Origin of the sequence: Corynebacterium drakensteinense, from assembly GCF_041224285.1 — a bacterium.
GTDB lineage: Bacteria > Actinomycetota > Actinomycetes > Mycobacteriales > Mycobacteriaceae > Corynebacterium.
This window is the reverse complement of sequence record NZ_JAXOFP010000013.1, coordinates 1-57,671: the sequence shown is the minus strand read 5'-3', so window position 1 is coordinate 57,671 and position 57,671 is coordinate 1. Positions and strand designations below refer to the sequence as shown.

Sequence of the window (57,671 nt, the reverse complement as noted above, 5' to 3'; positions counted from 1 at the left end):
TCGGCTTCTCCGATATCGTGATGATGAAATACATCGCCTTCGGCATGATCTTCGCGCTCTTCCTCGATGCCACTATCGTGCGTATGTTCCTCGTACCAGCCGTGATGCACCTGCTGCGCGAAGACAACTGGTGGGCACCAGCCTTCGTGCACCGAATTTATGAGCGCATGGGGCACGGCGCATACGAAGAAACCGTGGTCCCGGCTGGGCGGATGGCGGATGCTTCCAGCCCGGACGATGATCTTGCCTCAGAAAACGACCTTACCTCGGAAAACAACTTTGCCCCGAACGATGACCATGAGCAATACGAGGAACAGTACGACCTAGACGAACCGCACGAGCTGCATGAATCCGAAGTCGTCGCCGACAACAAAGCCATTCGCAGCGGACGCACCACCGACCAAGACAGCGACCTGATTCCGTTCTCGGAGCTCATGAAGCGCCTAGAAAATGACAAGTAGGTAGTTGCCGCGATGAAGAGCACAGTAGGCAAATGGCTGCGGTGGATACTGCCTCTAGCAGTACTCGTCGTCATGGGTATTTTCTTCCGTGACGAGCTAGATTTCTTGAGCGATGGTTTCCGCACCCTTGGTCACGCGCAACCTTGGCCCATTGTCGTCGTGTTTATCACCTTTGCGCTTTCCCTATTGGCGATGGCCGAAGTGATGCGCAAATTGTTTGTCGCCGGTGGTGTGCCCGTCTCGTTTAAAGAGTGCAACAACATTGTCTTCGCCTCGAATGCCTGGTCGACGACACTTCCCGGCGGTCCTGCGTTTGCCGCGATCTTGACGTATAAAGTGCAGCGCGCTTGGGGCGCGTCCGTGGTACTGTGCGGCTGGTTTTTTGTGCTTTCTTCTGCGATTTCCACGCTGTGGGTCGTGTTGATCGGTTTTACCGGGGTCTTTTTCTGGGGCGCGGATGTGGCGTTGTGGTCATTAGTAGTATCCCTGGCGTTGATGTTGGGTCTGTGCGGCGGCCTGTACTGGGCTTCCTGCAATACCCGGACCGTGGAGCGCTGGATTAAAAACCTGCCATGGAAAAAGACCGACAAGCTCGTCAAACACGTCAACAAGCTCGACCAAGTGTCGTTGAACTTGGGGCAATTTTCCTGGGTGACGTTGATGGCGTTCTTCAACCGAGCCTTCGATGCCGTTGCTCTGTGGGCCTGTGCCTGGGCCGTGACCGGTAATATGCCGTCGTTCTGGCCTGCCGACGACCACACCACCATCATGGGCATTAGCGTCGCGTTCATTACCGCCAAGCTGGCGGGTTCCGCGCAGATCACCCCGGCGGGCGTCGGCACCGTGGAGATTGCGATTATCACTGCGCTAGTGGCCACCGGCATGACGGCCGTTGATGCCACTGGCACCGTGCTGGTCTACCGGCTGATCACCTTCGTTTTCTACAGCGCAATCGGCTGGGTCATCTACTTCGCCTACTACGCACGCAAGGGCATGTCCTACGCCGCGCTGCGCCAGACTGATTCGGAAGAAACCAGCGACGTAAAATAACTGGTATGCCGACGTCTACCCGCCACGCACCTGCCCGTCCGATCATCTTCGATGCCATCGCGCTGGCAGTTTTTGCCTTACTTGCACGTATTGCCCACCAGTCTGCAGACATGCCACTGTCTTTCGTCGGCTGGTTGTCCACACTGTGGCCATTCCTTATTGGGATGGGCCTCGGCTGGTTATTGCTTTCCCTCGCGACGGCGCCGACGATGGTTAGCGGTGCGCGCAACGGCCGCGGGGCGGCCATCGTGTGGTTGTGCACCGTCATCGTCGGGCTGGTCATCTGGGCGTTACGTAATGGGGCGGTGCCGCACTGGTCATTCGTGTTGGTCGCCAGTGCGACGTCCGCACTGTTCATGTTCGGTTGGCGCGCTGCCATCGCGCTGGCCGGTTCCCGCAAATGATACCGTTTGCCGGCGCTGCTCCCGCCTGCTGTGCCGACGCATCCGCACCAAGTCAGCGACATACACCGCCACCGCCACCCAAATGATGATGAAGCCGATCCAGCGCTGCTGCGACATCGGTTCTTGTGTAATAAACAGTGCCCACAACATCAGAATCGTCGGGGTGAGGTACTGCAACATGCCGATCGTCGACAGCGGCAGCATGTGTGCACCGCGGGCATAAAACAGCAGCGGGGTGGCGGTGACCAGACCACACGACATCATCAGCAAGGTGTGCCCCCAGCCTTCACTGGCGAAGGTGGATTGTTGCTCTGGGTTCACGCTGATATATGCCACATAGCCCAGCGCGAATGGCAGCATGAACATCGTTTCTGCCCCGACGGAGAAAAACGCGGACACGGCGACTTTCTTTTTCAGCAAGCCGTAGGTACCAAAGCTGAATGCCAACGCCAGCGCGATCACTGGTGGCTGGCCGCTCAGGAACGTCAGATACACCACGGCTACGGCCGCGATAGCCACGGCCACCATCTGCCAGCGGCGTAGGTGCTCGCGTAAAATCAATACGCCGAGCGCCACCGAAACCAACGGGTTCATGTAATAGCCCAGTGAGGCATCAGCGACGTGATCACTCATCACCGCCACAACGTAGGTACCCCAATTCACGGTGATCACCACACCAGCAGCAGCCAATCGCCACCAGGTAGCCGCGCGTACCTCATAGATCTCGCGCCACCGGCCGGTTAGCAGCAAAATTCCCACCATCAACACCGCAGTCCAGATAATGCGGTGCGCCAGAATCTCGAGCGGGCTGGCAGGATCCAACAGTGGGAAGAATGCGGGAAACACGCCCCACAGCACATAAGCGGCGACGATATATTGCATTCCACTACCGTAGCCGGGAATCAATCTGGCCGACGACTAGCTGAACGAAGACTGCCACAACAAATTGATTTAATCTTGACTGGTACCTAAGGTACCAAATGCACAGGGCTGCTAGATTAGACTTAGGTGACGACCATGAGTACTGATGTGGATAAGCAGAACAAAGTTCATGGTGCAACATGGGCAATGCTAGGCCTATGCTGCGTATCCTTTTTGATTGTCGTAGTTTCTATAGCAACCGGACACACCAAAGGATTCACCAGCGCACTAATTATGCTGGCAGGTTCTGTAGGAATATTATTATCTCGATTGATGAGCAAAGTTGCGGAAAAAAGGAATGGACACCCACTACCCCTACCCTTCTTAGCTATCAGTTCTGCACTAACATTCGCGTTAGTATATTTTTTAATCTCCATGTTCGCGTGATTAAAGCTTGACGTCGGTGCCTGAGGGCAGCAAAATTAGGAAAAGTTTTACTAAGTCAATCACCGGGATGTGTCACAAGTGAAATCTGCGCGTTTACTAGGCTGGAGTGCAACATTTGCTGCCTTTGCCGGTAGCTATTTGCTATGGACCATAGGTCAAAGCTGGTGGTGGCCCTCAGTGGCTATCACCGGTATAGCGATTGCCACAATTTGCGCGCTTAACTGCTATCTGGCACATAAAACGAAGAAATATGACTTGTATATCGCTGCATTGCTATCAGCACTATCACCAGTTCTTATCATTACTATCGCATTCGGCTTCTTTTTCTCCGGCCCACCTACATAGGCGCGATCGGGTGCTTTTTCGGCAAGTCTTCCACTTGCTTAGTCGCCAACTGGCGTAGCGCTTGCCGCAGTTTCAACCGGGTCTCCGAAGGCTGGATCATCGCATCAATATAGCCGCGCTCAGCAGCCACATACGGCGAGGTCATGTTCTCATCGTAAAAGTCCATGAAGAGCTTCTTCATATATCCACGCTGCTCTGGCGGGGTTTGCTCCAATTGCTTGCCCTGGATCATGACGACGGCTGCTGCTGCACCCATCACCGCGATCTGTGCAGTCGGCCACGCAAAGTTGATGTCGCCCGTGAGGTTCTTCGACCCCATCACTGCATACGCGCCACCGTAGGCTTTGCGCACCACCAGCGAAATCTTCGGCACCGTGGCCTCCACCAAGGCAAAGGCGAAACCAGCGCCGCGGTGAATCAAGCCGGCTTTTTCTTGCTCCACACCTGGCAAATAGCCCGGCGTATCGGCAACAAAAATCAGCGGAATATTGTAAGCATCGCAAATGCGGATAAACCGCGCGCCTTTGTCCGCGGCATCAGCATCGATACAACCGGCAAAATGCATCGGGTTATTCGCCACAAATCCCACCGCCTGACCATCAATACGGCCAAAGGCGGTGACCATATTCGGCGCAAAATTCGCCTGCAATTCAATCAGCTGATCGTCGTCGCCCAGCAACTTCAGCACCTCGATGATGTCATATCCGGCGTTAGTATCGTCCGGCATGAACTCGTCGAGTTCGGGGGTGTTAGCGACTTCCTCGTCAGTGGGAGCCAAAAACGACGGCGCGGGATCATGGCAGGTCAACGGCAGGTGATCCAAAAGATCTCGCACCAGCTCAAAGGCATCTTCTTCACTATCGACGACGGCCTGCACGTTGCCGTTGCGTTCCTGCTGGCGAGCACCACCGAGTTCTGCAGAGCTGACCTCCTCGCCGGTGACCTCTTTGATCACAGCTGGGCCGGTGACATACATTTCGGCTTCGCCATCCACAGCGATCACGAAATCCGTCGTCACCGGGGCATACACGGCACCACCAGCAGATTTCCCCATCATGATGGAAATTTGCGGCGCGTACCCAGACAATGGCATCTGCCGACGCGCAATCTCCGAATACATCGCCAGCGACGTCACCGCATCTTGAATGCGCGCTCCGCCAGAATCCTGAATACCAATCACCGGACAACCGATGCGCGCGGCCATATCCATCACCTGCGTGACTTTTTGGCCAAACGTCACCCCGACAGAACCGCCGTAGACCGTTTTATCGTGGGCGTAAATGCAGACTGGACGCCCACCGATACGGCCGTAACCAGTGACAACTCCATCCGAGTAGATCGCATCATCATCGCCCGGGGTCTTGCCCAACGCGCCGATTTCCATGAAGGAGCCGTCGTCAAGCAAAGCATTGATGCGTTGCCGGGGAGTGGTCCGCCCAGCCTCATCGCGCTTCGCTCGCGCCCGCTCCGAACCAGGATCCTGCGCCTTTTCTAAACGACGACGCAGGTCAGCGAGTTTCTCGGCGGTATTAGTCACCTAGTGCTCCTCCCGTGCAGCGGGGATCTTGCTCTTCATCCAACGGTCCATGTGCTCTGCGACGATGCCAATCGCTGGCTCATCCGGCACCGCCAGGTGATCACCCGGCAGCTGAATGATCTCTAACTCATCGACGATAGCACCCCAGCCGCCATCCGGATCAATATCGGCGTAGCGTGGCTCCAATTCAATTGCACCATCATGCATACGTTCCGCGCGGAACAACAGCACCGGCAGGTCCACATCCGCCCAGCGCGCAAAATCGAGCTTGCCCAGGATCATATTGTCCACGAAGCTGGCGCGCTGGTGTTCCAAAACCCCCGCGGATAGCCCATGCTCAGAAGCATCGGAGCTAGCCAGGAACTGCTCCAGCATCTGCATCAAGGCTTCCTCGCCTGCGGTTTCGAGCAACTCGTACGGTACCGGGAAATCCAGGCCGTAGGTGCGTTCCGCGAATGCGGCGTAGCGCTCCCAGCGGGCCTTAGTTTCTTCCAAAGTGTCCGGAATCGGCTCAGAGGGCTGGGTGGTATCCAGCAACGCAATATAGGCGAGGTTGACCGCCTGCGAATCTCCGTCATCGGCCGTGCTCTGAGCAGCACTGTTGTTGTCGGCAAGCAACTGCGACGCTGCCTCATAAGCCAACGCACCACCAAAGGACCAACCGCCCAAGATGACCGGGCGTCCCTTCGCATAGTTCCGGATATCGCCCAGGTAGTCCGCCACGCGCTCTTCCAAGCTGCCTTCGCGACGCTCCACACCATACACGGAAACATCGGCGGGCAGACGACGCGCCAGCGGCTGGTATACCACCGAGCTACCGCCCGCCGGGTGGAACATGAAGACCACCGGCGCTTCGGCACCACCCTCACGCAGCACGCGAATATTGCCTTCGACGTCGGTTTCCAGGCCCTCGCGCACCACGTTGGCAATTTCTTCCAGGTTTTCTGCCTTGCCGACGAGCTCGGCCCCGATGTTCATGCCACTGCGCTCACTCAGACGCTCGGCGATCTTACCAGCGACCTCGCCGCTAATTTCCGGCAACGTGCTCGTGACACCTGCGGCCGCGCGCCCGGTCAAGCTAGCCCAGGTGGCAAACACCAGGCGCTCAGCAGCATCGCGCGGGGCCACACCGACGCCTTCTGCCTGCGTGGCATAGGACTGTTCACGCTGATCGGACTGCTCTGGTTGCTCTGATTGATCGGGCTGGCCAGGCTGCTCGGACTGCTCGGTAGAGCTTTGCTCAGCGGAAGTGTGACCGGCCGAACCATGCTTCTCCGCAACGGCCTGGTTGACCATCGCCACAACATCCGCCACCGACGCATCACGCAAAGCCTGCACCTGCAGCGGTGGGATCTGGAAATCATTTTCCACGCGGTTTTTAATCCGCATACCCATCAGCGAATCCAGCCCCAGATCAATCAACGGCAACTCGCCAGGCAAATCTTCCGCATCGTAGCCCATGGACTCAGAAACGATAGCGCGCAGGCGCTCCTCGACGGTTTCGGTCTCCGGATCCCAACGCACCGCCGAATCCGCACCAGGCATGCCCAGGTTATTTCCGGCCGCCGTATCGTTAGTTTCAGCAGCCGCACCAGCAGCCAGCGGTGATTCTGGGATCGGCGCCACACCCAAATTCTGCGATTGCGCGTGTGCACCAACACCACCGTCGGCAAGCGCCAATGTGGTAGCAAAACCTTCCGCAACCACAACGCCCGCTGTCATATCGTGCACAGTCAAAGCCACGCCACCGACATTGCGCTGGGCAATCGTCGTCAACTCGCCCTGGGTCGGCAACGTGCGCGGTTCTTCCGCTGCTACCAGCTGCGCGCCCGGCTGCATCTCCTCGGCAGCTGCTTCCAGCAACGCCAGCGCTGAAGGCACCTGATCAGCATCCACAGAAAACGCGGTGCGCCCATCCGGTAAATTCACTCGCGTGCCCGGCAGCCCGGCAGCACCGGCACTCGGGCGGGCATTCGTCCAATATCGTTGCTTCTTAAATCGGGTGTTTGGCACCGCAGCATACTCACCGCTGCCATACAGCTGCGAGAAATCAATCGGTTGACCCAAAACATAAAGCTGCGCCAGCAGATCCACCAGGTTGTTTGCGGAATCTTCCTTGCGCTTCAGCGTCTTCAGCAGCTTCGCATTAGCCTTGTCGACGCTAAAGGCCGTGTTCATCATGCCCATCAGCGCAACCGGGTTCGGGCTGATTTCCACCATCGTGTTGTGGCCGTGGGCAAACGCGCTCGCGACCGCATCCTGGAAATACACTGGCTGGCGCGTCATGTGCAACCAATAATCCTCGTTATGCACCACCGCACCGCGTTGGTGGTGGATCTGATCCACCGAAGAGAACAGCGGGGTGTGTAACGGGGCAGGTTCGATGCCTGCGATGGCGCCTTCCAGCTCACCGAGCAGCGGCTCCACCATGGAGGTGTGGCCGGCACCTTTCACGTCCAGCGCGCGGGCAAATTTACCTTCGTCTTCGAGCTTTTCCACCAGGCGCAAAATCGCAGCCCGTGGGCCACCAACCGTCGTCATTCCCGGCCCTGCGTACACGGCGGGTTCCACACCAGCAAATTCTTCTTGCTCGGCGTACTCTGCGATCTGCTGCGCGGACAGTTCAACAACAGCCATGGCACCTTGGGCATCACCGGACAGTGCGTTTTCGCCTTCACCCATCAGCCGGGCACGGTGGCAGGCGATCAGCATGGCGTCCTCGGCCCGCAAACCACCGGCAGCATAGGCTGCGGCGATCTCCCCCATAGACATGCCGATTACAGCAGCCGGGCGCGCGCCGCATTCCGCCAGCAGATCTGTCAGCGCAATCTGAATGGCGGTAATCGCTACCTGCGCGGTTTCCGTGTTGTAGGTTTGCTCGTCGTCACGCACCAATTCCAGCACGGACCAGCCGCCCTCAAAATCGACGATCTCGTCGAGCTCCGCCATCCGTGCCGCAAATTGCGGTGACTGTTCCAGCAGGTCCTTCACCATTTTCCGGTGCTGGGAACCAAACCCCGAGTAGACAAAAACCGGGCCGGGGCTTTCTGGCGCATCCCCACTGACTGCAGCGGTTGCCACCTTCCCTTCGGCGAGTTTGCGCAGGCGCTTAATGGCCTCAGCGGCATCGGCAGCGACGACAGCTGCACGCGAACGACCATGATTACGCTTTGCCAAGGTGCGTGCAACCGCGGTGAGATCAAAATCCTTGTTTCCCTGGGCTTGTTCCAGGTAATCGGCTAAATCAGCAGCTGCTTGCCGACGCCGCGATGGCACCATGCCGGAAATCGGCAGCACCACGTTGTCGCTATTCAGGCGCGCCTGGGTTTCTGTAGCCACGCCCGCAGAGCCATCGTGCGCCAATGCGTCCTGCGCTGTAACGTTCTGCAACGCCGCCTTCTCCACCACGGCCTTCTGCGCTTTCGACCCCGCGTCGTATTTCTGCACCACGACGTGAGCGTTTGTACCGCCAAAACCAAAGCCAGAAATGCCGGCGATCTTGTTGTCCGAAGGCCATTCTCGTGGGTCTTCGACAACCTCCAGGCGTTCTTTCTCAAAGTCGATATAGCGGTTCGGCTCCGAGAAGTTCACCGACGGCGGTAGCGTGTCGTTCTGGATCGCCAGCACTACCTTGATCAGGCTGGCAATACCGGCAGCAGATTCCGAGTGGCCGATATTCGACTTCACCGAGCCAATCAAGGTGTCTGTGTCTCGGCGCGGGCCGAGCACCGCGCCCAATGCGCTAGCTTCAATCGGATCCCCGAGGATCGTGCCGGTGCCATGTGTTTCCACGTAATCGACGGTCGCGGGATCAATCCCGGCATCAGCATATGCACGGCGCAACACGTCGATCTGTGCCTCTGGGTTCGGCGCGGTCAAACCATTTGAGTGTCCGTCGGAGTTCGTCGCACTGCCCTTAATCACCGCCAAGATCTCATCACCAGCGGATTCGGCGTCGGCAAGCCGCTTCAGCACCACCACACCGGCGCCATCGGCACGCACGAAGCCGTCGGCATCATCGGAAAACGCGTGAATGGCGCCCGACGGGGAAATCACGCCGAGCTCGCCAAAGGCAGTGGAAACAAACGGCGAAGCCAGGATGTTCACGCCACCGGCGATAGCTACATCGCACGAGCCATAGCGCAGCTCACGCACCGCCTGGTGCACAGAAACTAACGACGAAGAACACGCAGTATCCACGTTCAACGACGGACCGCGGAAATCAAAGGCATAGCTAATGCGGTTCGGGATCACAGCCGAAGAAGTACCCGTCAGCGCATACGGGTGGGCTTCGGCTGGATCAGCAGTGATCAACATGCCGTAGTCATTATTCGAACTACCCATGAACACACCAACCGGCTTGCCCTTGAGCTCATTGGCCGGCAGGTGTGCATTTTCCAGCGCGTGCCAGGTCAACTCCAGCATGATGCGCTGCTGTGGGTCCATATTGGTGGCCTCAATGGGAGAAAGGCCAAAAAATTCCGGGTCAAAACTGGCGATATCGTCCAGGTAGCCACCGGAAAGATTGATCTTGCCCATCTTCTCCGACATCACCGGGTCAGACTGGTACTCACTCCAGCGCCCCAGCGGCAGCTCACCGGTGGCGGTACGGCCTTCTGCGAGCAGATTCCAGTATTCCTCCAGGCCATCAGCCTGCGGGAAGCGGGCAGACATGCCGACGATCGCGATATCACCGCCATAAGCGCCAACCCCACCATGCGCACCGTTTCCGGCACCAGCGACGTCGGCACGCTCAGAAGACTGCTGCGCAACCCCGGCCCGCGCACTACCTTCCGCCGGACCGTCGACCAGCCGTTGAGCCAGCGAGGCGATGGTGGGGTATTCGTAGGCGATAGTCGGATCCAGCCGAGTGTCCAGCAAGGTTTCCAATTCACCCGACAGGATCACCGCATCGCGTGAAGAAAGCCCCAACGCTTCCAGCGGCTTGTTTTCCGATACCTCTTCGACTGGAAGGTCAGTCACCTTCACTACCCACTCGGTCAGCCAGCTCTTCAGCTGCTCAACTGTCATTTAGGCTTCTCCCTCAGATCCCTCATACTTCTTCTTTGCTACCTGCCGCGCGATCTTGCCTGCCGACGAGCGGGAGAGCTCGCCAGGAGCCAGGAACTGAATATCATACGGACGCACACCATGGCGGGCGGTAACCTCAGCGCGGATGTCCTGGATTGCTTGTTGATCACCGGATTCTTCGGCGTTATCTGCGCGCTCGACCAACAGCACCAATTCTTCGGTGTTCTCTGCAGTGATCGCGAAGGCGGCGACGGAATCACTGCGCACGTGCTCGCTCGCCAGCATCACGGTGTGCTCAATATCCTGCGGATAGTGGTTGCGGCCAGCGATGATGATCATGTCCTTCAGACGGCCGGTGATGTAAAGCTCACCGTCGATAATCACGCCCAAATCGCCAGTGGCCATCCAGTTATCGGCGGGAGCATCCGCGGCACGGGAATCGTCCAGGCGCTCGCCGATGGTGTTGTGGAAGGTTGCAGTGGTCTCTTCAGGTCGGTTGAGGTAGCCCGCAGCCATGTTGTCACCGTGGCACCAGACCTCACCGACGGTCGAATCCGGCAATTCTGCCTTAGTTTCTGGATCGACGATGGTGAGAAATTGCGGGCGTACGACCTCGCCGTTAGAGATGAACGCGACGCCATCTTCGCTCCCGGTCTCCACGGCTTTGCCAGCAGAGATCTGGTCCCGATCAAAGTACTTCACCTTCGGGCGATCTTCCGTCTGTGGCGTGGTCACCATCAGCGAAGCCTCTGCCAGACCATACGACGGACGCAACATACGTCGGGTCAGCCCCTTCGGTTCGAATGCTTCCAGGAAGGAGTTCAAGGCTTTCACGGTCACCGGTTCGGAACCGATGATGATGCCGTTGATATTGGAGAAATCCAAATCATCGTTATTGCCGTAACGGACTGCAAGATCCAAGGCAAAGTTTGGGATGACGGAATACACGCCATTGTGGTCGTCGCCTTCGCGGGCCGACATCATCCGGGTCCAGCGCGATGGTTGCTGGATAAAGTCTTTCGGCGACATCAATTCGGTACGCAGCCCCATGATGGTGGCAAAAAGGTTCAGGATGATGCCCATGTCATGGTGCAGCGGCAGCCAGGAAACCAAACGCAGCGGCAAGCGCAGGCGTGCGGCTTCGAAAATCTGCAGCACATTCGTCAGAATCGAGCGGTTGGTCAGCTCCACACCGGCTGGGGTGCGCGTCGAACCGGAGGTGTACTGCAGGAACGCAGGCTCATCGATCGGCATCACGGTCGAGGAAGCCATGCGCTGTTGCCCCTCGATGGTTTGCTGCGGGTTCACATAGGAATCTGCCAGAGAATCCGGCAGCGAATCCACCGCCAAAATGCGTGGACGTTCGCGAGCTGGAAGCTTTTTGAAGTGGTCACGCACGGCAGCTGCCGACGGACGGTTCGTCAACACCAATTTCGGGCCGCAATCGGCAAACACCGCGGTCAGGTGGCCTTCGTGGCCGGGCTCGTTCGGGTCATAGAGTGGCACCGGAACCATACCGGCATACATTGCCCCCACGAAGCCGAAGATGTATTCCGGGGAGTTGCCCATCAAGATCGCTACCCGGTCGCCCATTTTCGCAACTTGTTGCAAACGTGCAGCCACGGTCTTAATCCGGATATTGATTTGCTGGCGGGTGAAATCGACTGCGGTGCCCTCACGCGACTGCGAAAAATCCCAGAATCGCAGGCAGTGGCGGTCGGCTCCGCCGGTGTGCAGATCACCCTGGTACAGCAGTTCAGCCAACCCTACCAAGGACAGTTGCGGGGCGAGTTTCAGGTTGCCCTGGCCGTCGTAAAACTGACTCATTGCTGCTTTAAGATCCATGGTGATTCCTTTGCTGAGCTAACACCGGTACTTCTAGTACCAGTACGAAATGTTTGTTTGTCTAAGATTCCAGCCTACGTTGGCGCAGAAGTCATGCAACTACCAGGTGCTATCGGAAACAAAATAAGAAACGTTAACGTCAACACCAAATCTTATGAGTTCTAATTCACAATCACGAATCGCCACGCCGAACAACCGCCACGCCGAAAGACTTTCAACGTGGCGGCGCTGGTGAGGTTCATATTCCGAACAAGCCTATCTGGCTAACCCTGCTCGATGGTCTCAATAGCCCAATTCTTTATCCACTCATCCGCCGTCGTACCCGGAATTACTTCCTCATTGGTGCCGTACTGGGCATGCGAATTATTCGCCAGCTCCAGAGCCCGGCCAAACGCATCCAACACGCTTTCCGGCGCGGCACAGATGGGATCACTCGGGGCGCAAATCTGGAAAGTGCGATCTTGCAACGCACCGAAACCATCGCGCGCACCACGCATCGACGCTCCCGGGGTCACGCTCTGCACCAAACCTTCGAGAGGCTTCAAAGCAACCTCGGCGCCTACCCCACCAACCGGGACTCCCGGGTTAATCCCCTGGTCCGCAGTACGGCGGCCGTCGGCAAGCAAGGCAATGCCACGTACACGCTCTGGCGGAATCGGGCCACGGTGGTTGCCGATCTCATTAGCGATATCACCCAGGATCACAGCGCCCTGGGAAAAGCCCGTCATCGCGAAATCCGTCAGCGGGCATTCCTCATGCGTGGCAACCAAGCGCTCACGAACCTTCTGCGTGCCTTCTTCACGGGATTCGTCGTAGCTCAACTGATCCTGGTTTTGCACATTGGCAAACTGGGCAGAATACGGCAGAGTCCACACCCGCACGTCGTCCGGAGCGTAGCGCTCCTGCACAGGCCGGGTGACATTGAGCAAAAAGGAATGTGGATTAGCCTGCGGATTGAACGGGTCATCATCCGCTGCAGATTCCCAGGTGCCCGGAGCAGAAATGAATTCCACCCGAGGACACCACTCCGGTTGCACAGGCTCTTCCGCTTCTTCGGCAGGGCCGGCTTGATCGTCGGGAGCCATCGGAGACTCACCGCTTAAATATTGCATCACCCCGGCACCGATTAACAGGACCAGGACGATCACGGCGATAACCGTGAACACTTTTCTCATAGCTTCACATTTCTTGCTCTAACAGGACAGCGGTCTGTGTCCGTGTGCACGTGAGCACAGCTCGTATGCACCAGCATGAGCACAAAAGCATTAGCAAAAGTACTTACGTGCGGACTCCGTCAAAGTATCAGCTAATTCTTCGAATTCTCTGTCAGTGCGGTCCTGCCCGATCAGTTGGCCTGTCACCGCATGCAAGATCGCAGTCTGGTCATTACACACCAAATGCCCAGCAGAAACGATCTGGCCTTCTACGCCGGCAACATCAACGCCGAGCTCGCGCACCTCATCCAAAAATGCTGCGTTCTCGCCTTCAAAGCCCTCGGCTTCTGGGATTTCAGCAATTTCCTGCGCGCCGCGATCTGCGGATCCCGTGCCACCAGCAGAGCCCGAACCTTGCGGTGCTGGCTCAGCATTGCTAGCTGACGGCGCAGTCGTGCTGCTTTTGGTGTCTTTAGCGTCTTTGCCGTCTTTGTCCTTACTTTCTTTTTCTTTCGACTTCGACGAGCTACTGGAGGCACTAGACGTGGTTTCAGACGAACTGTTGCTCAACGTTTCTGGAGCTTCATCTTCGACCGTTGCCGAACCACACGCTGCAAGCGTAAGCGAACCAGTCGCCAAAACCGCTGCTAGTTTTGCTTTACGACGAGGCTTGCGCGTGGTTGCTGCTTGCGCATTGCGATATATCCGCATTACTTCTCCCGTACGCCACCATTGATTTCTTGCAGAGTACCGTTCTGGAACTTCTGCTCGTTCACACCAGGTTTGCTCGTGAAATCTTCGGTTGGCCAACCGTATTTGCCCTGCTCGTAGCCGTGCTTACCCCATTCATCAAAGATCTTGCCGTACTTGATGACGTGGCCGCCGGATTCAGGTGAAAAGTAGATGCTGCCGTTTTCGAATTTCTGGAACCAGCCGCCATTGATCTTGATTTCATTGGAGGTTGGCAAGCCCAGATCAGCCTTGTCGACGGTGGCGTACTTCTTGCCGATTGCGCCGAAGACCAAGTGAGTCTTGCCCTCACGGTTACGGGTGAGGAAACCGTCCTGCATCGGCTGCACCTTGCCGCCGCCTACGTGTTCATCTTTACCAGTTGGGTATCCGCTCCGGCCCTGTTCGTAACCGTATTCTTTCCACCCTTCCAGCAGGTCGCCAGGCACTTCCCACGCACCAGTGTCTGGGTGCCAGTAGATGTTGCCGTGTTCGAATTGCACGAAACGCCCCTTGCCATCTGGGGTTCCCAGCTCGCCCGACTTCGGGAATCCCAACCAGGAAGTTGCGCCGCCTAGCTGCGCGTAGCGTGCGTTAATCGCACCGTACACACCGTGCGCGCCATTGGCTGGCGACCAATAAGCAGTACCTCCGGTGAAGTCCTGCGCCACACCATCAGTATCTCCGACCTGATATTCGTTCGTCAGGCATTCTTCGAAGTGCGCTTGACCAGCAACCTCGGCCTTGATTGCACCCTTGACGTCACATTGCGCTGCACGTCCTTCTTCTGGGATTTTCAGGGCATTCGCGATGTACGGCCACGCTTGCTTCAACTCAAATTCCCAGTATTCCCACGTATGAATACCGGTTGGGCGGAATTTCGCGACCACATCAACGTTGGCAGCTTTCGCACGATTCACGAAAGTTTCTGTGGACATGCGAGAAATTACCTCGAGACCAACGCCTGGCAAACTTGGATCGTACTTAGCGACGGAGTTTGGCGCCCCAAAGTCTGGCTGTCCGCTACCCGCAGAGACGTACACCGTCATATCGCGCAATGCTTCGACACCCAGCTTCGGATCGTGGTCAACCCAGCCCTGGCTGTACAACGGGCCCCACATCGCTTCAGCGTTGTATCCACCACCATCAGAGACCGCAAGTTGAATGGCTTCTGGCATACCGGGGCTAGTGGTATCGAGGTATCCGGAGAACGAGCCGGCGAAATTGAACAGGTGCGGGTTGCGTTCTGCCATGTTGATGGCCGAGGTAGCACCCATGGAAAGCCCGGCTACCGCACGTTGCTTGTTCGAGCGAAACTTGTTGTCCATGATTGGGATTACTTCCTTGGTCAGGAAGGTTTCCCACTTATAGTGCTTGCCGTTATCAGGTTGCTCCCAGTCAGAGTAGAACGAAGATTCGCCACCGATCGGTAGGACGACGTTGACGTTCTTGTCAGCAAAGTAGCGCTCTGCGTCGGTAGCAATGGTCCAACCGGACTCAGTCTCACGAGCGCGCAAGCCATCCATGAGCCAAAGTTCTGGGAATTTTTGATCTGGTTTCGCATAGTAATCGCGTGCCAGCAAGATCTGGAACTTCATTTCCTGATCAGGCATGGCGGCGGACTTTACGTAGACGAACGCGTGCCGCGGTGTTTTATACTCCACGCGGTCGATCTCCACGCCCTCTGGCAAACCATCTGAGCTTGGATATTCCGTCTCGACCGTACTGCGCTGTGGCGCCTCACCAGGAATAATCGAGTCCGTGATGCCATCGTTTTGCGGCAGCAAGTTCGAGCTTCCAGGCAACGAGCTTTGGGCATTGGCTAGCGGGGTGTGAACCGTGATGGGAACCATCGCGATGCCAGTTGCAACTGCAGTTGGCACTGCCAGTGCTTTCAACCAAGAACGCGTGCGACCCCGTGCGTTACCAGCAGCGTGGGTGTACGGGGAAAGAGACGAGTGTAGGCGCATAAGTATTCCTCGAGAGTGTGTACAGGGTAGGCAGAATTCAGGCCTGCCTGCACCCCGAAAGTTCCCCGCTTCCGGGATGTGACTGGCCGACTCCCATGGTTTTCAAGTCTAAAGTTTAGGTTTAACGATAAGGTTTTTGTGCAGACACTCCGAAAATTGGCAGAAAAAGGTATAAGAAAAACCAGGCCGGTCCTCGCGGTTAACTCACCGCGGGAATCGGCCTGGTCAGTAGGTAACCAGCCTTCTGGCTACCGATTGAATTTAGCGTGCACCCATCACGTCCAGGATGCGGTCACGTGTGCGCTCCAGCTGGTAGTTGAACTGGTACCAGTTGTGCAGACCTTGACCTGGGTAGTCCACGGTGATCGGGACCCCGTGTAGACGCGCGTTGCCCTCAAACAAACGTGTACCAATCTGTGACATAACTTCCAATGCGATGCCAGGGGCTTGGTGTTGCGGAGCTAAGTTGCGATCCGGTGGGCCAGGCACGCCGGAAGCTGCCGATACATAAACATCGGTGTTACGCAGGTTACCAACCAGGTAGAACGGGTCGTTCTGGAAACGCTGCGGATTAATGATGGTGCCGTACATCGCGTTGATGTTGTATCCACCAGCATCCAACAAGGCCACGCGCATCATGGTCTGCATGCCCGGAGCCGTGGTGAACAAATAACCAGAATAAGACAGAGCCTGACGGAACTGGTCAGGGTGCTTACCCGCCAGGTTCATCGCGGCGGTAGCGCCCATCGACAGACCCGCAACCGAGTTGTTGTTTGGCGCAACGCCAAAGTGCTGCTGCAAGTAGCCGGGAAGCTCTGCAGTCAGAAATGTCTCCCACTTGTAGCTACCGTCTTCTTCGCCAGGGAAGAATTTCGGGGTGCCCTGCCAGTCCGCATAGAAAGAAGCCTCGCCGCCGACTGGCATCACCAGCGTGATGTTGTCCTCGGCGAAAAGCTTGTGCGCAATACCTTCACGATTCCAACCGTTCTGGACGTTGTTCGCACGCAAACCATCCAGCAGGTACAAACCAGCGTTACCGCCGCGAGAAGCAGGTTGAATTTGCACTGGAATATTGCGGCCCATCGCAGGCGAATAAACATCACAGCGCTGAATCCAGTAAGCAACGTGCGGGTCCCACTCGCAAGTACCGGTGGCATCTGGGCGCAGCCAGCCACGGTTATCCTGTGCGCTCGCCACAGATGGGCTGGCCATCATTCCCAGCGCAACCGCGACGGTAGTCACCATGGTAACTACCGCGCGACGCATATTCACGATCGAAGTCATTGCTCCCCTTCATGGAAATATTTCATGTGCCGCCTCTCGTGCTCCACATCGTCCGACTGACCAGACGAAAATAATGATCAGACAAACGTATGAGAGGCGACAACGGATTCTGCTCATCGTATCGAAAATCGAGACAAGTTCGTTACACAGCTGCGAATCAGTTTAGGGGCAGCAAAAAATAATCGCTACTTGAAAATTACTGCCAACTGAAAAACCTAGATTGGCGGAGGCTAGACCGCTGGAACGATATAAACCGCGACCACGATGCACGCGATCCACAGCAGCGCCAGTACCTGCAACGCACGGTCTTCCAGCGCGATCTCGTCCGGCGCGCCGCCCTCACCGCGGTCAACGTTCGAGGCATAGCGCAAAATAGCGATAGTAAACGGCACCAGCGACACCTGGTACATGATCGAGGCCAAGCCTTCAGTCTGCTGCGAAAGCTCAAAGCCCCACAGAGCATAAGACATGACGACAGCGGTAGCCGCTAGCGTCCATACAAACCGCAGATAGGTCGGCGTATAACCCTCTAGTGCTTTGCGGATCTTCGCACCAGTGCGCTCCGACAACAGCAGCTCCGCGTAGCGCTTACCGGAAGCCATGAACAGCGAACCAAACGCCGCTACCAGCAAGAACCATTGCGAAAGCTCAATGCCGGCGGCAACACCACCGGCCATCGCGCGCAGCATGAACCCGGACGAAACCAACGCAATATCAATCACCGGCATGTGCTTCCAACCGAAGCAGTAGCCGAGCTGCAAGGCGATATAAACGGCGATTACCGCAGCCAGGCCAAGCCCGTCGGAGGCCAAGAACGACAGACCAATCGCGCCAACAATCAGCCCGACGGCCATCGCATAGGCCATCCCTACCGGCAGCACACCAGCAGCGATCGGCCGGAAACGCTTGGTTGGGTGCGCCCTATCCGAGGCCACATCGCGTGCGTCGTTGACGAGATAGATCGACGACGCACCCAGGCAAAACACGATGAATGCCAGAGCGACGTCGGCAAGCGTGCGCCCGTCCAGCAACACGCCGGCCCCGGCAGCAGCCGGCGCGGCGATAACCAGACTGTTTTTCACCCACTGCTTCGGACGCAGTGCCTTGATCATGCCATCCAGCAGATTCTTCGGCGGTTGCCGCTTCCGGCCAGTATCAACGCCGGAAGTGTGCGGTTCCGAGTGAAATACGCTTTGGTGACCGTCGTTTTCCATCTAGCTTTGCCCCATCATTCGTTTCGCAATCGCATAACCAATCATTGAACCCAGCAACGTATCGGTGGGGTAATGAACCCCCAACACCATACGCGATGCCATCATCACCGGGATACCCGCCAACGGCGCGCGCGAACCTGTCATCTCCGAAACCCCAGTACAAAAGGCTGCGGTTGAGGTCGAGTGTGACGATGGAAACGACAATTTCGACGGCGTAGACACACCAACGCGCACATATGGATAATCCGGGCGACGACGCCGAACGATGCGTTTGAGCACCACGGAGGCCGCATGCGCAGTCAGTGCTGAAGCGCCCACGCGCAGCCATTGGCCGCGGCGTTGCTTGTCGACGGCTGCTCCTAATCCAGCGCTCGCCATCCAGCCAGCAGCATGTTCACCGAAATGCGACAAACCCCGCGCTGCCGGCAACACGCCCGACGCGTCGAAAGCGACGGATTGAATTCGCTCCAGCACACGGGACTCCGCTCGGCTGAGCTTATTCGGCTGTTTCTCCCGCTTATCCTGCTTCTCCTGCTTGCGTTTATTGGGCATCGAAGACCTTCTTCCAGGAATCGCGTGCAGCGAGTTCGGAGCGTGCACTGCGGTAGGTCTGCTGCAGCTCGTCGAAACGGGCGTCAATGTCTTTCAGCAGCTGGCGGGTCTGCGAGAGCAGATCGCTGGTCAGCTGCTTATCGCGTTTACGGAACGCCACCCCGGTGCCACCGGCGGTGGTCACGGTTGCTGAATCCACGCGCGAAAGGTTGTACCAGCGTGCTTCATTCGGGTTCAGGTTGATTTGCGGTGCCTCGTAGTGCGCCGGATCAGCTGCCTGCGACATGTGGCGCAGGGTTTTCAGTAGCCACGGAATCTTTTTGATCTTGCCCAGTCGGCCACCGATGTTGTTCAGCGGAACATCGGCCCCCGTCGGTGCTGGCAGCTCTGCCGCAGATTCGTAGATGACGGCATCGTCGTAGTTTTTGCGGATCGACTGGATGCGCGGGAGGGAAGATTCGAGCACGTCGAAAAGCTGGTCTGGGCCGGCCAAGAAGTCGCGCATGGCCTCGATCTGGATGGCCATGGTGGAATATTCCATGCACATCGCGTGCTTGTAGCTGGATTTCAAGATCGAGCGCGCCACACCTTTGAAGTTGCCACGGTGGTACATCGCTGCGGTGATCAAACGGTTGCGCAGGTGAAAATACGCCTGCCAGTCAATCGCGTCGTCCTTATCGGCCCATGCCATGTGCCAGATCGCCGCGCCCGGCCAGGTGACCGTTGGGAAGCCGAATTCCGCAGCACGCAGCGAGTACTCCGTATCGTCCCATTTGATAAACAGCGGCAGCGGCTGGCCGACGGTTTCGGCAACCACGCGCGGGAACAGGCACATCCACCAGCCGTTGTAGTTCACATCGACACGACGGTGCAGGTCTGCGCTGCTTTTCGCGTGCGGGTTGCGCTTTTGCTCTTCGGTGAGAGTGTAGCTTAGCGGGTACTCGGAAAAGTCGTGGTCGTAGACGCCGTATTGCGCCGGACCCCACATGAAATCGTGGCCCTGGATGGTCTCACCGGTGGTGCGCAATTGCGCGCGCTGCTGCAAGTTCAGCATCTGACCACCGACCACGATCGGGCTGGCGGCGAAACGAGCCGCTTGCACCGCGCGCACAATGGAATCAGGTTCGATGGCGATGTCGTCGTCCATGAACAGCACGAAGGGTGCATCGGTGTTTTCCACGAATTCGTACATGATGCGCGAATAGCCACCAGAACCACCCAGGTTGCCCTGCCGGAATTCCCGGAAGCGCTCGCCGAATACGGCAACAGCCTCGTCATAGCCAGGCTCATCGGCTGGATGCTGGTTGCCTTGGTCCGGCATGAGCACGTGCGAAATTACCTGCTCAACGACGGGATCTTCCCCCAAAGCTTGCAACGCGGCGACGGCATCAGCTGGGCGGTTGAAGGTGGGGATACCGACAGCAACCTTCTTCTCCGACGGCTCGATGGTGCTGCCGTCGGGAAGTGTCTGCGGCTTCGGCGCGTGCGGGGCGCACCACGCGGCTTCACTTATCACAGTGTCGGTTTCCGCGGTGACATCGAACCAGTACCAGCCGCCGTCCTCAAAGTTCTTCAATGGCAATTCGATATCCAGCGTGTCGTTGGAAACCAGGTGGTTGCCAACGCCGACGCGGGTGCCATCGACCTTGGAACGATACAGCGCAATATTGGCTGTGCCTTCGACTTTCATGGTGAGCACCACGGAATCCAGCTGCGACCAGCGACGCCAGTACGATGCCGGGAAAGCATTGAAATAAGTTTCGAAGCTGGCTTCTGCACCAGCGGGCACGGTGACATCCGTGCGGGTATCCCAGTTCAGGCGCTGTTTATTCTGCTTCGATTCGATGAGGTAGAGCATGCACACATCGAAGGGTTCGCCGCGTTTCGGCAAAAGGATGCGTTGCAGGGCTTCGCGATGGTTCACGGTTCTCCAGTTCACACGGGTTGTTACGTCGTTACGGATTAGTTGTAGTTGTTTACTGTCGCGCTGGCAGCTGCGCCAGCACTACTTACTTGCGGCTTCTCCCTCGCCGCTTAGTGGCCGCGTTCTTGTTCCAGCGCTTTGCCGTCGCGGAAGAATGGCACCAGCTTATTATCGAACATTGACAGTGCAGCGCCGATAGCCATGTGCATGTCTAGGTACTGGTAGGTGCCCAACCGGCCACCGAACAGCACATTGTTTTCGGCGACTTCCTGGGCGGCGCGCTTGCGGTAAGCAGTCAGCTTATCGCGGTCTTCTGGGGTGTTGATGGGGTAATACGGCTCATCATCGTCACCGGCAAAACGGGAATATTCCTTAAAGATGACGGTCTTGTCGCGTTGGTAATTGCGTTCTGGGTGGAAGTGACGGAATTCCAAGATGCGAGTGTAATCGACGTCTTCGTCGTTGTAGTTCATCACCGCGGTGCCTTGGAAGTCTTCGACATCGTGGACTTCTTTTTCGAAATCGACGGTGCGCCACCCCAAACGGCCTTCACAATAATCAAAGTAGCGATCGAGCGGGCCGGTGTAGACCACGGGAGCATCTGGGGATTGCCCACGGATCTCGTCGCGGACAGCGAACCAGTCGGTTTCCAGTTGCACGTCGATATTGTCCGAGGCCGCCATGTTTTCCAGCCATGCGGTGTAACCGTTGACGGGAAGTCCCTCATAGGTGTCGTTGAAATAACGGTTGTTAAAGGTATAACGCACCGGAAGACGCGTGATATTGCCAGCTGGCAGGTTCTTCGGGTCCGTTTGCCATTGCTTGGCGGTATAGCCTTTCACGAAGGCTTCGTACAGCGGACGACCGATCAGTGAAATCGCCTTCTCTTCCAGGTTGGCTGCCTGGTCCGATTCGAATTCTGCAGCTTGCTCGGCGATGAGCTTTTTGGCTTCTTCCGGGCTGTAATAGCGGCCGAAGAACTGGTTGATCAACCCCAGCCCCATCGGGAACTGGTAAGCGGTGCCGTCGTGCATGGCGAAGACGCGGTGCTGGTAATCGGTGAAGTCGGTGAACTTATTGACGTAGTCCCACACACGCTTATTCGAGGTATGGAACAGGTGGGCGCCATATTTATGCACCTCAATGCCGGTTTCTTCGTCAGTTTCGGTGTAGCAGTTTCCGCCAAGGTGTGGGCGCTTTTCGACGATGAGCACTTTTTTGCCCAGCTCATTGGCTGCGCGTTCGGCGATGGTGAGGCCGAAAAATCCGGATCCGACAACGATGAGGTCATATGCAGTCATGCATTACAGACTAGTGGAGGCCCACCCTTACTAGTGGGAGCAACAGATGTGCCACGGGGCGCTACGAAAGATTCTTTGCGCTGCCAATTATTCCCACACAGCGCGTGTCGCAACATTTATCACACTGTTCGCATATGTAACTTTAAGAACGTATCTTCACCTCCAACACACGATTCACACGCGTGCACAATCGCACAGCTCGCGGGAATCGTGTGCATGACAGGTGTGTTGCTGATTGATTCGCGCAGCCGTCGTTGTCGGCGCGCAGAGTCATGCAAAGAAACAGGAGTATTCATGCACTTACGTCGCCGTATTAGCACCTCCGGGTCGCTGCGGAGCTGGGCCAACGCCAGCCCGGTCGTCGCTGTCACTGCGACGGCGGCCCTCGTGGTCACCGCAGCTTTCGGGGGCCACCAGGTGTTGCAAACCCAGAACGCCGGTTCCAACCCCGCTGAAGCCAGCATCAACACCGCCAGCTTCAGCAGCGGTACCGCCACCGTCGTGGATGATCCCGCCATTGCCACCCAGGGCGATGAGGATTCCCCGGAACGCGCGGTGCAGGAATTCACCCAGGACAACGAATTCGATTCCTTCGCTCTGACCTGGAGTGGTGAGCGTGATATCAATGCCCACTTCCGCTCCAAGCGCGCCGACGGCAGCTGGACCGAATGGTTTGAAGCCGATGCTCTGCCCAACCCTGCAGAAGCTACCCAGCAGGGAACCGAGTTGATCTACGTCGAACCCACCCACACGGTGCAGGTTTCGGTCGCTGGGCTCGATTTGTATACCGGAGCGCAGACCTCGCCAGATTCCCCAGCTAGCCTGCCAAAAACTGGGCTGGAGACCTCCGAAGGCTTTATCCAACCGGTAGCCGATGACATCGATCTGACGGACAGCACCGGCGAGGCCACTGGCGAGGCCGCCGGCACCGGCGCCAACGAGCAGGGTGCCGCCGCTGCAACCAGCACGGATGACCTCAATGCGGTTTTCGTCAACGGCAACGCGTCGGCAGGTGCTGCGCAAGCAGAAAACTCCATCGAGCAAACCGCAAACCTATCCGTCGGCATGCCGAGCATCGTCACCCGCCAAGGCTGGGGCGCGAACGAGTCTTACCGCGGCAACTGCGGTTCGACAGGCATGGACTACAACGCGTTAACCCTGCACCACACCGCCGGATCGAACAACTACGATGCCGCAAGTGCTGCGGCGCAGGTGCGCGGCGCTTATCAGTACCACACCCAGACTCTGGGCTGGTGCGATATTGGCTATCACGCACTCGTCGACAAGTTCGGCACCATCTACGAAGGCCGTCGCGGCGGCTTGAACGATGGCGTGATGGGTGCACACGCTGGCGGCTATAACCAGGGAACTTTCGGCATTTCCATGGTCGGTAACTACGAGATTGCTCCGATCAATGAGGCCATCATTCAGTCTGTCGGTCAGGTCGCCGGTTGGCGTGCTGCACAATCCGGTTTCGATCCATCGGGCACGATCCAGATGACTTCCGGTGGCAGCAGCTATGCGAAATACCCTGCTGGTGATACCCGTACCTTCCAACGCTTCCACGGACACCGTGACGTCGGAGCAACCACCTGCCCAGGCAAGCACGCTGTGGCGCGTTGGTCTGATATCCGCAATGCGACGAACAAGAAATATCAGCAAGTCGCAGGCATGATCGCCGGGAACTCGACCGGGCAGTCACAGCAATCGCAACAAACGCAATCGAATACCAACTCTGGCACAAACACCCAGGGCACCAACCCGGGCACGAACAACCAGAATTCCACGCAGGGCAACAACAACGCCAACAATTCCCAAGGCAACACGCAGAACTCACAGGCCAACTCCAATGCTCCGGGCCCATTGCAGACTGCCGTCAAAGCCATTGGAATCATCGCCCCATTGGTGATGGCGATTCTGCAGCAAGGCAACAGTGCCGCAGAAAAAGCACCAAACGAGTCTACAGAGCAAACCATTAAGCGCCTGGGCACCTCGTCTGGCATCGAGCTTGGCGACGTCCCAGCGATGATCACTCAGGTGGTGAAGCTGACCGGCAACAGCGAAATCGAGCAAAACTGGGCCCGAATCAACAAGCTCATCGGCCCGGTCCTCGGCTCGCCGGCCACCGGGATTGTGCAGGCCTCGGATGATGTGAAATTCGCGTTGTTCGACAACGGCGTGATCGTGGATTCGGAGGCTACCGGTGTGCAGGCTCTGTGGGGAGAGATCGCCAAAGCCTGGGCTGATGGCGGATACGAGCAGCTGGGACTACCAACCAGCGAGCAGTACCAACACGGCCAGAAGATTCGCGTGAACTTCCAAGGCGGCAACATCACCTTCGACCCATCTACCGGGACGGTTGAAGTTTACGCCGACTAATCCTCGGCGGAATTGTCCTCGCCAGAGTCATCCCAGCCCAGCGTGCGTTCTACTGCATCATTCCATTTGCGGTAGAGCTGCTCTCGCTGGGCTTGCGGCATTTCTGGTTCCCACACGCAATCAACATCGTCGTCATCATCGGAAAAATCCCACCATCCGATACCAATTCCGGCGGCCAGCGCTGCCCCCCAGACGGTGGTTTCGATCATCGTTGGCCGCGCGACCGACGAACCCAAGATATCGGCTTGCATCTGCATCAGCAGATCATTGGCCACCATGCCGCCATCTACGCGCAAACGTGCTAGCTCTTGCCCAGCGTCTTTTTGCATCGCTTCTACGACTTCGCGGGTTTGGAAACACGTCGCTTCCAGCGCCGCACGCGTAATATGACTGCGATCGGCATAACGAGTGAGCCCCACAATCACCCCGGCAGCATCCGGGCGCCAGCGCGGTGCGAAAAGACCCGAAAACGCGGGCACGATATACACCCCACCGTTATCCTCGGCAGCGATTGATTCGCTCGAGGCAGCATCCGGGATAATGCCCAGCTGGTCGCGCAACCACTGGATCAGCGAGCCGCCCACGGCCACCGAGCCTTCCAACGCATAGACCGGTTTTTCGCCTTGCTGCTGGTAGGCCACCGTCGTCAACAAACCGTGCTCGGAAAACTTCGGTTCGGTGCCCGTATTCAGCAATAAAAACAGTCCGGTGCCGTAGGTATTTTTCGCATCGCCCGGGTGAAAGCAGCGCTGTCCAAACAATGCGGCTTGTTGATCGCCCAGCACACCGGTGATTTTCACCCCTGTGAGTGGGCCGCGGTGGCGCACCGTGCCAAGCTCACCAATCGAGGGCACGATCGTCGGCAAGATCTGTTTCGGGACCCGCAAGGCCGCGCACAATTCCTCATCCCACTCCAAAGTGTGCACGTCCAGCAGCAACGTCCGCGAAGCATTCGTGACATCCGTGATATGCAGGGTGTGCCCATCACCCTGGTTTTCCTCCGCGCCGCCAGTAAAGTTCCACAGCAACCAAGAATCGATGGTGCCGGCCAGAAGCTCACCGCGCTCGGCACGCTCGCGGGCGCCGTCGACATGATCCAGAATCCAAGCAATTTTCGGGCCTGCAGGATAGGAATTGGCAAGCAGTCCAGTCTTTGCCTGCCACACGGTCGCATCAGCAAACTCTCCGCCGGTGCGGGTATCTTGCCACACGATCGCGTTATAAATCGGTGTGCCGGTCTTTTTCTCCCAGACGACGGCGGTTTCGCGCTGGTTGGTAACCCCCAGGGCTTGTACATCACGTGCAGTAATATCCAATTCCACCATCGCGGCAGAAATAACCCGGCGCGCGTTGGTCCAAATCTCGTTGGGGTCGTGCTCCACCCAACCTTTGCGCGGCATAATCTGGCGGTGTTCTAGCTGCGACTGTGAGACCACGTTTCCGGACCGGTCGAAAATTAGGCACCTCGTGGAAGTCGTGCCCTGGTCAAGTGCAGCGATAAACATGGTTTCCTACAGCCACCGTTCTATGATTTCGGCAATCCCAGCATCGTCATGTGACCCAGTCACCATATCAGCCGCTGCATGGACCGCGGGATGCGCGTTTGCTACTGCTACCCCGTGCCCTGCCCATCGCAGCATCTCGATGTCATTCGGCATATCGCCAAACGCCACCACCTCGTGCGCGGCGACGCCTAATCGATCCGCGAGAAATTGCAGACCAGTGGCCTTATTCACCCCCGGCGCGGCAACTTCTAGCAAACCAGCGTCGATGGAGTAGGTCAGGTGCGCCCGGGAGCTATCGATGTATTCTACCAGCAGCTCGTACATCTCGCTGGCATACATCGTCGGATTGCGCAGCAGAAATTTCACGGCTGGTTTGCACCAAACCTGCTCGGTGGAGGTAGTAATAAACTCAGAATCTGCCCAGGTGTGTGCGTAATTATCGGCGGCAATAAACAATTCCGCAGGATTTTGCCGGACCGAATGCCCCGCATATTCGGCAGCGACGCTGATCCCACCGTAGGGCGCGAAGACTTCTTGCGCGGTGTGATAGACGGCTTCCATTAGTTCAGGGGCGATTTCTTCCGCGTGCAGTACCTCGTCGTTCGCACAGTCATAAATCACCGCGCCATTCGAGGTCACGCACACCGGACGCACCGCGATTTGCTCGAGTACCGGCTGTAGCCAGCGAAATGGCCGTCCGGTGGCCAAGGCAAAATGAATTCCCTGGGCGGTAGCTTGCATTACCGCCTCACGCACGCGCGGTGGCACGCGGTCTGCCGAGTTCAGAAACGTACCGTCTATGTCACTCACGATCAGCCGCGGGGCCGGGCCGACGGCGTCGGTTCCGCAAGGCTGGCTCACTTGCGGTCTTTCTTTCCCGCTTTCGCTGCTTTCGCAGCTTTCTTCCGGTCACGCTCGGCCCGTGCAGCGGCATCAATCTCGGCGGCTTGTTCCAGGGTTGGTGCGGCCCCGCCCAGCGACGCGGGCATCCACGGCAACCCAGGCGCAAAAGGCCCGTGGCGCTCAGCGTATTTCTCGCGGGTGGTTTCCAGCAGCTTTTCCATCGCTTCTTTGAGTACTGCGGTATCTTTTTCTGCAGAACCGCTCAGCTCAATGGGCGTGCCGACGGCAACCCGAATCGGCACATTGGGGCGCAGTAAATTTTTCGGCAAGCCTTTGGTCCAGACGCGTTGCGAACCCCAAATAATCACTGGCAGCAACGGCGCATCTGCTTCATCTGCGATGCGCACAGCGCCGGTTTTCAAATTTTTGATTTCAAATGCGCGTGAGATCGTAGCCTCTGGGAAAATCCCCACCAGTTTTCCCTCACGTAATTTCTGCACCGCTGCATCCTTGGATGCAGCACCTTTTCCTGCAGAACGGTCCACGCTGATGTGGCCCATTATCCGCAGCGCAGCGCCAACCACCGGAGTATCGAAAATCGCCTTTTTCGCCATCATGCGCACGGTGCGACGACCCCGCAGGTACGCCGGGTAACCGCCCAAAATGAAGTCGTAATAACCCGTATGGTTGATCGCCAACATCGCGCCGCCGTCGGCAGGAATGTTTTCGGCACCATCGACGGTGACCTCGATGCCTTGTGCAAACACCAGCCACCGCGCCAGCGGCACCACCGGGGTGCCGTACGGAAATTCCCGAGCTTCTTTCGGGTGCTTTTTCAGCTTCGGCAGGTTTTCCGGCACACGGAGCCGGGCGCGGCTGCGATATTCGGTCACGCCAAAATCTCCTTGCCGACGAATGGGCGCAGTGCCTCGGGCACAACCACGCTGCCGTCGGCCTGCTGGTGGTTTTCCAAGATCGCGACCAGCCAGCGGGTGGTTGCGAGCGTGCCGTTCAAGGTCGCAGCAATCTGAGTTTTGCCCTGCTCATCGCGGTAGCGCGTCGCCAAGCGTCGAGCCTGGAAGGTAGTGCAGTTCGACGTGGAGGTCAATTCACGGAAGGTTTGCTGGGATGGCACCCACGCTTCGTTGTCGAATTTTCGTGCTGCGGAGGTGCCTAGATCGCCGCCCGCAACGTCGATGGTGCGGTATGGCACCTCGATGGCTGCCAGCATGTCCTTTTCCAGATTCAGCAGCGCTTGGTGTTCGGCGGCGGCATCTTCCGGCTTGCAGTAACTGAACATCTCCACCTTGTCGAACTGGTGCACGCGCAAAATTCCGCGGGTATCTTTGCCGTGCGAACCAGCTTCACGACGGAAGCACGACGACCAACCGGCATAGCGCACGGGGCCGTCGGCAAGATCGATGATCTCGTCTTTGTGGTAGCCCGCCAGCGCGACTTCCGAAGTACCAACCAAATACATGTCGTCACGCTCGAGGTAGTAGATCTCATCGGCATGCTCGCCCAAAAAGCCCGTGCCCGACATGATCTCCGGGCGCACCAGAACTGGTGGCACCATCAGCTGGAAGCCGGCCTCGCGGGCTTTCTGCGCAGCGAGCATCATCATGCCAAGCTGCAGGAATGCGCCGTCGCCGGTGAGATAGTAAAAACGTGCACCGCCGACCTTGGAGCCACGCGCCATATCAATCAACCCCAGCTTTTCGCCGAGTTCCAGGTGATCTTTCGGTTCGAAATCAAAGCTTGGGATCTTACCGACGCGCTCGATTTCAATGAAATTTTCCTCGCCGCCGGCAGGCGCACCTTCAACGATATTCGGCAGACGATATTGGATGGACGTGACTTCGGCCTCGGCCGCTTTCTGCTCTTCTTCGGCCTTCTTGACCTTAAGTTTCAGCTCGGAAGAACCTTCCAGCAATGCTGGGCGTTCTTCTGCAGAAGCCTGCCCAATCTTCTTGCCGAAGGATTTTTGTTCCGCACGCAGTTCGTCGGCCGCGGCGATTGCACGGCGGCGTTTTTCGTCGGCGGCCAGCAGCTCGTCGACAAGCTGCGGATCCTCGCCGCGGGTGCGCTGCGACTGGCGAACAAGGTCAGGGTTTTCGCGCAAAAACTTCAGATCAATCACGCCTCCAGAGTTTAGCGTGAAACGACAAGGTAAACTAGCTGCCGATGAGTACTCAAGCATCTTGGCGATCAGCAGCAGCAGTGCGCACCGCACTGGTTACTGCGCTTGCCAGCGCAACGGCGCTAACGGGTTACGGCCTGTTCGCGGATAGCACCGCAGCCACCGACGAGGCCACGGATACCAACGTGAACGCTAACCCGGCGACCGAGTCCGCACCGAAGCCGCGTCCACAAGTGGCTTCTTTTACCACTGCCGATGTTGGTTCCTGTTTGACCTGGGACGTTGATGGAGACGGTGCCATCAGCAATTTTGAACAGGCCGATTGCGCCCAGGAACACCGCTTTGAAGTCTCTGCGCGCGAAGATCTTTCCGCCTACCCCACCGCGGAATTCGGCCCCGACGCCGAAATTCCCGGAACCGCACGCCAGGCGCAATTACGGGAAGAACTCTGCCGCACGCCGACGGTGCGCTACCTGGACGGGCGCTTTGATCCCAACGGGAAATACTCCATTGCGCCCATCCTCCCACCAGCTCCAGCCTGGGAGAATGGCGATCGCACCATGTTGTGTGGCCTACAATCCACCGACTCCCGCGGCGCCCCACAGCTGACCCAAGGCAAGGTCTCGGAGCGCGATCAAGCTCGTGTGTACAGTGCGCAATCCTGCCTGCGCATCGAGGATTCCCAAACGCTGACTGAGGTAGCGTGCGCCGAGCCGCACCAGATGGAAGTCACCTCCACGGTGAACTTGCGGGAAAATTTCCCAGATGGCTACCCAGCAGAAAATGCGCAGGATGAGTTTCTCGCCGATGTCTGCACCCGCGCTGCGGAGGACTATTTGGGCGGCGAAGAAAACTTGTACCAATCGACGTTGCAGCCTTATTGGGGTGCCATCAGCGAAGATTCCTGGCGCAACGGTTCTTATTCTGTGAATTGCACTCTGGTGCACGCCCGCGATGGCGGCGGCTTTTCGACGATCGAAGGCACCGCGCGGGAAGGTCGCGGAGCGTTGACCATCGATGGTGCTCCGCCGGAAGAACGTCCAGAGCGCAACCCGCGACGGTAACTGGGCATTCGCAGATTGTGACTCGTCGTTAATACTTAGTGATGCTAATAGTTAGTGGTGTTGATAGTTAGTGGTTCGCCATGGTTGAAATCAGTGATGAAGAATTCGAGGAACTAGTGCTGGATGCACTGGATAAAATCCCCGATGATTTTGCGTATCGCCTGCGCAATGTTGCCATCCTGATCGAAGATTACAATCCCGAAAACCCACATATCCTGGGCTTATACGAAGGTGTTTCGTTGATCGAACGCACCCACCACCACACCGGGTTTTTGCCGGATGCGATTTTTGTCTACCGCGAAGCACTCAAACAATACTGCACCGACCGCAGCCAGCTTGCCGACGAAGTTGAGGTCACGGTTTTCCATGAGGTCGGGCATTATTTCGGCATGGACGAAGAACAACTGCACGCTGCTGGTTTTGGTTAAAAGCAGTTGTTTCAGCGCTGCCAGCGACTAATTCACCCGACCTGAGCCATGATCGCCCGAGCCAAAATCACCGAGGTCATAATCGCCCCAGCGCTCGAGCGTCCACTGCCCAAATTCTTTGCCTGCCGGATCCAGCACGATATAGCGGCAGTTCGGTAGGTACCATTCGAATGCTTGCCGCGGGTCCAAGCCAGTCAGGTAGCGCGCAATCACGCGGATCACGGTGCCGTGACTGGAGATAACCGTGGTGTTCTCGCTGGCGGCAGCTTGCTCCATGGCTGGCAGGTAACGCGCCAAAATTTCTGGGTAGGTCTCACCACCCGGGGTTGCTGCCTTCTCATCGCCTTCGAGCCACGCCAACATGCAGCGGTGATATTCCGCAATCTTTCCCATGTCTTGACTCATCTCGTAATCGCCGGCAAAAACTTCGTATAACCCTGGGGTGACCTGCACCGGAATGGTATACGGCTCGAGGCCGCGGTGCTGTTCCAACGCTCGGGCAGCGATCTCGGAGGTCTGCTGGGTACGAATCGCCATGGATGACCACCAGTTCGGTAGATCCGCAAGTTCCCGAGAAAGCTCCTCGCCGACTGCGTGGGCTTGTGTACGCCCCAACTCACTCAGTTCTGCACCCGGCGGGCGCGTATCCAGATAGCCATGAATATTGGAATATGTTTGTCCGTGCCGCAGCAAAATGATTTTTCCCATGCTTAAACCCCTGCTTTGGGCCAGGAGCCGAGGAATTGCACTTTCTCACACCGTTGCTCCAGAGCAGCGACTGCCGCGGCCACCGGTGCGTCGTCGATGTGCCCATGCATGTCGACGTGAAAGCGGTAGGTGCCTAGTCCGGTACGCGTCGGCCGGGATTCAATGCGCGATAGGTCCACCCCGTGGCCAGCGATTTCCTGCAGTACGCCGGCCAGTGCGCCGGGTTCGTTGTGCACGTGAAAAATGATTCCGGTGCGATCGTTGCCGGTGCGGGGTGCAGTGCTTCGCTGCGCCGCAGTAAGTGCAATAAAACGAGTCTGGGCGCCGGAAACATCAGCCACCCCTTGTGCCATGCGCGCCAGCTTATGCAAATCAGCGGCATTATCCGGGGCGGCAGCGGCATCAACACGGCCTTGCGCGATCATACGTGCGGCCTCCCCGTTGGATGAGGCCGGGATGAACTCGGCATTCGGCAGGTGGTTTTCTACCCAGGTGCGGATCTGCTGGTACGCCACCGGGTGCGTCGCAATGCTGGTAATCGCTTGCGGCTTTGCTGCAATTTCCTCGGTAGCAGTCAGGATGCTGAATTTAATATCCAGTGTGGCCTCAGCGAAAATCTGCAATCCGGGATTTTCCATCAACGCGTCGTGGGTGGAAGTCACTGCGCCTTCGACGGAGCTTTCTGCGGCTACGACGGCATAGTCGGCCTCGCCTGTGCTGACGCGTCGTAAAGCCTCACCCGGCGAAGCCACCGGAACAGCAGTAACACCAGCCTCTCCATCGTGTTCCACCCCAGCAAACGTCCCGGCGCGCTGTAGCTTGTGCAGTGCAGCCTCGGTGAAAGTTCCGGCGGGTCCCAGGTATGCCACGGTGCTCATGCTCGCTAGGTTACCCTGCTATTTCGGATCATTCTGAGAATTCACATTATTGTGCGATTGAAAAGCACGGAAGAAAATAGTGCCTTTGAGGATATTTTCGTTATACGATATAGGCATGCCTGTTAAAGCAACAGAACATCAAATTGATGCCTGGGTTTCCGAAGCCGAGGCCGGTTATGACGTGGAAGCACTAAAAAAACGTGGTCGCGGCCGACCAGGTCGAGGTGCTCAACCCTCCCAAGTAATCGCCGTTCGATTAACCGCCGAAGAACTAAAAATGTTAGACCAACTCGCTGCGGAAAAGCACTTATCACGCTCAGAACTCATGCGACAAGCGATTACTTCAATGACGGCTGCATGAAGGTTACAAAATCAGCTTCTAAACATGGCATCAGCATTGAAGATGGAATTCAAGCGATGAACTCCTTATTCATGCCATGAAGGCACGACCGAAATATGCCCAGCTCCTGGACCTGAAGGGGCTTTAATTGCAAAAATTGCCTCACCACCTCCCCCACCCCGAGCGGCTGGCGGGTTGGTCGATTCCGGCAAAGGATCTTTACGACGTCGCCGGGCTTCCCACCACCTTGGGCAATTCCGCGCGAAGCTATGTAGCACAACGCACCGAGCCTTTTCTAGCGCATCTGCAAGCCCAGGGCGCACGCATCGATTCAAAAACCGCATCCTCTGAGCTGGGTTTACGCATTGATTGCGAGCCGGTGGGCCTGCCCGCACCGACGAATCCCTTATGGCCGGGAGCTACCCCGGGTGGCTCTTCTGGTGGTGCCGCGGAACAGGTCGCGCTCGGTACTGTGCGCGCCGCGCACGCCTCGGACGGCGGTGGTTCGATCCGCGTTCCGGCTGCGGCCTGTGGGCTCGTCGGTTTCAAACCAACCACTCCGCGGCCACCAGGGATGCCGAACGGGACGTTGGCGGTGCAGGGGTTTATCACGACCATGGTGGCCGATTCCGCTTTCTTGCACGCGCGCAACCCCAACGTTTCTCGTTTCCGCGTCGGCCTGTTGACGAACCCGATTTTGGCGGACACCGAGGTTGCCGAGCCCATGTTGCAGGCCACAGAGCTAACGGCCGAAGCGCTTAATTCCGCGGGCCACCAGATCATCCCGATCACTGCGTTTCCCGGCGAGCGCACCCTGGACGCCTTTCGCACAATTTTTAGCTCCGCGCTCGCCACAGCGCTTGCCGACGACACACTAGGACCGGGCTCAGGCATCGCCGGCTACCCACACTGGGTGGTGCAGCGCGGGCGTCGGCAAGCGCCAACGGATGTGCAGGCAGCGAAAAACCATGCCGCGGCACTAAACGGTCTATTGCATTCTTTTTGGAACGTTGACGTGGTGTTATCGCCAACGCTGGCCCATGATCCGCCGCCGATGGGCCATTTTGCCGCGATGAAGCACGCCCGCTGTTTTTCCGAGCAAACCCGCTGGTCGCCATGGTGTTCGGTATTTAATATGACGGGACAGCCCGCTATTTCGATTCCGGTGGCTTTGCCTGGGCGTCCACCAGTTGGGATTCATTTGGGGTCAATCACGCTTGCCGACGACGAGCTATTGGGGCTCGCACTTGACGTGCATGCCTGAATTTTTGGCTAACGGGCAGCCTGCAAGCAAGGGTAGGTAAAGTATCTGCCATGAATGATCGCGGAGAACGGCCAACTGGACGGCACGGGGCATCCCACGGGCCTGCAGAAGGTGACGTCGTCCTGGGGCGCGACGGTAAACCGCTACTGGATCGCTACGGTCGGCCAGTGCGACGGCGCCCGCGCACGGCGCAAGGTGGAACGCGGGAAGGTAGTGGCCGTCATGCTGCTGGTGGCGGGCGGCATGCCAAGCCGGAACCTCCGCAGGAAGCTTCGCGTGCCCCTCGTGCTGCACGTCCGTTGCGCTCTGAGCGGCCGGAACGTCCTGAACGCTCCGAGCGTTCCGAGCGTCCTGCACACTCTGCGCGCTCTGAACACCCTGCACGCCCGCTGCGCACCAACCGGCAAGATTCGCGGGCGAACCGCCCGCCGATTGACAGGGAAAAGCTGCGCCGTGAACGCGCTATTTATGATGCGCAACGGGCTAATTCTGCTCGGCAGAGCACAAATCACGATGCTGGGCATGGTGCACGTTCGGCCTCCGGGCACAACCACCCGGGTGCTCGCCCGGTCAACCGTGAGCAACTGCACCAGTCACGCAACCAACAGCGGATCCCTGCGGAACCGACCCGCATGGACTTGGGCGGACCAGCAGCGGGCGGTGTTACTGGTGCCACGGCAGGATACGCGCAGGGCCGCGCTGCAGGGCAGGACCGTCACGGCGAAGTGCCGCATCGTTCCGCACAGCAATTTCCACAGCAGCCAGGACAACTGCAACGACCTCCGCAACAACGGCCGCCACAAAATTATGTGGGGCAACCTTATGCCCAACAGCCCGCTGGGCAGTACTATCCACACCCCGGTGGCGGGTATGGGCAACCGGGCCAGCAGTACCAGCAAGCCCACCCCGATGTACGCAATCCGCACCCCGGCGCTCACGGCGGCCGTGGTTTCGGAAAGTTCAACGCGGCCGGGTTGCGCGCAAAACTTCGTCGACCAAAATTCGGTTGCGTTGGGTGTCTGGGCTGGCCATTAGCCGTCATTCTGGTGCTGCTTGCCGTCGTTGCATTTTGGGCAGACGCGCAGCTGACACGCGTGGCGTCCCAGCCGGATACCCAGGTGGCATCAACCAAGGGCACGAACTGGTTGCTGGTCGGCTCCGACTCACGCGTGGGTTTGAGTGAAGAAGACATTGCCCGCCTGGGCACCGGCGGCGATATTGGCACAGGCCGCACCGACGCCATCATGCTGTTGCATCTGGAAGGCACCAGCGCACAGCTGATTTCCATCCCTCGCGATAGTTACGTCAACGTGCCCGGTTTTGGGCAAGACAAAATCAACGCCGCGTTTACCTACGGTGGCCCGCAGTTGTTGACGCAGACCGTGGAAGAAAACACCGGCGTCAGCATCGACCACTATGCAGAGGTGGGCATGGGAGGCCTGGCCAATATCGTCGACGCCATCGGCGGGGTGGAATTGTGCCCTTCGGAGCCGATTGATGATCCATTGGCGAATCTCAATGTTGGCGCAGGATGCCAAGAAATGGATGGCGCTAATGCGTTGGGTTATGTGCGTACCCGCGCGACCGCCATGGGCGATCTTGACCGCGTGGAACGGCAGCGCGAGTTCTTCTCCTCCCTTATGCACGAAGCCACCAGTCCATCGACGTTGCTGAACCCATTCGATGTGTTCCCCATGATCAGCTCGGTTTCGAAGTCATTTACCGTCGGCGAGAGCGATCACGTGTGGCACCTGGCCCGCCTGGCATTGTCAATGGGTACCGGGGTGGAAACCAAGACGGTACCGATCGGTGGTTTTGCCGATACCGACGTAGGAAACGTGGTGTTGTGGGATGAGGTGGAGGCCGAAAACCTCTGGAATTCGCTGCGCTAGCAGGTATTCGTGCTTGCCGACGGTTCCCCGTCGGCAGCTTCCTACCGGCGCCGTCTGTTAACGGATGGTGACCTGGCGCGATTTAATGTTTTGCAGCTGCTTGCGCTCGTCGGCCGACAGCTGCGCGTCGTTGGAGATTTCTTCTTCCAAAGCCTGGTTCACGCGTTCCAGCTGCTCACGGTAGGTGTCCGCAGCTGGCTCTGGGGTGACATCGAAAACTGGAGCGATCACGCCGTGAGTACGGAACACACCGGCAAACTTGGTGTCTTCCCCAACGTGCAGGTCACCGCGGGCGGCCACGCGGGCCAGGGCGTTGAGGAAATCATTTTCGTTGTCCACTGGGCGTACCCAGCGGATGTGTGCCTTCCCACCGCCGGTATCGGACCACCACAAGGTGCCGGGCGCGTCGGCGTCAATCGCGTGAGTTTCGATGACGGAATCATTGGCCATTTGCATCGACTGCGCAACCTGCTCTGGCATGGGCGCACCTTCTGGCATCCACCAGGAAAAGTCCTGTTCTAACTGGATATCCAGCGTGGTGTCTTGAGGCAGCAAATCCGTAAGCTCTGGCTGGTTGCCGTCGGCGGCCGTGGACACCAGCGATTCGCCAGCCGAGTGCTCTTTCACCCAGTTCAGGGCGTAAGCAAGGTCATGGTGTGGGTTCGTGCCGTGAGCTTGCACCTGCAGGGCGACGAAGGCATCGCCGCCGTATTGCTCATCACGAATCATCGCCGCAGATGCTCCTGGCAAAACGCTGCACAACCACACGGTACGGTCAATGCCAGCGATATCGACTTTCGCGTAGCCAGACGGCACGAACTCCTGCAATGCGATCAGGTCGGCCTCGCACGCAAACCCAGCGAACGGGCGTGGGTCTTTTTCCAGCTTGGCACGTTCTGCGGCGCGAGCTGCAAGTTTTGCTTGCCGACGCGACATTCCCTCTGGGAGATCTTCTTTGTTCTTTTTCTTCTTCGCCATGCACGCAAGTTTACGACATAGCTGCCTTCTCATTTTCCAAAGCGCTGCAGCGTATACCGACGGCATCCAAAGTGAACTTATTAATCGTCTTCGTTCTTGATGGACTCAACCGCATTTTCACCTGCTTTCATGAAAGCATCGAAGTCAGACTTAAATCTCTTATCCTGCTCAACCCGAAATTTGGAAAATTCTCCGAGCGCAAATTCATCAGCAAGCTTTTTAGAAATCTTACCTGCGTTTTTAAGTAATTCACGACCATCGATCGATAATACTTGATCGAGTAGTGCCGCCCACTGTTCCATAGTGGTTGGTATCTGACGTTCAGCTCGACTTTCAGCCAAGTTCAAGAACGTTTCAACTAGCCGCCCTAAATCTTTGATCTCTGTTTTAGATAGATAGTTCTTGCCGACGGTCACATCCCCGGCCAGCACCTTGCCATCTGGAGCTTTGCTCCAGGTGGTCAGGCCCATATGCATTTTGTCTGCCGAAGCACGTTCATGAATCAACTCTGCAGCGGTGTGGCCATGTACCGCGTAATGCAGTTTGTTCTGCACCGTAGCAAAGAAAGTTTTTGTAACCGGTGCGTCCTTGTCATAGTCTGTCGCCGTTATATATATGTCTGTCACCTTTTGATAGAAGCGACGCTCCGATAATCGAATTTCTCGGATTTCTTGGAGTAGCTGCTCAAAATAGTCATCCCCAAAAATCTCGCCGTGTTCCATGCGTTGTTTGTCGACGACGAATCCACGCAACGTGAAATCTCGAAGCACTTTAGTAGCCCAGATCCGGAACTGAGTCGCCCGTTTGGAGTTCACCCGATACCCAACCGAAATTATCGCATCGAGATTATAATGTTTGACCTGATAATTCTTACCATCATCGGCAGTTGTCCGGAATTTCCGGACAACTGAATCCTCTTCTAGTTCTCTTGATGAGAAAATATTCCGAAGATGCTCAGAAACAGTACGCTTATCTACACCGAACAGCTCCCCCATCAGCGCCTGCGTTAGCCAAATTGTTCCTTGCTCATATCGCACCAACAGATCGCGTTCGAGATCCGCGGCAGTAAACGTAAGCAGTGGCCCTACTGATGAAATTCCTACGTTCCTTGGCTGATCACTCATCAACTCATCCCCCAGTTACGTTCAATCGCTTGTTGGGCTACCCGTTACTTTACAATTATTCATTCGGCAGGCGGAGTCTCCGTAAGAATGTATACAGCCACTTCTCATTCCCGCAGCGCTTTAAGCGCAATATCCGGCCAATTCGTCGCCAAGAGGTTCACCCCGTGATCGCGCGCCCAGCGCATATCTTCCGGTTTATCGACGGTCCACATGTACGTCCGACGGCCTCCCACACCAATCGCAGCCGGGTTGGCTTTGCCGTGCTCCAGAGAAAGCCCCAGCGCATGCGGGCGTGACAGCATCAAATCGCGGCTGTTCCACCGGCGTTCCCAACCGCGGCGCAAATAAATCCGGTCCACTTGCGGCACGAGACTCGCGAGCCTGCGCAGCGAGGCATGCGAAAAAGAAATGATGTGCACGCGAGGGTCCGCAACCATCCCGGTACGGTGCAACGCCCGCGCCAGAGCTTTTTCCAGCGCCGCGCCCTGGCGCACCAGCGGTTTGGTCTCAATATAAAGGTGGTGCGGGTTATTCCCGAGCATGCGCAGCAAATCGTCGACAAGCATGAGTTGTTGTGGCGCATCCTCGGAACCGATATTCAGCCGCTGCAGCTCGGGCCAGGTCATGCGCGCGACCATCCCCGTGCCAGTGCTGGTGCGGTCCACGCTGGGATCGTGGATCACCACCGCCTGTCCATCGCGGCTGGCGCGAATATCGCATTCCAGGCCATGAATGGGCAGTTGCAAGGCTTGCTGAAACGCCTCGGGCGAATTTTCCGGATACTTCCCGGAATAGCCACGGTGGGCGACGATATGACAGCCAGTCAACATGGTGTGCGTGAACTCCTCGGGATAACGAAGATACAGCGACCAAGCCTAAATACTGCAGGCAATACCCGTGCCGTGGTGCGGGCAATAGCCCTGTGGGTTTTTCTCCAGGTACTGCTGGTGCTCGTCCTCAGCCAAGTAGTATTCGCCCGCCGGGGTCTCGGCCAGCGTGGCGATCTCCGTGGTGACTTCACCGTAGCCGTTGGCCTTCAATTTCTTACCGTAGGCGTCGACAAGCTTGTCGACGGTCTGTTTTTCTTCCGCCGCGTTCGGGCCTTCGGTATAAAACGCCGAGCGGTATTGCGTGCCCACGTCGTTGCCCTGGCGATAACCCTGAGTTGGATCGTGCGCTTCGAGGCCGACACGTACCAGATCCTCCAAGGACACCCGCGACGGGTCATAAACCACGCGCACAACCTCCACGTGGTTGGTGCGCCCTGTGCAGACTTCGCGGTACGTCGGGTTCGGCGTCACGCCACCGGCATAACCAACCGAGGTAGAAAGCACGCCATCCAGGTTCCAGTAGAGCTTTTCGACGCCCCAGAAACAGCCCAAGCCCACGATCAAGCTGGCCTGGCCTTCTTCCCAAATGCCGGTAATGGGCGTACCCAACACGGCGTGCGGGCGTGGGTTTTCTAGGACCGGGTGCTTTCCGCCATGCAGGGCGTCTTCTTCAGCGACGAGTTCTGGGTTATTTCCAAACATCCACATGCCGACATTCTACGCGGGCCAAGCTCGCGGAAAGCTGTGGAAATAATACCGAGCGCATGTCAGCTGGCGCCCGGATTTCATGTCAGCCGACGCACGGAAGTAGATGTGCACGAGCGGTCAGGGATTGGTCAGGGATTTATGTCATAAAAATGTTGCAATATTCTTATACGTGCCTATTATGGGCGATGTACCCAACGAAAGGATTTAGCGATAATGGCTGTTTACGAACTCCCAGAACTCGATTACGACTACAACGCTCTGGAACCACACATCTCCGGCGAGATCATGGAGCTGCACCACTCCAAGCACCACAACACTTACGTTCAGGGTGCTAACGCAGCTTTGGATGCCCTGGAAGAAGAGCGCAACGGCGAAGCCAACCCAGACCGCATCCGTGCACTGTCCAAGAACTTGGCTTTCAACCTGGGTGGCCACACCAACCACTCCATCTTCTGGAAGAACCTGAGCCCTAACGGTGGCGGCGAGCCAACCGGTGAGCTGGCAGAAGCTATTGACCGCGACTTTGGCTCCTTCGAGAAGTTCAAGGCGCACTTCTCCGCAGCAGCCCTCGGCCTGCAGGGCTCCGGCTGGGCCGTTTTGGGTTACGACCACATTGCTGGCCGCCTGCTCGTTGAGCAGCTGACCGACCAGCAGGGCAACACCTCCGTGAACTTCACCCCACTGCTGATGCTGGATATGTGGGAGCACGCTTTCTACCTGCAGTACAAGAACGTTAAGCCTGATTACGTCAAGGCTGTCTGGAACGTCTTCAACTGGGACGACGTTGCAGAACGTTTCGCAGCAGCGAAGAAGTAAACCTGCCGCCGCCGCATCATCACTGCGGCTTGCATGATCGCCGTGCCCGCGCACGTTACGTGCTGGGGGCGGCGTTTTTTCATGGCGTTTTTTAGTGGCAGTTTTTATCTCGTGGGTCACCGTTCTGGCTTAGCGAGTTCTCCCGGAAACCATAAGTAGAATAAACCCCAGCCACAGTAATCCGGTGGCTGCCGTTATTACCCATAAAAGCTCACTAAACAGCGGTTCCCAAAAACCACCGGCACGAAACAGCTGGGTAATAACAGAAGCAACTGCAATAACAATTCCTGTGGTAATTATCCATGCGCCGATTTTTCCTATCCGGGATGTACAATTCCGCGCTCGCTTATGGCTCCAGAGCGAAATATTTGTCCCGATAAGCACAACCGCGATAGTGGTGGCCAGAAGAAATAATGCGCCAACAAGAAACGGAAAACCGTCATTAGCGCCAGCAATGATGCTAATAAATACATAGAGTGTGACGGCCACGAGAACCGAAAAAATGGTGATGCTTTCCAAGGGTTTCAGCATGTCTATTCCACTCCTAACCGTATAAGAGCGTCGCAGCTCTCAGCTTCTAATTTGTTGTGTGTTGTTAATACGACGATTGTGAAGTGCTCCGGGTTTTGTTCCTAGGCATTTGCCTTATTTTTTTATTATTTCTCAGGCCGGTTGATAGCTCCAAAACTCTGATTCAATCTCCGTTGGTGTGCGGTAGCCAAGGCTCTGATGAAGCCTTGCGTCGTTCCACCAATTCACCCAGTCGAAGGTCGCATCGCACCTGACAGGACCCAACCGACAATCCACCGGAGAACGCATCGGTGGCAAACGCAGTGTAGACAAAGCCTTTCTTCGTGTGCACGCAAGTAATATCGGCGACCCACAGCTCATTCGGTGCTTCGGCATTGAATTCGCGTTGCACTAAATCCGGGCACGTATCCACCGTCTTTGACCTACGAGTCGTCACCGGTGACCGGCCTTTGCCTTTGCCAGAAACACCAGCCAAACGCATCAATCTGGCGGTGTGCTCACGACCGATATTAATTCCTTCACGGCGTAGAGCATGCCACATTTTCCGCACACCGTAAACACCGTAATTAGCTTGATGAAAAGCACTAATGCGCTCATTCAGCACCGCGTCACGAAGGCGACGAGCACTTAAGTCCTCGGGCCTTGGACTGGCGGTACCCACGCGAGGTAATGAAGCCACCTTCGCGATTGTTCTTCAACGTCGTGCATATGAACTCGACTGAGAAACGATTCCGGTATTCATCGATGAACCGAATCATAACTAAGGTTTCGGGGCTACTGCCTGAAACGCGGGGTGCATCGACATATTTTCCGCCAAGATGCGATCTTCCACGAGACGGACCACGCGGTCCTTCGCATCCTGGTCAAATTCTTTTAGGCATGTTCCAGATTTTCCCATCCACTCAAACGGAACAAAACCTGGGACACTTCAACTCAGGCGGAACAGGACCTGGGCAATCCCAGCCCTATCCGGGGGGGGTATATACCTCAATAATGATCGTATCTATTACCTGAATAACTATTGAGCATGACTATAATTTAGGCCACAAGAACAAGTTAATGGCGAATTCAGGAAGGAGGTGGAGAAAATGATTCAGGAACTTAATCTGGAGGTTGAAACAGTGCAGCCGGCAGACCAAGATGACCACTGGCATTTTGTTACTTGTGGAGTCATCCTTGGTTCTGGTGATTACCACAGTTAAGACTATTGCCTACGTTTTTGGCGTCATTATTCAACGTACTGGAATTCTTATAGCTGAGTAGCGTTGCGTTTATCTTATATACATTCGGAATCTGTGTTAATTTTTTTCCGTTTTAGAATTCAGACGGTTACAAAACGTTACTGTGCATGTTAGGAATAAAAGAAAAAGCCGAAGGAATGAGTGGAACATTAAAAGGCGTACGCCTGGTTAGCGTCCTAATTATCCTGACTTATATCATAAATACATTATATGCGATAATAAAATTCTATGAGTGAGAGAAATGTATGTATAAAGAAATTCGAGATCTTAAACCGGTTTCCATGGCGGTTCTACTGTTAACTCTAGTATCTTCGTGGATGCTTTCTCTTTCCCTTGGCGTTATAGTCGTTGGCGCTCAGGCTTCTGAAGCGGAATCGGGTGAACAGTTCGCGGCTATGGGAGGTCTTCAAATAGCCCTAACATGTTTGGCGGTGCTGATGTGCCTTCCGTCTGTTGTCAAAGTAGCTATTCGGCGAGATTCTCGGCGCATAGCACTTTGGCAGGTCATCGGTGCCTCTCCTCACAAAGCGAGGTTGAGATACATAGGAATAGCTACTATTAGTTCCTTAGCAGGATCTCTGATGGGAAGTGTTCTAGCATTCTTATCGTGGCCAGCTCTCGGGCGCATTATTGACCACACAGGGTTCCTGGTACTGCCTGCACTATCAGAGCCTTTGACTGTGTGGGCTTGGACTTTTGGGCCGGGGATAGCTTTTGTTGTGTTGTTTTTAGCATTGATTTTGGGAACACGACAGCTGAAAAAGGTAGAGCCGGTAGAGGCCGTGATGGACATGCCTGAGCAAGCGCCTTCTCGCAGCATTGTCAGACTAATAATCTCAGGCCTCATCATAACAGGCATCATTGTTGGGTATATAGGTATTGCATCAACTCCACCAATTGATGACATGGAGCGTCTCAGCGGATTACTCTCCTCTTATTGGGGTGCAGGGCTTGGATTGTTGCTCGCCTATGGCTTGTCAGACCGAGTGGTGGTGAAGCCAGTTGTTACCTTAATAGGTAGACTATTGCCACTGAACTGGCTGGACAGTTGGGTGCTTGCCAGAACATCGGCTCGTCGACGAGCCACGTTGTCTACCTCGGTTGTTACCCCATTGGTTGTGGCAGCGGCGGCGGTTGGCTCTATCTTCGGCATGGTTAACCAAACCAAGAACATTATGTTTGTCTCGGGTGCAAATGAGTCGGACCTTCAGGTTAGTCCAACAAGCCAAATCATCCTGATCTTTGGTGCGCCCGTCATTATCGCTGCTTTTTCTGGCGTGATTGCCGTGTCTCTCACAAATGAGTGGAGACGACATGACGTTGCCTTGCTGCAAACCTTGGGTGCAACTACAGCTTCAATTCGGTGGTCTTCTGTATTTGAATGCATAATTTATTTCTTATCGGCCGCTATAATTTCCTCGATTATTCTAGGATTTAATGCTTTAGCCATCGGTGTCGCATTTGGACAAGGTCCGGTTCCGGACGCAAGCCCCGTATGGATTGGAAACGAAACCTATTTCCTGCTTATTGCCGGATTTTCGCTACTTGCAGTATCTATTGTGATTCCAACATTTAAGGAATCCAGAAAGCTCAATATTACCGCAATCTCGCATTAAGGAAAGTAAAATGAACAATATTATTGACACACAGGAACTGAAAAAATCATTCTCAATCAATAAGAAGGAAAAAGAGCAAGTCATTAGGGGGATTAACTTTTCTGTCACTGAGAACGAGTTTATCTCAATCGTTGGACCTTCTGGATCGGGAAAATCAACGTTTCTTTACTGCATTTCTGGACTCGTGCAAGCTGACTCTGGGCACAGTTTTTTGTGTGGAGTTGATTTGGTGACTGCGTCCAAAAACCAGCGGAGCGATATTCGTCGTAAAAACGCGAGCTTCGTTTTTCAAGATTATAATTTGGTAGATTCCATGACAGCCCTGGAAAACGTCCAGCTGGGCTTACGATTCGTATCTAAAAAGATTGCGAAAAAGGAGCTGAATAACCTTTTTGAAAAGTTTGGGTTAGCCGAACGGAAGAACTATTATCCTGCCCAACTTTCTGGTGGCCAACGCCAACGAGTGGCGATTATCAGAGCCTTAGCCACGAAGCCTCGAGTGTTGTTCGCCGATGAGCCGACGGGTGCGTTGGACTCTCGGTCTGGGAGCTTAGTCATGAACGAACTTGCAGAGCTCAGCCGACAAGGCGCTGCTGTGGTCATGGTGACGCATGATTTAGATGTGGCAGCACAGGCACAGCGTGCCGTTGTCTTGTCGGATGGAAGGTTGATAAAGAACCTTGAGAACCCAACAAGGCAAAAACTGTTCCAAGCACTTGATGCGAATAACGGAAGTGAGGATAAGTTGTAGTTTGCATTTCATGAAGAGGATAGGTGCATTTGGGTTTTGTATGCGGGGTATGCAAAGGGACTATTGGGAATGAAGTGCCTGGTTTTCTTCGGCTTTTGCCTAGGTTTCCATTGTCTAGTGCCCTGAAGTGCCAGGTCTAAAACTCTTCTTCAACCACGCAGTGAAAAACGTGGCACCATGTAATATATGGCACAAACAGTACCCGCACGCGGCCTACAACGGGGAGAACGCACCTACCGGTTAGCCACCGTCGCGGTCCTGGCAGCGGGGCTGGCCGTATTCAACGGGCTGTATGTCACCCAGGCTATGCTGCCTGCGCTTGTCGACGCCTTCGACACCACACCAACAGTCGCAGCGCTGACAGTCTCCGTCGCCACGGGAATGTTGGCAATCTGCGTGGTTCCGGCCTCGATCCTCTCGGAGCGCTTTGGCCGCAACCGAGTACTGATTATCTCCGCCATCGCGGCCTCGCTCATCGGGCTGACGCTTCCGCTCGCCCATACCATCTACCAGCTCATCGCCTTGCGGTTGCTGCACGGTGCTTTCATCGCTGGTACACCCGCGGTGGCCATGGCCTGGCTCGCTGAAGAGCTCGACCACCGCTTCCTGGCCCGCGCCATGGGCGTCTACGTCGCAGGTAATTCCGTCGGTGGGCTCACCGGCCGGTTGCTCCCGTCGATGCTGCTGGAAGTCACCGACTGGCGCGTAGCAATCTTCTGTGCATCCCTCCTGGCACTAGGCTTCGCCATCATCGTGGCGCTCACTCTGCCGCGCCAGCAGTTCTTCCAGCCGAAGGCCCTGCGGTTTCGCACCGAATACGAATCCATGGTCACGCACTGGAAAAACCCATCGCTGGCAGCCATGTTCCTCATCGCGTTCTTAGCCATGGGCGTGTTCGTCTCGCTGTATAACTTCCTGGCTTTCCGCTTGATCGACTACTTCGAGCTCTCCCCAGGCATCGTCGCACTGGCATTTTTGGCCTACCTCAGCGGCACTTATTCCGCTGCCCGGGCAGGTGTGCTGGCGGAAAAATTCTCCCGCGGCACCGTGCTGGTGTTTTCCACCGCAGCATTCATCATCGGGCTGCTACTTACTGCCACCCCGTGGCTGTGGCTTAGCCTGACCGGCTTGCTGATTTTTACCGCGTCCTTCTTCGCTGCCCATTCCATCGCTTCTGGCTGGGTGGGCTCCATCGCAGAGCACAACCGCGCCGAGGCATCCAGCATGTACGTGCTGTGCTACTACCTGGGCTCGTCGGTCGTCGGCGCGCTGGCCGGCTTGATTTTTACTGCCCTGCCGTGGTGGGGCTTCGTCGGCACGCTCGCCGTGTTGGCTGGGGTCATGCTGGCGCTGGGAATATTCGCGCACACCAAAGAGCAAAGCAACGACGACGCCGCTTAAGCTAAGCACCCGCCCGAGCCGCTCCGCGCATCCGTGGAACGCCCGGCGCGCCCGCGCACAACCAATCCCGCACCACGCGGGTGGCCTGACAATCACCCCGGTTATAGCCCAAAAGCTGCTCCCGGGCGCGGGTTGCTTCCAGTCCATCGCCCACGGCTATACGACGTGCATTCACCGATTGCTCACCATCGACATCCTCATCCGGCCAGGTATACCCCGCCGTCGCCGCCACCTGTTTCAGCCCCATGCCCGCGGTATCAGCCAAAAACTGCTTGGCATAGCGGAACACATCCACCCATTGCGTAGAGCCAATAAAGGCATCAATCTCTGTGCTCGTGGGCACGCCCGGTTGCCCCGCAAAACGCTTCGCCGACCTACGCATCCAGTGGTTTTCCCCGTGCGCGGAATAGCAATAGGCACGAAAGCTCATGCCGGCTGCTTCTGCTTGCCGACGCCGCGTGCACACGTAATCCCAAAAATTCGCGAAATTCTTCGCTTCTGCAGCCCCACCGAGCTCGTCCCAGGTGACAAACGGGTGATAATCCGCGCCATCCCACACGCCCCACAGGTACGCGCCTTGATCCAGGTAGGCCTCCATATCGATATCCAGTTCTACGTCAGCGCGCGGAATCTGCATCTCATCTGCCTGCTGGCGCGCCAGAAACGGGATTCCCCGGCGCCACGCATCTGCCAATTGTGGGTAATCTCCGGCGATAGCAGAATCTGCGCTGCGCAGTGATTCAACGGTGGTGATCCCTCGTTCGCGCAATTGATCGGCACGATCACCAGACAAGAACAAACTGATATCGTCGGCATCGCGTAACTCTTGCTCGCAATAGACCCAGAACCGACAGCTCGCGCATTCTTTCCTACGCCGTGGTGCATCCGGCAGCTTCTCACACCTCACCGCTGTCAGCGCGTCGCTCAATCCCCGTTGGAATCGTTCAGTATCCATGAGGAAAATCCGGCGCCGATCCTGCCCAATCAAACCGCCACGCCCGGTAGCCAGCCCGAGTTCTTCGAGCGCACGTGCTGCCAGGCCCAACCGATAACCATCAACAGAATGCTGGCGCAGGGTAAATTCCTCGGTGATGGGTTGGCCCAACCCTGCGCGATGGGTGGGAAGAACGGCTACCGCGCCACCGGCTTTTTCTCGCGCCACGCGGTGGTTGCTGACCATCACCGGCAGGTACGCGTTGTCCCCGGTGCGCACCAGAGCATCGACGGAGACTTTCCAGTCCACAGGCGCGTGCCCATTTTCACGACGATTGCCTGTGGTTCCCGCCAGCACCGCGCCGGTCACCAGATCCGGCTGCCACGCGAGTGCTTCTAAGGTATCGAATTCCCGGCGCTCGACCGCTGCGGCATCACCGGCGGGCAGCGGGCCTAAATCTATTCGTTGAAAATTCTTGCGGCGCCCGTCGCCAAGCGCGGGGGCTGTCGGCAACAAAGCAGCCACCTCTGCCCGGGCATCCGCGCTGCGCAACGCACGTTCTTGGGAAGATAGCGTCGGTGGCGTATCCGGGTAACGGCGGGCTTGCACCAAGCGATAACGGCAGCCGACGAGGTCATGCGCTTCCACAAATTCCCGACGGCCGATCACAGGTGGTCAGCCTAGTCGAGACCACCAGGTATTGTTGAATCAGCACTAAGTAAAAATACGCAATTTTCAGCGAAGGTGAGCACACCATGGGCTTGATGAAGTCACTCCGTAAGCGCCGCAGCGATGCCAAAGCCGCCGTCAAAGCCGCCAAGGCACGCGCGAAAGCAGAGGTCAAAGCCGATTCGAAGGCACGCGCACGCCGCGAGAAGCTGCTGGCGAAACAAAAACGCGCGATTATTAAAGACGAAAACAAGGGCTTGAAATCCAAGCGCAAGCACCAAGAAAAAATGGCGAAGATGGAGCTGGACAAGCTGCAGACCGGCAAATTCAACGCCGATAACATCAAGCGTTATGCCGGAGCTTCTCGCGTCCTGTTGCCGCTGGCACTGCCTCTCATTTACCGTGGCATCACCGCAGCCCAGGAGCAATTTAGCAAGCGCTCGGCACAGCGTTCCGGTGTCACCCGCGAGCAAATGGCGCAGTTTAGCGGCCACGGTGCGGATTTGAAGGTGCGCATCCAGGGAATCCGCAACTCGCTGCAGGAAACCACCGTCAAGCCGGGCTACAAGCGCGATATCAACGACCGCCTGGACGAGCTAAAAGCAGCCGTCGATAATGCAGAGTTCATGACGGATCAGCAGCGTCGCCGGGCACACCGCAGCATCAGCAACGATATTGACCTCATCACCGAGGATATTCAGCGCAATATCACTGAGGGCTAATATCATCGAGGGCTAATATCACTGCGGGCTAAGGCCAAAAGAGCCACGAAGCCCAAGAGGGCCAAAAGGGCTACGAGTGCGAACACGGGCCAAGAGCCCTTAGAGCACTCCCTGCTCACGGGCGGCAGCCACCGCTGAGGTCCGCGAACGCACACCCAATTTGTCGTAAATGTGCACCAGGTGCGATTTCACGGTGGCCTCCGAGAGCATCAGTTCAGTACCGATATCCCGGTTCGACGAACCCGAAGCCACCAGTTTCAACACTTCCAACTCGCGCGGGGTGAGTGAGCTACGCGGGGTGCGCACGCGCGTCATCAAACGATCCGCGACCACCGGCGACAACGCCGAATCGCCTTCGGCTGCCGAACGCACCGCAGCCAACAATTCCGCCGGTGGAGAGTCTTTCAGCAAGTAGCCCACCGCGCCGGCCTCGATCGCGCCGAGAATATCGGCATCGGTGTCGTAATTCGTCACCACCAGCACCTTGGGCGGGTGCGGAACCGAAGTTTTGATCATCCGTGTGGCTTCTGCCCCGCCGGTGACGCGGTGGCCTTCGGCACCGGCTCCGAAGCGCAGGTCCATCAACAGCACGTCAATGCCGCCAGCGTGCGCAGCAGAAATCGCGGCTTCGGCGGTGGCTACCTCGCCGACAACCTCAATATCTTCTGCATCATCCAAAATTGCGCGCAAACCCAGGCGCACGATTTCGTGGTCGTCTGCCAGCAAGACTCTGATCATGGTGGACAACTACCCCTTTTCTGACGGTTTCTTAGCTTTATCTTACCCTGCACTTAGTTCTCGCACGGCATCGTCACCGACACCGCGGTCCCGCGCCCGGGCTCGGTTTCAATCTCCATCTCGCCGCCTTGTTCCGCGGCCCGCTGCCGCATGGCCGCCAAACCCACATGCCCCAAGCCACTGGGGCGCTTGTCGACGTCGGCAAGATCAAAACCAGCCCCATTATCCACCACGTCCAGGCGCACGACATCCTCGTCGTAGGTCAACGTGATGCGAGCCCGGCTAGCGCCGGCATGCTTGACGACGTTACCCGTTGCCCCCTGCGCAATACGCAACAACGCGGCTTCGGTTTTCATCGGCAGCTGGCGGGCGGTGCCATCGACTTCGACCTCGATGGTGATCTCGCTAGTATCAGCCCAGTTTTGTGCCACCCGCTCCAACGCTTGCTGCAGGGAGGTTTCTGCGAGTGTGGCCGGCTGCAACGCCGCGATCATCGCGCGGGCTTCTTGCAGGTTATCGGCGGCCGTGGTGCGCGCCAGCTCAATGTGATGCCGCGGCTGGCTAGTATCGACGGCATCGTCACCGTCGTGGGCGGCATCGATGCGGTCTAAGCCGCGGTCGGCGGCGTGCAGCAGCATCTGAATGGACGACAGCCCCTGGGCCAGGGTGTCGTGAATTTCGTGCGCGATGCGCTGGCGTTCGGCGTTGATGCCGGCATCGCGTTCAGATTCCGCCAGTTGCGCCCGGGTTTCCATCAATTCGCGGATCAGCTCCGCACGCTGGCGGCTGATGTGTGACAGCGTCGTAAAGGCAAAATGGATCGCGACGGTAACCACCGCAGATACCGTCGGGCCCATGATTCCGCCCAGGGTCAGCCCGGACGGGATCTGCATGATCACCGTGATGCTGGTGGCAAACATGACAGAAACAATTCCACGCACACCATCGAGCACCCGAAGGAATAAAAAGAAGATGGTAAACGCCAGGTAGGCGCCCATCGGGGTGACGAACATGATGCCCATCCACACGGCCAAAAGCCCGAACAACCAGAACAGTTGGACGGATTCTTCCTTGTCGTCAAGGTAGACCGAGCCTGCGAAATAGATCGCGGCGAATGCGGTATACAGCACTAAGTTCAGGCTGGCTTCGGGCAACGGCATGCGCAGAGAACCGATCACGCCGACGACCAACAACACGGCGGTAAGCACATGGATGCCGTCGCCAAGCACGTCTCTATCGGCGACGACATCGGCAATCACAGCTTCAGCTTCGGAATCTTGCGTGTTTACCTGCACACGTTGGTTCTGCCCGCTCATGCCCACAGCTTACCCAGTGCACCCGGGCGGCTAGACTTTAAGCGGCCGGTATTTTTGTGCACTCCTCGGTGGAAGGAAGCTCGTTTTCGATATGGAAACTCTGTACGACGCGTTCATGTATCCCGTCTCGGCGGTGATGAAGCTCTGGCATCTGATTTTTCAGAATGTCTTTGGGCTGGATGATTCCATCTCGTGGTTGATTTCCATTCCGTTTCTGATCGTCACGGTCCGCGGGTTGATCGCGCCGCTGACCTGGTATTCGGCTCGTTCCGGGCGGATTGGCGCGCTGATTCGTCCGCGCCAGCGCGCCCTCGACGAGGAATATGATGCCGCCACCGACATCGAAGAAATCCGCGAGTACCAGCAGAAAAAGCAAGCGCTTTTCGACGAATACAGCTACCGGCCTGCCATGGGATGCATCCCGCCGCTGATCATGATTCCGGTATTCATCGGCTTGTACCGTCTGTTGTTGCTGATGGCGAATCCGTTGGCAGATAGCAACAGCGGTGCGAACTCGGGTATTGCCGCCGCCGAACCGATTGGTCTGCTGACGGCCGCGGAGGTCGATGATTTCCGGCACACCGAGCTTTTGGGAATCCCGCTGCCTGCTTTCGCGTCCATGGGCCCAGACTTGGAGCAGGCATTTAATATCACCACCGACGAGGTCATTTCCGGCATGATGCCAGTATTGCTGCTGGCTATCGCCTTTACCACCATCAACCTGGTGATCAGCACCTATCGGGCCTTTTATACCACCGAGTGGTCCAGCGCGCTCGCGCGTGGATTGTTCAAGTTCATGATCATCATGTCGGTGTTCGTGCCATTGTTGTTGCTGCTGCTCGCGTTCAGCGTGCCGATCCCGTGGGCGATCATCGTCTACTGGTTCATCAATAACTTGTGGACACTGGTGCAGTCGCTGGTGTTCATCGTCATTGTGCGGGTGCGCTACCCGCTGCGCGAGGAGCACCATGAAGCTCGGCGGGAATCGCACCGTTTGTTCCGGCAGCGCAAACGCGAGCGCAAGCAGAAAAAGCGGCAGCGCAAGCAAGAAAACAAGAAAGCCCGAAAAGACCCGGAGTACGCAAAACAGCTGGAAGCTTCACGGGAAGAAAAGCAGCGCACCGAAGAACAAGAGCGGGCTGAGAAGAAAGAGCTGCGGAAGCAACAGCAGCAGGCTCGTCTCGAGATTATGCGGCAGCGCAAGGCAGAAAAGGCTGCGCGGAAAAAGAATGCTGAGGCGTCGGGAGCTGCTGAGGCTCCGGACGCTGTTGAAGCGCCCGATTCTACCGACGAGAAAGACGCAGCCGGAGAGAATGGTGCAGCCGGAGACAGCGCCGTCGACAAGCCGGAAGACCGTGACAGCCGCGACAGCCGCGACTAAATCGAATAATCAGCCGGTGGGGCGGCAAGCATCTGCCGTGCCAAGTCTCGCGCGGTCACGAGCGGGTTGATGCTGCGAGTCAGCCGTGCACCGGCGAGCCCGCCGTCGAGGAAGATCAACAGCTGCGAAGCCTGAGTGGCGGATGGGTAGCCGTTTTTCTCATTCAGCAGCGCCGTCATGGTGTCGTGCACCCAGCTGCGGTGGTTCATGCACGCAGAGATGATTTGCCGTTCAGAGTCCGTCTCTGGCTTCGGGTATTCATTGGCGGCGTTGAGGAAGTGTGATCCGCGGAAGTCCTTTTCCGGTTCGTCGTCGATGGCTTTATCGAAAAAGGCCAAAAGTTTATCTTCCACGTTGGTCATCTCGGCGATGCGTTGCTTCCAGTCTTCCCGGAAGTCTTCGTCGAGTTTTTCAATATAGGCCGTTACCAGGGCGTCTTTGGATCCAAACAGGGAGTAGAGCGAAGCCTTGGCGACGTCTGCATCACGCAGGATGCGGTCAATGCCGATCACGCGGATGCCTTCTGTATCGAAAAGTTTGGTGGCAGAGTTGAGCAACCGAGTGCGGGGACTCGGACGGTTTTGGCGACGGTTAGCCGTCGTCTTTTTCTTGGCGTTGCTCACTCCGGCTGCCTCCTACTCTCGCTCGCTGGCATGATCCTGCCACGCATCTGTACTAGTCGGTCTACATACAATATAGACCACCCGGTATAGTTCAGGTACACCAGGAAGAGGTTCTGTATGCAGATGGCTGCTTAGGCATGCAAAAAGCCAGCCGGTAACACCGACTGGCTTAGCAAGAGGTAGGTGGGATACTACTTCTTTATCGCATTCAAAATAGACAACAAGATCACAGAACCAAGCACTGCCGTAAACAGGCTGAACCAGAAGCCACCGCTGGCGACATCCACGCCAATCACGCCCAGCAACCAGCCGCCGAGTACACCACCGATGATGCCGACGATAATGTTGCCGAAGAAGCCTTGGCTCGAATTTTTGATCTTGCCGGCGATCCAGCCTGCCAAACCACCAATGATGATCCAGGCAACGATTCCTAAACTTAAAGTTTCCATTGCTTACTCCGATTCTGGGCGAACAACCATCATTGGGCATGGTGCAGATTGCAGCAAAGCGCGGGACGTCGAGCCGAGCAACATTCCCTTGAAGCCACCACGGCCGTGGGAACCGGTGACCAGCAATTGTGCACCTTCCGCATTCTCGGCCAGTGCGCGCACCGGACGGTCACGGGTGACGATCTTTTTCACCGGAACTTCTGGGTATTTCTCAGCCAAAGCAGAAAGGCGCTCGTCCATCATCTGCTTTTGTTCCTTTTCGGTTTGTTCCCATTCCTGCTGCGCAGCAGTCAAGCCTGCCAACGAAGCTTGCACCTGCATGTCCATCCAGGTGTTGATCGCGATGAGCTCGGAACCGCGGACGTGGGCTTCGGCGTAAGCGTATTCGGTTGCTTTCTGCGAAACCTCAGAACCGTCTACACCAACAACAACTGGGCCATACTTGGAGGATTCGGTGACACCGGAATCTTCGCGGACAACCACGACCGGGCAGGTGGAGTGCGAGACGACGGCTGCCGATACAGATCCCATCACCATGCCGGATAATCCGCCCAGGCCGCGGGATCCCAGAACGATCATGGTGGCGTCGTTCGACATCTCCAGCAGCATATCAATCGGTGAGCCTTCAGCAACCGTGTGGCCGATCTTGATGTCTGGGGCTACCTCGTGCGCAAGTGTGCGCGCTGCTTCAATCTTTTCTAGGGTTTCGTTCTGCAGTTCGTCGTAAAGCTCCTTCGGTGGAGCCATGCCTTCGGCGTACAAGAACTGCGGCATCGTGTAACTAGAAGCTAAACGAAGTGGGATCTCGCGTTTCGCTGCAGTATTAGCTGCCCAACGGACCGCCTCGTTCGAGGCATCGGAACCGTCTACTGCTACAACAATGATGTCTTCTTTGGACATTGTGCACCGCCCTTTCTACAGGTCATTTTCAGCCATAACCGGTGAATACCTCTGACCGAACCTGAAATGAGCAAATCCGGCGATAATATCCCTTCCACCACCCAGTATAGCCGCGATTCCTGCAGGTGTCTGCGGATTCACACCGCAGACGATGCACCTGGGCGCGATAGGCTGTGCGTGATGTCACCCGCAGCAGCCAGCACTATATTACAGCCAGCGCTATATTATTTGTGCGCAGCTTCAGAGTTGGCTGGGTAGAGCAGCTGGAAGATCGAGTGGAAGATCTGCGAGCTCATAAGCCCCTGGTCAGACTTGAAAAAATTGATGATTGGTTCCAAGAGTGCATTAAAATCCATAACGATATAATAAACGATATGCGTCGAAAGTCCACCCCGTTGCCCATCAAAAATGGATTAAACCCGACGCGCATACGCGTTCAAGGCGCAGGACTTTCCGGCATCCGGGCCGCCGATGCCGTCGCGGAGGTGATTTTCTCTCAGCGCCACCGCCACCCGGATGATGATTGGGATGCCATTCACCAGCGCTTTGACGCCGGTGAGGTGGTGCGGCATAACGGAAGCCCGTTGCATGCGGATGATGTGCTCGCAGAAAATACGGAAGTCTTTTTCTATAAAATTCCCGCGCCGGAAACTGCAGTCCCGTACCGGCTGTCGATCGTGCATCAAGACGATGATCTGCTGGTCGTCCACAAACCACCCTTCATGGCTACGATGCCGCGCGCCCGCCACATTGTGCAAACAGCCACGGTGCAGCTGCGCCGTACCACCGGCATCGCAGAGCTATCCCCTGCGCATCGTCTCGACCGCCTGACCTCAGGTTTGGTGGTTTTTACCACCCGTCCAGAGTTGCGCGGGCCGTATCAGACCTTGTTCGCGCAACGCCGGGTTTCCAAAGTATATGAGGCCATCGCCGCCCACAACCACGCCCTTGCGCACCAACTTGACCAGGCGCTTGACGACGCCCGCCTGACCTGGCGTTCTCGGCTCGAGAAAAACCCCGGTGAACTGCAAGGCCGCTTCGTCGAGGGGGAGCCGAATGCCATCACGCACCTTGAAGCTATCACCGCCTGCAGCCCTGCGGAACAAGCCGAGTTGGAGAAAATCCACGGGTCGCAGCCGCCGTTGGCGCGGTATCGGCTTGCACCCGTGACCGGAAAAACTCATCAACTGCGTTTGCACATGTGGGCTGCCGGGGTGCCGATCTTGGGTGATCCAGTCTATCCCCGGATCTACCGCGAAGACGAAGAAGATTTCGCCGTGCCGATGCATTTGATCGCTCGGGAAATCTCGTTTCAGGATCCGCTATCCGGCGAGCAGCGTAGCTTCCGTACGGATCTCGGCGTATTAGATACTGCCTGCAGTTAATTCGCGGGGCGTACTTCGTCGGCAAGCATGGGACGCGAATCCGTGCGCCCATCGATGCGTTTGAGCACGTTCTCCGCAGAGATCAAACACATCGGAACCCCCACACCGGGGGCTACCGTCGCCCCCGCATAATACAGATTCTGTAATTTCTGGGATTTATTCTGCGCACGAAACATCGCGGATTGTGCCAGCGTATGCGCCGGCCCGAGCGCACTGCCGCGCCAGGAATGGAAATCGTCCGCGAAGTCAGCTGGGCCCAGAGTGTGTCGACTGACGATGCGTTCACGCAGGTCTGTGATGCCAGTCGTGCTCGAGATCGTCTCTAAGGCGCGATCGACGATTGCCGTTACGGCCGGTGACTCGGGCTTCCTACCGCCCGGGTCGCCACTACCAACAGAGTCTCTGCCCGGGTAGCCACTGCCGTGCCCGATGCCCACATCGGCTGCCGTGGGGATGAGCACAAAGAGGTTTTCGTGGCCATCCGGAGCGACGGTATCGTCGCTCGACGAGGGCTTGCAGACATAAATTGAGTCGGAGGCTTTGTCCGCAGGCAAGGCTCCAGCGCTGGAAAACACAGCGGCAAAATCTTTCTGCCAGCGCGGAGACAGCAGCAGCGAGTGATGCGCAAGCTCGGGAAGCTTCCCCCGCACCCCAAACATCGCTAGCACAGTACCGATGCCAGGATCCCGGTGTGCAAAGGTAGTTTCCGGATGGGACTGGTATTCCCGAGGCAGCAATGCGGTCTCGGTGTGGTGCAGATCTGCCGTCGAAACCACCAGCTCAGGGCGGTAAACCTCCTGTTGCCCTGCCCCGTCTTGCACGTGCACCGCGCTGATGCGGCCTTGCGCACACTCCAGCTGGGTCACCTCTGTATTCAACGCGAGTGCCACACCGTGTTGCCGAGCTAATTCCTCAACGGCATCGACGATGGCACGAAATCCACCTTCTGGGTATTGCACCCCCAATTCCAGGTCTGTGTGGCTCATCAGGTGATACATGCTCGGTGCACTGGCAGGTTGCGTCGAAAGAAATACCGCGGGATATTGCAAGATCTTGCGCAGCCTGTGATCGCGGAATTGCTTGTCAACGAATCGTTGGAGTGGCTCAAAAAGAAATCGAACGAGGCTTCCGGTTCGCGCTAAAACCGCGCGGTTAAGGAACGGCTTCGGCGAGCGGAACGTCGTATATAGGAAGTTTTCTAGGGCAATTGTGTAAACCAAATGCGCAGAACGGAGATAGCGCGTCAGTTTTTCCCCCGCACCTGGTTCGATAGATTCGAAAAGTGCAGCGACCTTGTCTGCACCATAGGGAATATCAAGGTATTCGCCAGGCCCTGTCCACAGACGATAGGCCGGATCGAGCGAGCGCAAACGAAATTGCTGAGACACACTGGTGCCCAGTAAACGGAAAAACTGCTCGTAGGCTTCGGGCATCAAATACCACGACGGCCCGGTTTCGAAGCGAAAGCCATCAGCCACGATCTCGCCGATCCGGCCACCGGGCTGGGGTTGCTTGTCGACGACAGTGACCGCGTAGCCGCGTCGAGCCAGTAGTGCGGCAGTGGCAAGGCCACTGATTCCGGCGCCGATGACAACTGCATCGCCGCAAAAATTTGTGTGCTTCACGAAGCCTACTTTCTCCGTAGTCGTGTTTCGAGTGTTTCAAGTCCACAGCTGGTGAGACTGCGCGCCAAGAAGCCAAGTTTCCGATGGTTCGGGACAGAGACTCGTTTCGGCTCTGTATTGCTACCAATGACGATCTCCGGGCTTTGAGTCAGTATTTCCACGAGTTCGCGATATATCAGTGTTGCGGCGCGCACCGCAGGTTGGATATATACGGGCAATAAAGCGATGGCTTGTTCGCCTGCATCTAAGTCGGCCTTGATTTCTTCGAGCAGAACTGTGAGTGCTTCTGCGCGATGTTCACCTCGTAGTGCTGGATAGTAGTCCCGTTGCCGAGTCGAAAGGTCATCATTGTAATCACGCAAGAAGTTGACTTTTTGAAAGCCGGCGCCGAGTCGCTGCGCCCCAATACGGATGACCTCATATTGTTCTGGTGTCGGCTGTGGTTGATCCGCATAAAAAATGTCGAGACACAACAAGCCAATTACTTCTGCAGAGCCATAGATATATGCCGCTAGCGCTTCATCGTTAAAGCTGGTGTGGGTAATGTCCATGCGCATAGAAGCGAAAAAGGCGCGGAGATGCTCGTTGTTGAAGCAACATCGACGTGCGGTGTTCGCGTATGCATGCAGAATTGGATCGGTGTGAAAGCGAAATTGAGGTGCGGCCAATGCACGTGCTTGGTAGTTGTCTAGGGTTTCGCAACGCGCTTCGTACTCATGACCGGAGGTGAACTCGGGCCCAGAGCAAAAACTGTCTTTAGGTTGTGGCTTTGTTTCAGGCAAACGATCTAGCGGAGTAATAGAGTATGCCTGTTCGTGTGCGCCGTCGACGATTTCGTCGGCGATGCGGACCACCGCATAGAGGTTACGAATGTCGCGCCGAATGTGCGCTGGGAATAGCCGTGTGGTCGCATAAAAGCTAGTGGAGTATTTTTTGATGACCTGCGCTGCTGCGGCGTCGCACATTGTGTCGTAGCGAAAGAGCTCGTGCTGTTTCGCGTTCATGCTAAAAGTCTGCTCCCATTAGTTGCGACGCTATTCTGAAAAAGATTGCGAATCGAAGGATGCGAAGCGCGCATCGTTGATTGCTCTATTATCGCAGATGATATTTAAATGTAGGAATCTCGCGGTGTGACAAGTACGAACGCTCTGTTTGTAGCCGTAGGAACATAAAAAACTATGCTGCAGTGATGTGATATCACTACAAGCACTCACTAGCCACGCAGGCACACGATAGCCGCGCACACCCCCAAGAAACACGAAAAAAGGGTGGACCCGAACAAACCGTGCACACGGTCCGGGTCGACCCTCAAAACATGAAATTATTAAGTGTCGGCAGCAACCTACTCTCCCACACCCTCCCGAGTGCAGTACCATCAGCGCG

At 56.8% G+C, this 57,671-nt stretch carries 49 protein-coding genes (1 of these 49 running past the window's edge); 16 read left to right on the top strand and 33 right to left on the bottom strand.

The features are described from left to right. The 3 genes in view from U1140_RS08400 to U1140_RS08390 are tightly spaced (at most 12 nt apart) and all read left to right on the top strand, a layout consistent with a single transcriptional unit that may run on beyond the window. Positions 1-461, top strand: partial view of an MMPL family transporter gene (locus U1140_RS08400; protein WP_369847168.1) — the final stretch only. The gene continues 1,918 nt to the left of window position 1, outside the view; only the last 461 of its 2,379 coding nucleotides appear in the window; its start codon lies off the left edge, out of view; its stop codon occupies positions 459-461. 12 nt (positions 462-473) lie between these two features. Next, the gene (locus tag U1140_RS08395) at positions 474-1,511 is read left to right on the top strand and encodes a lysylphosphatidylglycerol synthase transmembrane domain-containing protein (protein ID WP_369847167.1); all 1,038 of its coding nucleotides are present in this window, start codon (positions 474-476) and stop codon (positions 1,509-1,511) included. 5 nt (positions 1,512-1,516) lie between these two features. Next, entirely contained in the window at positions 1,517-1,915 is a 399-nt protein-coding gene (locus tag U1140_RS08390; RefSeq protein WP_369847166.1) for a DUF3054 domain-containing protein, read from the top strand. Here the strand turns inward: U1140_RS08390 and rarD are convergent. The 12 genes from rarD to glf form a co-directional block, all read right to left on the bottom strand. After that, positions 1,829-2,797 (bottom strand): EamA family transporter RarD, encoded by a 969-nt coding sequence (rarD, locus tag U1140_RS08385; protein WP_369847164.1) that lies wholly within the window; start codon positions 2,795-2,797, stop codon positions 1,829-1,831. The genes U1140_RS08390 and rarD overlap by 87 nt on opposite strands. A 763-nt stretch (positions 2,798-3,560) precedes the next feature. Next, the gene (locus U1140_RS08380; protein ID WP_369847163.1) at positions 3,561-5,105 is read right to left on the bottom strand and encodes an acyl-CoA carboxylase subunit beta; all 1,545 of its coding nucleotides are present in this window, start codon (positions 5,103-5,105) and stop codon (positions 3,561-3,563) included. After that, positions 5,106-10,136 (bottom strand): polyketide synthase Pks13, encoded by a 5,031-nt coding sequence (gene pks13 / locus U1140_RS08375; protein ID WP_369847162.1) that lies wholly within the window; start codon positions 10,134-10,136, stop codon positions 5,106-5,108. Continuing rightward, the gene (locus U1140_RS08370; RefSeq protein WP_369847161.1) at positions 10,137-11,981 is read right to left on the bottom strand and encodes a FadD32-like long-chain-fatty-acid--AMP ligase; all 1,845 of its coding nucleotides are present in this window, start codon (positions 11,979-11,981) and stop codon (positions 10,137-10,139) included. Positions 11,982-12,244: 263 nt separating this feature from the next. After that, positions 12,245-13,156, bottom strand: a complete 912-nt coding sequence (locus U1140_RS08365; protein WP_369847159.1) for a cutinase family protein — start codon at positions 13,154-13,156, stop codon at positions 12,245-12,247. 90 nt (positions 13,157-13,246) lie between these two features. Beyond that, positions 13,247-13,846, bottom strand: coding sequence for a hypothetical protein (locus U1140_RS08360; protein WP_369847158.1), 600 nt, complete (start codon positions 13,844-13,846; stop codon positions 13,247-13,249). Continuing rightward, positions 13,846-15,834 (bottom strand): alpha/beta hydrolase-fold protein, encoded by a 1,989-nt coding sequence (locus U1140_RS08355; RefSeq protein ID WP_369847156.1) that lies wholly within the window; start codon positions 15,832-15,834, stop codon positions 13,846-13,848. The genes U1140_RS08360 and U1140_RS08355 overlap by 1 nt, the downstream gene beginning before the upstream one ends. A 261-nt stretch (positions 15,835-16,095) precedes the next feature. Then, positions 16,096-17,118 carry an alpha/beta hydrolase gene (locus U1140_RS08350; protein WP_369847155.1) on the bottom strand — a complete coding sequence of 341 codons (1,023 nt, stop codon included), beginning with the start codon at positions 17,116-17,118 and terminating at the stop codon, positions 16,096-16,098. A 230-nt stretch (positions 17,119-17,348) separates the two neighbouring features. Beyond that, entirely contained in the window at positions 17,349-18,332 is a 984-nt protein-coding gene (locus U1140_RS08345) for a decaprenyl-phosphate phosphoribosyltransferase (RefSeq protein ID WP_369847154.1), read from the bottom strand. Continuing rightward, entirely contained in the window at positions 18,333-18,884 is a 552-nt protein-coding gene (locus tag U1140_RS08340) for a phosphatase PAP2 family protein (RefSeq protein WP_369847152.1), read from the bottom strand. Then, positions 18,874-20,808 (bottom strand): glycosyltransferase, encoded by a 1,935-nt coding sequence (locus tag U1140_RS08335; RefSeq protein WP_369847151.1) that lies wholly within the window; start codon positions 20,806-20,808, stop codon positions 18,874-18,876. Before U1140_RS08335 ends, U1140_RS08340 begins: the two co-directional genes overlap by 11 nt. Before the next feature lie 110 nt (positions 20,809-20,918). After that, positions 20,919-22,109, bottom strand: a complete 1,191-nt coding sequence (gene glf / locus U1140_RS08330; protein WP_369847150.1) for a UDP-galactopyranose mutase — start codon at positions 22,107-22,109, stop codon at positions 20,919-20,921. A gap of 294 nt (positions 22,110-22,403) precedes the next feature. Here glf and U1140_RS08325 point away from each other — a divergent pair, with 294 nt between their 5' ends. Beyond that, complete coding sequence (locus U1140_RS08325; protein WP_369847149.1) at positions 22,404-24,488, top strand: N-acetylmuramoyl-L-alanine amidase; 2,085 nt, start codon at positions 22,404-22,406, stop codon at positions 24,486-24,488. Here the strand turns inward: U1140_RS08325 and glpK are convergent. Genes glpK through serS form a run of 4 tightly spaced genes read right to left on the bottom strand, consistent with a single transcriptional unit; the run spans position 24,485 to position 28,976 of the window. Beyond that, on the bottom strand, positions 24,485-25,993 hold the full coding sequence (gene glpK / locus U1140_RS08320; RefSeq protein ID WP_369847148.1) for a glycerol kinase GlpK: 1,509 nt from the start codon (positions 25,991-25,993) through the stop codon (positions 24,485-24,487). The genes U1140_RS08325 and glpK overlap by 4 nt on opposite strands. A 6-nt stretch (positions 25,994-25,999) precedes the next feature. Continuing rightward, positions 26,000-26,854, bottom strand: a complete 855-nt coding sequence (locus tag U1140_RS08315) for an HAD family hydrolase (protein ID WP_369847147.1) — start codon at positions 26,852-26,854, stop codon at positions 26,000-26,002. Beyond that, positions 26,851-27,729, bottom strand: coding sequence for a lysophospholipid acyltransferase family protein (locus U1140_RS08310; RefSeq protein WP_369847146.1), 879 nt, complete (start codon positions 27,727-27,729; stop codon positions 26,851-26,853). The genes U1140_RS08315 and U1140_RS08310 overlap by 4 nt, the downstream gene beginning before the upstream one ends. Continuing rightward, positions 27,726-28,976, bottom strand: coding sequence for a serine--tRNA ligase (gene serS, locus U1140_RS08305; protein ID WP_369847145.1), 1,251 nt, complete (start codon positions 28,974-28,976; stop codon positions 27,726-27,728). The genes U1140_RS08310 and serS overlap by 4 nt, the downstream gene beginning before the upstream one ends. 44 nt (positions 28,977-29,020) lie before the next feature. On the opposite strand from serS, the gene U1140_RS08300 reads away from it, so the two are divergent. Both U1140_RS08300 and U1140_RS08295 read left to right on the top strand, forming a co-directional pair. After that, entirely contained in the window at positions 29,021-30,040 is a 1,020-nt protein-coding gene (locus U1140_RS08300; RefSeq protein WP_369847144.1) for a septum formation family protein, read from the top strand. An 80-nt stretch (positions 30,041-30,120) separates the two neighbouring features. Next, positions 30,121-30,468: a metallopeptidase family protein gene (locus U1140_RS08295; RefSeq protein ID WP_369847142.1), complete on the top strand. Its 348-nt coding sequence runs from the start codon at positions 30,121-30,123 to the stop codon at positions 30,466-30,468. A 27-nt stretch (positions 30,469-30,495) separates the two neighbouring features. Here U1140_RS08295 and U1140_RS08290 read toward each other — a convergent pair whose 3' ends face one another. Then, positions 30,496-31,176 carry a histidine phosphatase family protein gene (locus tag U1140_RS08290; protein WP_369847141.1) on the bottom strand — a complete coding sequence of 227 codons (681 nt, stop codon included), beginning with the start codon at positions 31,174-31,176 and terminating at the stop codon, positions 30,496-30,498. Between the two features lie 2 nt (positions 31,177-31,178). Beyond that, positions 31,179-32,054, bottom strand: coding sequence for a prephenate dehydratase (pheA, locus tag U1140_RS08285; RefSeq protein ID WP_369847139.1), 876 nt, complete (start codon positions 32,052-32,054; stop codon positions 31,179-31,181). 115 nt (positions 32,055-32,169) lie between these two features. On the opposite strand from pheA, the gene U1140_RS08280 reads away from it, so the two are divergent. From U1140_RS08280 to U1140_RS08270, 3 genes are all read left to right on the top strand, one after another. After that, positions 32,170-32,415 carry a ribbon-helix-helix domain-containing protein gene (locus U1140_RS08280; protein ID WP_018121569.1) on the top strand — a complete coding sequence of 82 codons (246 nt, stop codon included), beginning with the start codon at positions 32,170-32,172 and terminating at the stop codon, positions 32,413-32,415. Between the two features lie 127 nt (positions 32,416-32,542). After that, a complete protein-coding gene (locus U1140_RS08275; protein WP_369847137.1) occupies positions 32,543-33,658 on the top strand; it encodes an amidase in 1,116 nt (371 codons plus the stop codon). Between the two features lie 632 nt (positions 33,659-34,290). Beyond that, positions 34,291-35,550 (top strand): LCP family protein, encoded by a 1,260-nt coding sequence (locus U1140_RS08270; RefSeq protein ID WP_459076890.1) that lies wholly within the window; start codon positions 34,291-34,293, stop codon positions 35,548-35,550. A 57-nt stretch (positions 35,551-35,607) separates the two neighbouring features. Here U1140_RS08270 and U1140_RS08265 read toward each other — a convergent pair whose 3' ends face one another. From U1140_RS08265 to msrA, 4 genes are all read right to left on the bottom strand, one after another. Beyond that, positions 35,608-36,528, bottom strand: coding sequence for a DUF5926 family protein (locus U1140_RS08265; protein ID WP_369847134.1), 921 nt, complete (start codon positions 36,526-36,528; stop codon positions 35,608-35,610). An 80-nt stretch (positions 36,529-36,608) separates the two neighbouring features. Then, entirely contained in the window at positions 36,609-37,652 is a 1,044-nt protein-coding gene (locus tag U1140_RS08260; protein ID WP_284796940.1) for a virulence RhuM family protein, read from the bottom strand. Between the two features lie 104 nt (positions 37,653-37,756). Continuing rightward, on the bottom strand, positions 37,757-38,482 hold the full coding sequence (locus tag U1140_RS08255; protein WP_369847133.1) for a glycerophosphodiester phosphodiesterase family protein: 726 nt from the start codon (positions 38,480-38,482) through the stop codon (positions 37,757-37,759). A gap of 45 nt (positions 38,483-38,527) precedes the next feature. Further along, positions 38,528-39,190 carry a peptide-methionine (S)-S-oxide reductase MsrA gene (gene msrA, locus U1140_RS08250; RefSeq protein WP_369847132.1) on the bottom strand — a complete coding sequence of 221 codons (663 nt, stop codon included), beginning with the start codon at positions 39,188-39,190 and terminating at the stop codon, positions 38,528-38,530. 213 nt (positions 39,191-39,403) lie between these two features. Between msrA and U1140_RS08245 the strand changes: the two genes are divergently transcribed. Then, entirely contained in the window at positions 39,404-40,006 is a 603-nt protein-coding gene (locus U1140_RS08245) for a superoxide dismutase (protein ID WP_249619959.1), read from the top strand. 129 nt (positions 40,007-40,135) lie between these two features. Here U1140_RS08245 and U1140_RS08240 read toward each other — a convergent pair whose 3' ends face one another. Both U1140_RS08240 and U1140_RS08235 read right to left on the bottom strand, forming a co-directional pair. Then, on the bottom strand, positions 40,136-40,537 hold the full coding sequence (locus tag U1140_RS08240; RefSeq protein ID WP_272697180.1) for a hypothetical protein: 402 nt from the start codon (positions 40,535-40,537) through the stop codon (positions 40,136-40,138). Positions 40,538-40,700: 163 nt separating this feature from the next. Beyond that, positions 40,701-41,216 carry an IS3 family transposase gene (locus U1140_RS08235; protein ID WP_369847131.1) on the bottom strand — a complete coding sequence of 172 codons (516 nt, stop codon included), beginning with the start codon at positions 41,214-41,216 and terminating at the stop codon, positions 40,701-40,703. Between the two features lie 807 nt (positions 41,217-42,023). On the opposite strand from U1140_RS08235, the gene U1140_RS08230 reads away from it, so the two are divergent. From U1140_RS08230 to U1140_RS08220, 3 genes are all read left to right on the top strand, one after another. Next, positions 42,024-43,394, top strand: coding sequence for an FtsX-like permease family protein (locus U1140_RS08230; RefSeq protein ID WP_369847130.1), 1,371 nt, complete (start codon positions 42,024-42,026; stop codon positions 43,392-43,394). A 10-nt stretch (positions 43,395-43,404) separates the two neighbouring features. Then, positions 43,405-44,145 carry an ABC transporter ATP-binding protein gene (locus U1140_RS08225; RefSeq protein WP_369847128.1) on the top strand — a complete coding sequence of 247 codons (741 nt, stop codon included), beginning with the start codon at positions 43,405-43,407 and terminating at the stop codon, positions 44,143-44,145. 186 nt (positions 44,146-44,331) lie between these two features. Beyond that, a complete protein-coding gene (locus U1140_RS08220) occupies positions 44,332-45,546 on the top strand; it encodes an MFS transporter (RefSeq protein WP_369847127.1) in 1,215 nt (404 codons plus the stop codon). 1 nt (position 45,547) lies between these two features. On the opposite strand, the gene U1140_RS08215 is transcribed toward U1140_RS08220, so the two are convergent. Next, positions 45,548-47,149, bottom strand: coding sequence for a TM0106 family RecB-like putative nuclease (locus U1140_RS08215; RefSeq protein ID WP_369847126.1), 1,602 nt, complete (start codon positions 47,147-47,149; stop codon positions 45,548-45,550). Between the two features lie 86 nt (positions 47,150-47,235). Between U1140_RS08215 and U1140_RS08210 the strand changes: the two genes are divergently transcribed. After that, positions 47,236-47,871: a DUF6474 family protein gene (locus U1140_RS08210; RefSeq protein ID WP_369847125.1), complete on the top strand. Its 636-nt coding sequence runs from the start codon at positions 47,236-47,238 to the stop codon at positions 47,869-47,871. Positions 47,872-47,970: 99 nt separating this feature from the next. Here the strand turns inward: U1140_RS08210 and U1140_RS08205 are convergent, their stop codons facing one another. Further along, on the bottom strand, positions 47,971-48,609 hold the full coding sequence (locus tag U1140_RS08205; RefSeq protein WP_018121632.1) for a LuxR C-terminal-related transcriptional regulator: 639 nt from the start codon (positions 48,607-48,609) through the stop codon (positions 47,971-47,973). 53 nt (positions 48,610-48,662) lie between these two features. Then, positions 48,663-49,925, bottom strand: coding sequence for a sensor histidine kinase (locus U1140_RS08200; RefSeq protein WP_369847122.1), 1,263 nt, complete (start codon positions 49,923-49,925; stop codon positions 48,663-48,665). A gap of 91 nt (positions 49,926-50,016) precedes the next feature. On the opposite strand from U1140_RS08200, the gene yidC reads away from it, so the two are divergent. Next, positions 50,017-51,306 (top strand): membrane protein insertase YidC, encoded by a 1,290-nt coding sequence (yidC, locus tag U1140_RS08195; RefSeq protein ID WP_369847120.1) that lies wholly within the window; start codon positions 50,017-50,019, stop codon positions 51,304-51,306. On the opposite strand, the gene U1140_RS08190 is transcribed toward yidC, so the two are convergent. The 4 genes from U1140_RS08190 to U1140_RS08175 all read right to left on the bottom strand — a co-directional run bounded on the left by U1140_RS08190 (position 51,303) and on the right by U1140_RS08175 (position 53,634). Then, entirely contained in the window at positions 51,303-51,929 is a 627-nt protein-coding gene (locus U1140_RS08190; RefSeq protein ID WP_369847119.1) for a TetR/AcrR family transcriptional regulator, read from the bottom strand. The genes yidC and U1140_RS08190 overlap by 4 nt on opposite strands. Before the next feature lie 191 nt (positions 51,930-52,120). Next, the gene (locus tag U1140_RS08185; RefSeq protein ID WP_369847118.1) at positions 52,121-52,378 is read right to left on the bottom strand and encodes a GlsB/YeaQ/YmgE family stress response membrane protein; all 258 of its coding nucleotides are present in this window, start codon (positions 52,376-52,378) and stop codon (positions 52,121-52,123) included. Positions 52,379-52,381: 3 nt separating this feature from the next. Then, positions 52,382-53,278, bottom strand: a complete 897-nt coding sequence (locus tag U1140_RS08180) for a universal stress protein (RefSeq protein ID WP_369847116.1) — start codon at positions 53,276-53,278, stop codon at positions 52,382-52,384. A gap of 224 nt (positions 53,279-53,502) precedes the next feature. Next, a complete protein-coding gene (locus tag U1140_RS08175; RefSeq protein ID WP_369847115.1) occupies positions 53,503-53,634 on the bottom strand; it encodes a hypothetical protein in 132 nt (43 codons plus the stop codon). Between the two features lie 18 nt (positions 53,635-53,652). Here U1140_RS08175 and U1140_RS08170 point away from each other — a divergent pair, with 18 nt between their 5' ends. Continuing rightward, entirely contained in the window at positions 53,653-54,663 is a 1,011-nt protein-coding gene (locus U1140_RS08170; protein WP_369847113.1) for a pseudouridine synthase, read from the top strand. On the opposite strand, the gene crtI is transcribed toward U1140_RS08170, so the two are convergent. Together crtI and U1140_RS08160 are read right to left on the bottom strand one after the other, a co-directional pair. After that, positions 54,660-56,288 (bottom strand): phytoene desaturase family protein, encoded by a 1,629-nt coding sequence (gene crtI, locus U1140_RS08165; protein WP_369847111.1) that lies wholly within the window; start codon positions 56,286-56,288, stop codon positions 54,660-54,662. The genes U1140_RS08170 and crtI overlap by 4 nt on opposite strands. A 5-nt stretch (positions 56,289-56,293) precedes the next feature. Then, positions 56,294-57,292 carry a phytoene/squalene synthase family protein gene (locus U1140_RS08160; protein WP_369847110.1) on the bottom strand — a complete coding sequence of 333 codons (999 nt, stop codon included), beginning with the start codon at positions 57,290-57,292 and terminating at the stop codon, positions 56,294-56,296. Positions 57,293-57,671 lie beyond the last annotated feature (379 nt).

Excerpts from the sequence above, each read along its gene's own strand:
- U1140_RS08395 (WP_369847167.1), top strand. The coding sequence starts at position 474 with ATGAAGAGCACAGTAGGCAAATGGCTGCGGTGGATACTGCCTCTAGCA.
- U1140_RS08390 (WP_369847166.1), top strand. The coding sequence starts at position 1,517 with ATGCCGACGTCTACCCGCCACGCACCTGCCCGTCCGATCATCTTCGAT.
- rarD (WP_369847164.1), bottom strand. The coding sequence starts at position 2,797 with ATGCAATATATCGTCGCCGCTTATGTGCTGTGGGGCGTGTTTCCCGCA.
- pks13 (WP_369847162.1), bottom strand. The coding sequence starts at position 10,136 with ATGACAGTTGAGCAGCTGAAGAGCTGGCTGACCGAGTGGGTAGTGAAG.
- U1140_RS08370 (WP_369847161.1), bottom strand. The coding sequence starts at position 11,981 with ATGGATCTTAAAGCAGCAATGAGTCAGTTTTACGACGGCCAGGGCAAC.
- U1140_RS08365 (WP_369847159.1), bottom strand. The coding sequence starts at position 13,156 with ATGAGAAAAGTGTTCACGGTTATCGCCGTGATCGTCCTGGTCCTGTTA.
- U1140_RS08360 (WP_369847158.1), bottom strand. The coding sequence starts at position 13,846 with ATGCGGATATATCGCAATGCGCAAGCAGCAACCACGCGCAAGCCTCGT.
- U1140_RS08355 (WP_369847156.1), bottom strand. The coding sequence starts at position 15,834 with ATGCGCCTACACTCGTCTCTTTCCCCGTACACCCACGCTGCTGGTAAC.
- U1140_RS08350 (WP_369847155.1), bottom strand. The coding sequence starts at position 17,118 with ATGACTTCGATCGTGAATATGCGTCGCGCGGTAGTTACCATGGTGACT.
- U1140_RS08345 (WP_369847154.1), bottom strand. The coding sequence starts at position 18,332 with ATGGAAAACGACGGTCACCAAAGCGTATTTCACTCGGAACCGCACACT.
- U1140_RS08340 (WP_369847152.1), bottom strand. The coding sequence starts at position 18,884 with ATGCCCAATAAACGCAAGCAGGAGAAGCAGGATAAGCGGGAGAAACAG.
- glf (WP_369847150.1), bottom strand. The coding sequence starts at position 22,109 with ATGACTGCATATGACCTCATCGTTGTCGGATCCGGATTTTTCGGCCTC.
- U1140_RS08325 (WP_369847149.1), top strand. The coding sequence starts at position 22,404 with ATGCACTTACGTCGCCGTATTAGCACCTCCGGGTCGCTGCGGAGCTGG.
- glpK (WP_369847148.1), bottom strand. The coding sequence starts at position 25,993 with ATGTTTATCGCTGCACTTGACCAGGGCACGACTTCCACGAGGTGCCTA.
- U1140_RS08300 (WP_369847144.1), top strand. The coding sequence starts at position 29,021 with ATGAGTACTCAAGCATCTTGGCGATCAGCAGCAGCAGTGCGCACCGCA.
- U1140_RS08295 (WP_369847142.1), top strand. The coding sequence starts at position 30,121 with ATGGTTGAAATCAGTGATGAAGAATTCGAGGAACTAGTGCTGGATGCA.
- U1140_RS08290 (WP_369847141.1), bottom strand. The coding sequence starts at position 31,176 with ATGGGAAAAATCATTTTGCTGCGGCACGGACAAACATATTCCAATATT.
- pheA (WP_369847139.1), bottom strand. The coding sequence starts at position 32,054 with ATGAGCACCGTGGCATACCTGGGACCCGCCGGAACTTTCACCGAGGCT.
- U1140_RS08280 (WP_018121569.1), top strand. The coding sequence starts at position 32,170 with ATGCCTGTTAAAGCAACAGAACATCAAATTGATGCCTGGGTTTCCGAA.
- U1140_RS08270 (WP_459076890.1), top strand. The coding sequence starts at position 34,291 with ATGGACTTGGGCGGACCAGCAGCGGGCGGTGTTACTGGTGCCACGGCA.
- U1140_RS08265 (WP_369847134.1), bottom strand. The coding sequence starts at position 36,528 with ATGGCGAAGAAGAAAAAGAACAAAGAAGATCTCCCAGAGGGAATGTCG.
- U1140_RS08260 (WP_284796940.1), bottom strand. The coding sequence starts at position 37,652 with ATGAGTGATCAGCCAAGGAACGTAGGAATTTCATCAGTAGGGCCACTG.
- U1140_RS08255 (WP_369847133.1), bottom strand. The coding sequence starts at position 38,482 with ATGTTGACTGGCTGTCATATCGTCGCCCACCGTGGCTATTCCGGGAAG.
- msrA (WP_369847132.1), bottom strand. The coding sequence starts at position 39,190 with ATGTGGATGTTTGGAAATAACCCAGAACTCGTCGCTGAAGAAGACGCC.
- U1140_RS08245 (WP_249619959.1), top strand. The coding sequence starts at position 39,404 with ATGGCTGTTTACGAACTCCCAGAACTCGATTACGACTACAACGCTCTG.
- U1140_RS08240 (WP_272697180.1), bottom strand. The coding sequence starts at position 40,537 with ATGCTGAAACCCTTGGAAAGCATCACCATTTTTTCGGTTCTCGTGGCC.
- U1140_RS08230 (WP_369847130.1), top strand. The coding sequence starts at position 42,024 with ATGTATAAAGAAATTCGAGATCTTAAACCGGTTTCCATGGCGGTTCTA.
- U1140_RS08225 (WP_369847128.1), top strand. The coding sequence starts at position 43,405 with ATGAACAATATTATTGACACACAGGAACTGAAAAAATCATTCTCAATC.
- U1140_RS08220 (WP_369847127.1), top strand. The coding sequence starts at position 44,332 with ATGGCACAAACAGTACCCGCACGCGGCCTACAACGGGGAGAACGCACC.
- U1140_RS08210 (WP_369847125.1), top strand. The coding sequence starts at position 47,236 with ATGGGCTTGATGAAGTCACTCCGTAAGCGCCGCAGCGATGCCAAAGCC.
- U1140_RS08205 (WP_018121632.1), bottom strand. The coding sequence starts at position 48,609 with ATGATCAGAGTCTTGCTGGCAGACGACCACGAAATCGTGCGCCTGGGT.
- U1140_RS08200 (WP_369847122.1), bottom strand. The coding sequence starts at position 49,925 with ATGAGCGGGCAGAACCAACGTGTGCAGGTAAACACGCAAGATTCCGAA.
- yidC (WP_369847120.1), top strand. The coding sequence starts at position 50,017 with ATGGAAACTCTGTACGACGCGTTCATGTATCCCGTCTCGGCGGTGATG.
- U1140_RS08185 (WP_369847118.1), bottom strand. The coding sequence starts at position 52,378 with ATGGAAACTTTAAGTTTAGGAATCGTTGCCTGGATCATCATTGGTGGT.
- U1140_RS08180 (WP_369847116.1), bottom strand. The coding sequence starts at position 53,278 with ATGTCCAAAGAAGACATCATTGTTGTAGCAGTAGACGGTTCCGATGCC.
- U1140_RS08175 (WP_369847115.1), bottom strand. The coding sequence starts at position 53,634 with ATGGATTTTAATGCACTCTTGGAACCAATCATCAATTTTTTCAAGTCT.
- U1140_RS08170 (WP_369847113.1), top strand. The coding sequence starts at position 53,653 with ATGCGTCGAAAGTCCACCCCGTTGCCCATCAAAAATGGATTAAACCCG.
- U1140_RS08160 (WP_369847110.1), bottom strand. The coding sequence starts at position 57,292 with ATGAACGCGAAACAGCACGAGCTCTTTCGCTACGACACAATGTGCGAC.